Annotated in this window: 46 protein-coding genes and 2 pseudogenes (2 of these 48 cut by a window edge); 28 read left to right on the top strand and 20 right to left on the bottom strand. The window is 60.4% G+C overall.

Going from position 1 to position 57,671, the window contains the following annotated elements; genetic code table 11:
* The 5 genes from AACY02_RS10445 to AACY02_RS10425 form a co-directional block, all read right to left on the bottom strand.
* Positions 1-1,553 carry the 5' portion of a pilus assembly protein TadG-related protein gene (locus AACY02_RS10445; protein WP_339431861.1) on the bottom strand. Its footprint begins 445 nt before the window's first position, so the window shows 1,553 of its 1,998 coding nt (coding positions 1-1,553); its start codon is at positions 1,551-1,553; its stop codon lies beyond the left edge, outside the window.
* Positions 1,554-1,694: 141 nt separating this feature from the next.
* Positions 1,695-2,252, bottom strand: a complete 558-nt coding sequence (locus tag AACY02_RS10440; RefSeq protein ID WP_339431860.1) for a DUF4136 domain-containing protein — start codon at positions 2,250-2,252, stop codon at positions 1,695-1,697.
* A gap of 54 nt (positions 2,253-2,306) precedes the next feature.
* The gene (locus AACY02_RS10435) at positions 2,307-2,918 is read right to left on the bottom strand and encodes a DUF4136 domain-containing protein (protein ID WP_339431859.1); all 612 of its coding nucleotides are present in this window, start codon (positions 2,916-2,918) and stop codon (positions 2,307-2,309) included.
* 12 nt (positions 2,919-2,930) lie between these two features.
* Positions 2,931-3,680, bottom strand: a complete 750-nt coding sequence (locus AACY02_RS10430; protein ID WP_339431858.1) for a methyltransferase — start codon at positions 3,678-3,680, stop codon at positions 2,931-2,933.
* Positions 3,680-3,982 carry a MazG-like family protein gene (locus AACY02_RS10425; RefSeq protein ID WP_221732792.1) on the bottom strand — a complete coding sequence of 101 codons (303 nt, stop codon included), beginning with the start codon at positions 3,980-3,982 and terminating at the stop codon, positions 3,680-3,682. Before AACY02_RS10425 ends, AACY02_RS10430 begins: the two co-directional genes overlap by 1 nt.
* A 148-nt stretch (positions 3,983-4,130) precedes the next feature.
* Here AACY02_RS10425 and AACY02_RS10420 point away from each other — a divergent pair, with 148 nt between their 5' ends.
* Positions 4,131-4,424, top strand: coding sequence for a hypothetical protein (locus AACY02_RS10420; RefSeq protein WP_339431857.1), 294 nt, complete (start codon positions 4,131-4,133; stop codon positions 4,422-4,424).
* Positions 4,425-4,524: 100 nt separating this feature from the next.
* The gene (locus tag AACY02_RS10415; RefSeq protein ID WP_339431856.1) at positions 4,525-5,874 is read left to right on the top strand and encodes an MATE family efflux transporter; all 1,350 of its coding nucleotides are present in this window, start codon (positions 4,525-4,527) and stop codon (positions 5,872-5,874) included.
* On the opposite strand, the gene AACY02_RS10410 is transcribed toward AACY02_RS10415, so the two are convergent.
* From AACY02_RS10410 to AACY02_RS10380, 7 genes are all read right to left on the bottom strand, one after another.
* The gene (locus AACY02_RS10410) at positions 5,868-6,743 is read right to left on the bottom strand and encodes an alpha/beta hydrolase (RefSeq protein ID WP_339431855.1); all 876 of its coding nucleotides are present in this window, start codon (positions 6,741-6,743) and stop codon (positions 5,868-5,870) included. The two genes, AACY02_RS10415 and AACY02_RS10410, sit on opposite strands and share 7 nt — an antisense overlap.
* A gap of 17 nt (positions 6,744-6,760) precedes the next feature.
* The gene (locus AACY02_RS10405) at positions 6,761-7,555 is read right to left on the bottom strand and encodes a DUF4123 domain-containing protein (protein ID WP_339431854.1); all 795 of its coding nucleotides are present in this window, start codon (positions 7,553-7,555) and stop codon (positions 6,761-6,763) included.
* Positions 7,552-8,901 carry a type VI secretion system Vgr family protein gene (locus AACY02_RS10400; protein ID WP_339431853.1) on the bottom strand — a complete coding sequence of 450 codons (1,350 nt, stop codon included), beginning with the start codon at positions 8,899-8,901 and terminating at the stop codon, positions 7,552-7,554. The genes AACY02_RS10405 and AACY02_RS10400 overlap by 4 nt, the downstream gene beginning before the upstream one ends.
* A 233-nt stretch (positions 8,902-9,134) precedes the next feature.
* Positions 9,135-11,048, bottom strand: coding sequence for an arginine decarboxylase (gene speA / locus AACY02_RS10395; protein ID WP_339431852.1), 1,914 nt, complete (start codon positions 11,046-11,048; stop codon positions 9,135-9,137).
* Positions 11,049-11,266: 218 nt separating this feature from the next.
* Positions 11,267-11,638: a translation initiation factor Sui1 gene (locus AACY02_RS10390; RefSeq protein ID WP_007914613.1), complete on the bottom strand. Its 372-nt coding sequence runs from the start codon at positions 11,636-11,638 to the stop codon at positions 11,267-11,269.
* A 187-nt stretch (positions 11,639-11,825) separates the two neighbouring features.
* Positions 11,826-12,383, bottom strand: a complete 558-nt coding sequence (locus tag AACY02_RS10385; protein WP_339431851.1) for an NUDIX hydrolase — start codon at positions 12,381-12,383, stop codon at positions 11,826-11,828.
* A gap of 3 nt (positions 12,384-12,386) precedes the next feature.
* Complete coding sequence (locus tag AACY02_RS10380) at positions 12,387-13,454, bottom strand: DUF2333 family protein (protein ID WP_339431850.1); 1,068 nt, start codon at positions 13,452-13,454, stop codon at positions 12,387-12,389.
* Between the two features lie 436 nt (positions 13,455-13,890).
* On the opposite strand from AACY02_RS10380, the gene gcbA reads away from it, so the two are divergent.
* The 12 genes and pseudogenes from gcbA (at position 13,891) to AACY02_RS10320 (ending at position 30,079) form a co-directional block, all read left to right on the top strand.
* The gene (gene gcbA, locus AACY02_RS10375; protein WP_339431849.1) at positions 13,891-15,561 is read left to right on the top strand and encodes a diguanylate cyclase GcbA; all 1,671 of its coding nucleotides are present in this window, start codon (positions 13,891-13,893) and stop codon (positions 15,559-15,561) included.
* Between the two features lie 1,491 nt (positions 15,562-17,052).
* Positions 17,053-17,559: pseudogene (locus AACY02_RS25980) on the top strand (methyl-accepting chemotaxis protein); the annotation flags it as partial.
* A 239-nt stretch (positions 17,560-17,798) separates the two neighbouring features.
* Positions 17,799-18,254: a type II 3-dehydroquinate dehydratase gene (gene aroQ / locus AACY02_RS10365; RefSeq protein WP_064593231.1), complete on the top strand. Its 456-nt coding sequence runs from the start codon at positions 17,799-17,801 to the stop codon at positions 18,252-18,254.
* A gap of 24 nt (positions 18,255-18,278) precedes the next feature.
* Positions 18,279-18,743, top strand: coding sequence for an acetyl-CoA carboxylase biotin carboxyl carrier protein (gene accB, locus AACY02_RS10360; protein ID WP_096819740.1), 465 nt, complete (start codon positions 18,279-18,281; stop codon positions 18,741-18,743).
* 17 nt (positions 18,744-18,760) lie between these two features.
* Positions 18,761-20,119: an acetyl-CoA carboxylase biotin carboxylase subunit gene (gene accC / locus AACY02_RS10355; protein ID WP_339431847.1), complete on the top strand. Its 1,359-nt coding sequence runs from the start codon at positions 18,761-18,763 to the stop codon at positions 20,117-20,119.
* A gap of 254 nt (positions 20,120-20,373) precedes the next feature.
* Entirely contained in the window at positions 20,374-21,252 is an 879-nt protein-coding gene (prmA, locus tag AACY02_RS10350) for a 50S ribosomal protein L11 methyltransferase (RefSeq protein ID WP_339431846.1), read from the top strand.
* A gap of 30 nt (positions 21,253-21,282) precedes the next feature.
* Positions 21,283-22,533, top strand: a complete 1,251-nt coding sequence (locus AACY02_RS10345) for a DUF3426 domain-containing protein (protein ID WP_339431845.1) — start codon at positions 21,283-21,285, stop codon at positions 22,531-22,533.
* A 185-nt stretch (positions 22,534-22,718) separates the two neighbouring features.
* Entirely contained in the window at positions 22,719-23,729 is a 1,011-nt protein-coding gene (dusB, locus tag AACY02_RS10340; protein ID WP_339431844.1) for a tRNA dihydrouridine synthase DusB, read from the top strand.
* Positions 23,726-24,046: a DNA-binding transcriptional regulator Fis gene (fis, locus tag AACY02_RS10335; RefSeq protein WP_002555375.1), complete on the top strand. Its 321-nt coding sequence runs from the start codon at positions 23,726-23,728 to the stop codon at positions 24,044-24,046. The genes dusB and fis overlap by 4 nt, the downstream gene beginning before the upstream one ends.
* Positions 24,047-24,128: 82 nt before the next feature.
* Positions 24,129-25,736 (top strand): bifunctional phosphoribosylaminoimidazolecarboxamide formyltransferase/IMP cyclohydrolase, encoded by a 1,608-nt coding sequence (purH, locus tag AACY02_RS10330; RefSeq protein WP_339431843.1) that lies wholly within the window; start codon positions 24,129-24,131, stop codon positions 25,734-25,736.
* A gap of 173 nt (positions 25,737-25,909) precedes the next feature.
* Positions 25,910-27,205, top strand: coding sequence for a phosphoribosylamine--glycine ligase (gene purD, locus AACY02_RS10325; RefSeq protein WP_339431842.1), 1,296 nt, complete (start codon positions 25,910-25,912; stop codon positions 27,203-27,205).
* 99 nt (positions 27,206-27,304) lie between these two features.
* On the top strand, positions 27,305-30,079 hold the full coding sequence (locus tag AACY02_RS10320; protein ID WP_339431841.1) for a hybrid sensor histidine kinase/response regulator: 2,775 nt from the start codon (positions 27,305-27,307) through the stop codon (positions 30,077-30,079).
* A gap of 22 nt (positions 30,080-30,101) precedes the next feature.
* Here the strand turns inward: AACY02_RS10320 and AACY02_RS10315 are convergent, their stop codons facing one another.
* The 3 genes from AACY02_RS10315 to AACY02_RS10305 are packed head-to-tail and all read right to left on the bottom strand — an operon-like array spanning position 30,102 to position 32,299.
* On the bottom strand, positions 30,102-30,743 hold the full coding sequence (locus tag AACY02_RS10315) for a hypothetical protein (protein WP_339431840.1): 642 nt from the start codon (positions 30,741-30,743) through the stop codon (positions 30,102-30,104).
* Entirely contained in the window at positions 30,740-31,477 is a 738-nt protein-coding gene (locus AACY02_RS10310; protein WP_339431839.1) for a hypothetical protein, read from the bottom strand. The genes AACY02_RS10315 and AACY02_RS10310 overlap by 4 nt, the downstream gene beginning before the upstream one ends.
* Before the next feature lie 21 nt (positions 31,478-31,498).
* The gene (locus tag AACY02_RS10305; protein ID WP_339431838.1) at positions 31,499-32,299 is read right to left on the bottom strand and encodes a hypothetical protein; all 801 of its coding nucleotides are present in this window, start codon (positions 32,297-32,299) and stop codon (positions 31,499-31,501) included.
* 243 nt (positions 32,300-32,542) lie between these two features.
* Between AACY02_RS10305 and AACY02_RS10300 the strand changes: the two genes are divergently transcribed.
* The gene (locus AACY02_RS10300; RefSeq protein ID WP_221732815.1) at positions 32,543-33,139 is read left to right on the top strand and encodes a MarC family protein; all 597 of its coding nucleotides are present in this window, start codon (positions 32,543-32,545) and stop codon (positions 33,137-33,139) included.
* A gap of 131 nt (positions 33,140-33,270) precedes the next feature.
* Here AACY02_RS10300 and AACY02_RS10295 read toward each other — a convergent pair whose 3' ends face one another.
* From AACY02_RS10295 to cobG, 5 genes are all read right to left on the bottom strand, one after another.
* A complete protein-coding gene (locus AACY02_RS10295; protein ID WP_339431837.1) occupies positions 33,271-40,341 on the bottom strand; it encodes a TcdA/TcdB pore-forming domain-containing protein in 7,071 nt (2,356 codons plus the stop codon).
* 307 nt (positions 40,342-40,648) lie between these two features.
* Positions 40,649-42,337 (bottom strand): precorrin-3B C(17)-methyltransferase, encoded by a 1,689-nt coding sequence (cobJ, locus tag AACY02_RS10290; RefSeq protein WP_339431836.1) that lies wholly within the window; start codon positions 42,335-42,337, stop codon positions 40,649-40,651.
* Positions 42,337-43,071, bottom strand: coding sequence for a precorrin-2 C(20)-methyltransferase (locus AACY02_RS10285; protein WP_401159178.1), 735 nt, complete (start codon positions 43,069-43,071; stop codon positions 42,337-42,339). Before AACY02_RS10285 ends, cobJ begins: the two co-directional genes overlap by 1 nt.
* Complete coding sequence (locus AACY02_RS10280; protein ID WP_339431835.1) at positions 43,068-43,694, bottom strand: precorrin-8X methylmutase; 627 nt, start codon at positions 43,692-43,694, stop codon at positions 43,068-43,070. Before AACY02_RS10280 ends, AACY02_RS10285 begins: the two co-directional genes overlap by 4 nt.
* Positions 43,687-44,985 carry a precorrin-3B synthase gene (cobG, locus tag AACY02_RS10275; RefSeq protein ID WP_339431834.1) on the bottom strand — a complete coding sequence of 433 codons (1,299 nt, stop codon included), beginning with the start codon at positions 44,983-44,985 and terminating at the stop codon, positions 43,687-43,689. Before cobG ends, AACY02_RS10280 begins: the two co-directional genes overlap by 8 nt.
* A gap of 132 nt (positions 44,986-45,117) precedes the next feature.
* Here cobG and cbiE point away from each other — a divergent pair, with 132 nt between their 5' ends.
* From cbiE to AACY02_RS10210, 13 genes and pseudogenes are all read left to right on the top strand, one after another.
* Positions 45,118-46,329 carry a precorrin-6y C5,15-methyltransferase (decarboxylating) subunit CbiE gene (cbiE, locus tag AACY02_RS10270; protein ID WP_339431833.1) on the top strand — a complete coding sequence of 404 codons (1,212 nt, stop codon included), beginning with the start codon at positions 45,118-45,120 and terminating at the stop codon, positions 46,327-46,329.
* On the top strand, positions 46,322-47,419 hold the full coding sequence (locus AACY02_RS10265; protein WP_339431832.1) for a cobalt-precorrin-5B (C(1))-methyltransferase: 1,098 nt from the start codon (positions 46,322-46,324) through the stop codon (positions 47,417-47,419). Before cbiE ends, AACY02_RS10265 begins: the two co-directional genes overlap by 8 nt.
* Positions 47,416-48,141: a cobalt-precorrin-6A reductase gene (locus tag AACY02_RS10260; RefSeq protein ID WP_339431831.1), complete on the top strand. Its 726-nt coding sequence runs from the start codon at positions 47,416-47,418 to the stop codon at positions 48,139-48,141. The genes AACY02_RS10265 and AACY02_RS10260 overlap by 4 nt, the downstream gene beginning before the upstream one ends.
* Positions 48,142-48,197: 56 nt before the next feature.
* Positions 48,198-48,520: pseudogene (locus AACY02_RS10255) on the top strand (type II toxin-antitoxin system RelE/ParE family toxin); the annotation flags it as partial.
* 15 nt (positions 48,521-48,535) lie between these two features.
* A complete protein-coding gene (locus AACY02_RS10250) occupies positions 48,536-48,859 on the top strand; it encodes a helix-turn-helix domain-containing transcriptional regulator (protein WP_339431905.1) in 324 nt (107 codons plus the stop codon).
* Positions 48,860-48,971: 112 nt separating this feature from the next.
* A complete protein-coding gene (locus AACY02_RS10245; protein WP_339431830.1) occupies positions 48,972-49,370 on the top strand; it encodes a DUF2946 domain-containing protein in 399 nt (132 codons plus the stop codon).
* A gap of 48 nt (positions 49,371-49,418) precedes the next feature.
* Complete coding sequence (locus tag AACY02_RS10240; RefSeq protein WP_339431829.1) at positions 49,419-49,898, top strand: copper chaperone PCu(A)C; 480 nt, start codon at positions 49,419-49,421, stop codon at positions 49,896-49,898.
* Positions 49,899-49,919: 21 nt separating this feature from the next.
* Positions 49,920-50,366, top strand: a complete 447-nt coding sequence (locus tag AACY02_RS10235) for a DUF2946 domain-containing protein (RefSeq protein ID WP_339431828.1) — start codon at positions 49,920-49,922, stop codon at positions 50,364-50,366.
* Positions 50,367-50,450: 84 nt separating this feature from the next.
* On the top strand, positions 50,451-52,568 hold the full coding sequence (locus AACY02_RS10230) for a TonB-dependent copper receptor (protein ID WP_339431827.1): 2,118 nt from the start codon (positions 50,451-50,453) through the stop codon (positions 52,566-52,568).
* 176 nt (positions 52,569-52,744) lie between these two features.
* On the top strand, positions 52,745-54,124 hold the full coding sequence (locus tag AACY02_RS10225) for a PepSY-associated TM helix domain-containing protein (protein WP_339431826.1): 1,380 nt from the start codon (positions 52,745-52,747) through the stop codon (positions 54,122-54,124).
* Between the two features lie 150 nt (positions 54,125-54,274).
* Complete coding sequence (locus AACY02_RS10220) at positions 54,275-56,398, top strand: TonB-dependent receptor (RefSeq protein ID WP_339431825.1); 2,124 nt, start codon at positions 54,275-54,277, stop codon at positions 56,396-56,398.
* 113 nt (positions 56,399-56,511) lie between these two features.
* Positions 56,512-57,300: an ABC transporter ATP-binding protein gene (locus AACY02_RS10215; RefSeq protein WP_339431824.1), complete on the top strand. Its 789-nt coding sequence runs from the start codon at positions 56,512-56,514 to the stop codon at positions 57,298-57,300.
* On the top strand, positions 57,297-57,671 hold the 5' portion of the coding sequence (locus AACY02_RS10210) for an ABC transporter substrate-binding protein (protein WP_339431823.1). The gene runs 573 nt beyond the window's last position; 375 of the gene's 948 nt are visible here — the first part of the coding sequence; its start codon is at positions 57,297-57,299; the stop codon falls past the right edge of the window. Before AACY02_RS10215 ends, AACY02_RS10210 begins: the two co-directional genes overlap by 4 nt.

Genomic DNA, 57,671 nt, shown 5'->3' with positions numbered 1-57,671 from the left:
CAACTGCCGATCCCCAGAATCTTGTGGCAGGTCACAATGCCGAGGTCGATCAACGGCAAAGGCGTAACCGTGGGTTCGGCGGCCGATGAAAAGGCATTGGTCGGATCGATTTTGCCGACCTTGAGATCAGCAATAGACGTGGTGGCATGAGCCGTCAGGCTCTTGGTGCCGCTGGTGCCGGTTGGGCATGTGTAGTCAGTGACGTAGCTGGTGGCGCCACCGGCATCCAGGCTGATATCGATTTGGGGCGACGGCAACAATTTCGGATCCAGTTGCTGACAACCGGCACCCAGCAGGCAAGCGGCCGAGTTGAGCGTAGCGACCAGGTTCAGACTCAGCAGTGAATTGAGAGTCGGGGTCAAAGTACCGACCAGCCCCAGCACTGCGTTGCTCAGCCCGCTCACACCAGTCAGCACCGGCAGATTCACTGACAGCATCGTGCGGATCTGCGCAGTGCGAACATAAATCCGGTCAGGCCCGGTGGGGTTGATCTTGGCCAACGCCGGATTGCCGATGGCGGAAAACTGCGGCGGCTCGATCACTTTGACCCGCACCGTGACATTCGCCAGCCCAAGCACGCTGATTGGCAATGTCGCAGCCACCGCGCTTTTGCTGTTCGCCAGTTGCACGACGCCCTGAATCAGCTGCAGCAACTGCACGTCGGCATCCAGCCCGGCCGATGTGGTGCCGGTCTGCAGTTGTAAAATATCTCCCAGTTTGACGGGGGCGGCACTGAGCGCCGCCGCTTGCAGGTTGCCTAGAGCGGTAATCACTTCGGCAGTCGCACCATTGGCCTGAACTACGGCCGCAGCGGCCTGAATCAGCTGGGTCACCGAGGCTTGGGTGTTGAGTAGCTGGGTGTAATCACCGGCGGCCACATTAAGGTTGATCGCCAGTTGGTCCAGGTATTTGAGCAGATTGATGTCCGTGTGGAGCAACCCGTCCCAGCCGAGTAACGTCAGGTTGACGTTGCCTCCGAGCAACCCCGAAAACACTGGGTTCAGAATATTCGATCGCGCTGTGTTGATACTGCCCAGCGTACTGCGGATGCTCAATTGGGCAACCGGTGGCTGTGGCTGGGCAGCAACGGCAGAAGCACGAAGTACGGTGTTGAGGCTGACCGACGCCCCACTGAACAACGCATACACAGCATTGGCAAAACTGGTGGCTACGGTGTGACTGGCGGCGACTTTGATGGCGGTCGCCTGGGTTGCACTGACGGTGAAGGTACGCAGACCGGTTGGCCCGGTAAGCAGAGTGCCGCAGGTCGTCGCCAGAGTGTTACTGGCATTGACGGCGAAGCCATTGCGCACGGCGCTTTGCCCGGCGTAACTGGCAGCGGTCAGACCGGACTGACAACTACCACCGCGACTCACGGCCTCAAGCGCCGCGGTGTCGACGACTCGCTGCAGCTTGCGCTGTTCCATGTACAGCCGACCGCTGTCGACCACCACCAGCATCAACACCAGCGCCAACCCCAGGGTCAGCGCCGCCATCAAACCGATTGCCCCCCGCTGCCGGGCCGGACCATTGAACTGCGAACGAGGCGACATGCCGCACTCCTTTGCCGGCGCACTGCCGAGCGCTACCTCCATTGATGGAGTTGAGTGTAGACGGGGCTGAGCGAGACGGCTGGCAGAACGCCACGTCACCTGACGACGAACCCTGTGGGATGGCGTCAACCTGAGGATGGGTTAGCGCGGTGGATAGTTCGCCAGAATCCGGCCGACCGTTTCTCGAACCGCAGCGCTGCGATCCGCCGGGTTGGGGGTGCTGCTGAGCATGCGCTCATCGCTGCCGCGCCACACCAGTTTGCCGTCCTTGCCATCGAGCAGGTCGATCTGGAGGGTCGCGACCTTGTAGGTAATGTTGCGCGTTTCGTTGTACATCGGCGCGCCCCAGTAACCATTCCACGGCCCACCCCAACCGCCGCCATAGTTGGTCGTCACTTGCTGCTGACGATCCTCGACGATCAGGTAAGTCTGCACACTCAAATCACCCTTGGCGCCGGCCGCGGCCGGGCGCAAGCCGCGCTGATCGAGTTGATCGGCGACCGCTTGGCGAATGCGTTGTTCGGTCAGGTCGCTCCTGATCCGAGGGTCATCAGGGCGATATTGCAGGGCGGGCTCTTTCCAGCTCCAACTGCGATACGCGGCAAAGTCGCGGCTGGCATCGAAGTCATGATTGACCGGGTTGGCGGCGCAGGCGCTGAGCAGCGCGGCCATGGCCAGTAAAACGAGACGGCGGAACATGGAATTTCTCCGGTTGAAGACATGAACCTGCGACAGCGCCCCCATTGCTGAGCGCTAACTCGGAGGATACGCCGACAAGGCTTTTTCCACAGCCTCGCGAATGGCATCGGTGCGATCGATCTGGCTGCCCTTGTCCGCCGTTTCGGCGCTGGCACTCCAGACCGGTTGACCGGTGCCGGCATCGAACAAGTCGACCTGCACCACCACTACCTGCTCTTGATAAGTGCGCACGATGGGCACCGTGTTGTACATCCCGTAACCGCGACCATAACGGTCATAGCCGCCGTATCCACCGTAGTAACCGCTGTTGTCCTGCACCTGGCGCAGGCGGGTTTGCAGGCTCAGACGGGCGCTGACCAACAGGTCGGCCGGGCGGTTGTCATGCAACGGGCGCAAGCCGCGCTGGTCCAGCCCATTGCTGACCGCTTCGGCCACTTGCGCCGAATCGGCCCACGCGGTGCCGGGTGGCAATTGTCCGTTGAGCCACGCCCAACTGCGATAACGCCCGTAATCGCGTGGTGGCGCCGGGTAGGCGCTGCGATCAAAGGTGTTGGCCGCTTGCGGCGGCGCGGGCGGCAAGGGTAGCGACTGCGCCACATAGGGGTTGTTGCCCTGGCAGGCGGCCAACCCCAGACACATCAGCAATAACCCGCATTGAGCGTTCATTTCAGGCTCCGATCAGATCGGCCGGCAGATCCAGTGCAAGTAACGCCCAAGCCCGGCGAAGCTTGGGTGACGACGGTGAGCGAGTTCCATCTCGAGCAAATCCACGAGTTCGGCGCGGGCCTGGAATTCGACCGGCATGTAATCGTGGAACACCCTCACCCCGCTTTGGGTTTCGACCTGCCACAGGCCTGCGAGTTGCGTCGCCAGTTCCCGTGGGTCGAGGGGCATCTGCGGGGTCAGGCTTTGTTTTTCGCCGGCCATGACGTTCTTGCGCATCTTCTTGAAATGGCCTTTGAGCAGGTTGCGGTAGATCAGCGCATCACGGTTGTAGAACGCCAGGGACAGCCAGCCGCCGGGCGTGGTCAGTTGATGCAACACCGGCAGGATCGCGTGGGGTTCGGCCAGCCATTCCAGCACCGCGTGGCAGATCACCAGATCGTAGGGTTCGGTGAGTTGCCCGAGCAGTTCCTGCCACGGCGCCTGAATGAACGTCGCGGTTTGCCCGGCATCGGCAAACCGCTGGCGCGCACCTTCAAGCATCGGCTCGGCCGGCTCGGTAAAGGTCACATCATGCCCGCGCTCGGCCAGCCACAGCGACATGTGGCCCAACCCGCCACCGATGTCCAATACGCGCAACGGTCGATCCGGCAGCGCTTCGGCAAGGTCCGCCTGCAACACTGCGAGGCGAATCGCGCCTTTGGCACCGCCGTAGATTTTTTCGGCGAAACGGGTCGCCAACTGATCGAAATGCCGGTCGCTCATCAGCTGAACCGCCGTTCGCTGTCGGCGAGCTTGCTGCGCACCACGTCATTCATGTCCAACCCCAACTCGCTGCACAGCAGTAACAGATACAGGACGATATCGCCGACTTCCTGCCCGGCGTGGGCCAGTTTGTCCGCCGGCAACTGACGCGACTGGTCTTCGCTCAGCCACTGGAAGATTTCCACCAGTTCGGACATCTCGACGCTGGCGGCCATGGCGAGGTTTTTCGGGCTGTGAAATTGCCGCCAGTCATTGCGGTCGCGAATGGCGTGCAGGCGTTCGGTCAGTTCAACAAGGTTCATCGGGCTCTCCTGAAGGCGTATAGCTTCGGGGGGATGCCGGTTGAAGGCAAGGGGCTGTCACAGGATTGAGGCAAACCCTCTATAGTTGCAGGGAACTCGGCCACCCACCTTGTGGCCCAAGGCTCAGCTCTTTCATCAGGATGCACACATGCAGGTAGAAAGCTTTTTCGAATGGCTCGGCCAGGCACTCGGCTCGGTCATCCGCTTTATCGTTGATGGCCTCAGCGGGCTGTTCAACCTGTTGAGCAATGCCGGCGGCAACTTTGTCGACGGTTTGGCCAGGACCTTGGGCATGGATACGTCGATCATCAGCATCATCGCGCTGATCGTCGGCTTGATGCTGCTGTGGTCCGCGATCCGCGCATTCATGAATGCATCGATCATTGCCGGGATCATCTGGTTGCTGCTGGGGTTATGGCTGCTGAGCTGGATCATCCACTGACACCGCAAAACCCTGTGGGAGCGAGCAGGCTCGCCCCCACAATTGATCGCCTTGCAACCCGCATCAATCGCTACAATCCCCGCTCCCCCAAGGAGCCCGCATGTCCAACCTGATTGCCGACTGGCGTGACCGCCCGACTCACCGCAAGGTCTGGGCGCTTGCTGCGCCGATGATCCTTTCCAATATTTCCGTACCACTGGTGGCGCTGGTCGACAGCACTGTCATCGGCCACCTGCCTCACGCCCATCAATTGGGCGCGGTGGCGGTCGGGGCCAGCCTGTATACCTTTCTCGCCTGGGCCATGGGTTTTCTGCGCATGGGCACCACAGGCTTCGCCGCGCAAGCGGCCGGGCGCAGTGATGGCGCGGCGTTGCGGCAAATTCTGTTGCAAGGTCTGCTGCTGGCGCTGGGACTGTCGCTGGTGCTCGGCACTTTGGGCGTACCGTTAAGCGGCGTGGCGTTGCACTTCATGCAACCGTCGGCGGAACTTGATCAACTGACCCGCGACTTTTTCCACACCCGGTTGTTCGGCTTGCCCGCCGCGCTGGCCAGTTACGCGCTGGTCGGCTGGTTCCTCGGCACGCAGAACGCCCGGGCGCCGCTGGCGATACTGCTGACCACCAACCTGATCAACATCGTGCTAAACCTGTGGTTCGTCATGGGGCTGGACTGGGGCGTGGTCGGCTCGGCTCGGGCTTCCGTGATCGCCGAATGGAGCGGTGCCCTTCTGGGGCTAATGCTGACCCGCAAAGCATTGCGCGCCTATCCGGGGCATATTGTCTGGGCCGCCCTCAAGGTGTGGCAGAGCTGGCGCCCGCTACTGGCGGTCAATCGCGACATTTTCATCCGCAGCCTGGCGCTGCAATCAGTGTTTTTCATGATCACCGTGCAAGGCGCTCGTCTCGGCGATGCCACTGTCGCGGCCAACGCATTGCTGCTCAACGGCCTGCTGCTGACTGCTCACGCGCTGGACGGTCTGGCACACGCGGTCGAGGCGTTGTGTGGACACGCCATCGGTGCCCGTGATCGCCTCGCGTTGCGCCGTTCTCTGGTGGTGGCCGGCGGTTGGTCGCTGATCGCCAGCCTCGGATTCGCCACGCTGTTTTTGCTGGCGGGGCATGTGTTTATCGAAATGCAGACCAACATCCAGAGCGTGCGCGACACGGCGTTCATTTATCTGCCCTACCTCGCCGTGCTGCCGTTGATTGCGGTCTGGAGTTACCTGCTCGACGGTCTGTTCATCGGTGCCACCCGTGCGCGCGAAATGCGCAACGGCATGCTGCTGACAGTGCTACTGCTGGTGCCGTTCGCGTGGGCGCTGCAAGGTTTGGGCAATCACGGTCTGTGGATAACGTTTCTGTTGTTCATGGTGCTGCGCAGTCTCACCCTCGGCGCGCAAGCCCTCTGGCTCAAGCGCAACGACGGTTGGTTCAGCGGCGCGACTCACTGAGTCGGCGTGTGTTCGATGAACCCGACCACTTGATCAAGCACCGGCGCCAGTCGACGCAGTGGCCGTGACAGCGTCGCCACCAGCGTTATGTGATTGGGCCGCGAGTAATACAAATCCTGCACCGGCACCCCGACCTCGCGCAGTTTGCGCGCAAGGCCGCCGGTGTTGCGTGTCGGGTTGACCAGATCATCTTTGTTCGCGGCGATCAGCAGAGCCGGTGGAGCGTGGCGACTGACGTGATTGATAGGCTGCGATTGCGGCGGTGAGTCCGGCCAGAAAAACACCGGGCGCACGTCTGGATTCTTGATCGGCAGAAAATCATAAGGCCCGGCCAGACCGATCCAGCCGCTGATGTCACCGGGCGACATGCCCACCGCCGCGAGCCAGTCCTTGTCCAGCGCCAGCATCGCCGCGTTGTAGCCACCGGAGCTGTGGCCCATCAGATACAAGCGCTGCGGATTGCCGGAAAACTCGCGGATGTGCGTTTTGGTCCAGGCAACCGCCCGGGCGCCATCCCGCAAGAACTGCGGGTAACGCACCTGCGGATACAAGCGATAATCCGCCACCACCGCGACTATCCCCCGCGATGCCAGCGCCTCACCGACAAACGTGTAGTCTTCACGCTCGCCACTGTTCCAACTGCCACCGTAGAAAAACACCACCACCGGCGCATCCGGCAACGCATGATGCGGCACATACACATCGAGCTTCTGCCGGGGATCGTCGCCATAAGCAATGCCCGTGGTTTTGTCGAACGTGGTGTCCGGGGTCAGCGCATTGAGCAGTTTGACCGGTGAACAACTGCTCAGTGCCAACAGCAACACGCCCCCCAGCATTGCGCCGAACCCTTGCCGGAAAAAACCTGCCATACGCGCAGAACCTCATCTCAAAATTGATCGCCGTGCCACTGGCGACGTACATGGTCAAGCCGCTCCTGCTGGGTCAGCCCCACCGGGGGAGGCACCAGCACGGCACGCGGATGCAGCAAGCGTAGCCACAACCAGCCATCGAGCACGGTGCGGTCGCTGAACCCCAGCTCCAGGCCTTGCTGGACATGGGAGGCCATTGCCGCGTAATCGGTTCCCAACGATTGGCACCAGCGCCAGATGTGCTGCTCCAGCAGGCAGGTTTGCAGGCGCTCGCGCTGACGACGGGTGAGGTTTTCTTCGATGTTCAGTGGCTCGACGGCCAGCCCGGGGTTACGCAACTGCTGCCAACCCTGACTGCCAATCGCGTAGTCGGCCCAGGTGCCACCGAACCAACGCAACAGGCGGATCGGCCCGAGCCAGCGACTCAATTCGCCAGCGTCGCAGGCGTCGAAAAAATAGCTCGCGGTCTGGCGGTTGTAATAGCTGAGCAAGGCCCGATGGCTCAAGCCGAACGAGACCGTGAGCATGCGCTGCAAGTGGCTGAGCAGCTCCTGCGCCGTTGCCTCGCTGCCCAGCAGCAGACCGCGCCAGGTATCCGGGTCGCTGTGACACAACGACGCCAATGCCGGGCAATCGTGCAAGTCGACCAGCACCGGACCGTGCTCACTGACCGGTTGAAACTCGGTACCGTCAAACAGCCTTAAGCGCCGCACTCCGGGGAAGCCCTGATGCAATATCGTCAATGCTCGTGCGGCATCCGCGCCGTCGAGCAACAGCCATTGCGCCGTCGGCTCATGCGCCGCGCCACTCATGTTGCGCCGCTCTGTTCAAGCGCCGCGACCAGCCGACAACTGCAGACCGACTCTGCGCAGTGGCTGAAACTGCCACCTCCCGGAATCAGGCACAGCAGCAATAATGGTTCGCCCGACGTCAGCAGTTGCTGCAAGCCTTCACTCACCAGCCGGTCCGGCACAGGCACCGGCGGCTCATCGCTGATCTGCGCCTCCATGACCGACGGCAGGAGAACGCCGCTGATCACCGGTTGATCTGGATCGCCCTCAAAGAAACTCACCACCACTTCCACGCCATCGCTCAGCGCCGCCAACGGCGCATCGGCCAAGGCCGGTGCGAGCGGCAGCCAACAATGACTCGGCGCCGCACCTTCGCCCTGATAGAGCCAATCGAACTGCACCGCCACCGGCCGCCTGCAGTCAGGCTGCGGCTCATCGACCGTCACCACCCAGGCCCGCTGCAGGCTGTGCATGCGTGGTCTCGACGGCATTGCGGCCGCCGCAGACGGCGGCAACTGCAGCGCGCCGAACAGTCGGTTGGCATAGGGCAGATCAAGGGCCGGATCCGCGCTATGTTCAATCCGCGTCAACAACCAATGGCGATTGCACTCGGCGAACGGATGATCGGCCAGGCGCAGCCATTGACCGCTGCGCAACGCCGCCAAATCACTGCGTCCTTCAGCATTTGGCGCCTGCCACGCGCCCTCGCCCTGAAACGATTCCAGCAATTGCCAATGGTGTACCGCGGGAGAAGAAAAAGGATCGGCGTGCTCGCCTTGATACTGCGCGACGTCAGCCAATGGCAACTGTGCCGGATCATCGCCGAACACCAGGCAATGCCGGTCGTGCGCGTGTTCAAAGAAATAGTGAATCCGTGCCTGCGCGCACAAGCGCTGGAGCAGTTGCAGATCGGACTCACGGTATTGCGTGCAGAACGTGCGGGCCGGGTAGTCGCCGCGCAACGCGAAGCGTCGCTGAGCGCCGACAATCCCGTGTTCCCTGAGTACCTGATCGATGATCTGCGGCACCGTTCGGCCACTGAATATCCGCTGACTGATACGCAGGTCAAGGCAACCGAGTTTCGGCCCCAGACGGATCCGGCTCAGCCGCGAACCGTGCCCGTGCTCATGCTGGACAAGACTCTGCAACTGCCCGTGCAAGCCCTCCCCCGACGGTCCGAAACACAGGAACGCCGAACGGTAAAGCAGGCCGGCGAGATCCAGCTGCGGATCGTCGATCAACACATCGATCTCGAACGCAAAAGGCTCGCTGAGGGCTTCGCTACCGGTAAAGGCCAGGACTTCGAAAGGGGCGGACAGGCCCGCTACATCGAGACGAAACGACGACTCGTTGACTGGATCGAACATGGGCGGATCTCTACAGGAGGGGCGGTCGGGGATTCTCGCCGAGACCCCGTGCCGAGTAGAGTGCCGAAGTACAACTTAGGAAATGACCTACGCGAAAAGCAGACCGGATGACTTTGCCGGCCTGGATAGCCAAGCATTTCGCGAAGATTTTGGGATGTATCCCACCGAGCCATCCGATTTTTCCGCAGCGTTTGGGAAAATTTCAGACAACCCGGCGAGATTGCAACCTGGCCTCAGGAGGACAGGTAGGAGGAGCGGGTCAGGCCCAGACGCAAGGCATCGAGAAATTGCGTACGTTCGCTGGCACTGATGCGGGCACTGGCGCATTTGTCGCGGTAGTGAGTCATCAGTTCTTCCGGCGACAAGTGCACGTAACGCAGCATGTCTTCGATGGTGTCGTGGGTTTCGATGCCGGCGTGGTACACGCTGCCATCGGCGTTCTGGTAGATGTTCACCGAGTCGGTGTCACCGAACAGGTTGTGCATGTCGCCGAGGATTTCCTGATAGGCGCCGACCAGGAACACACCCAGCAAGTAGTCTTCACCTTCGTTCAGGCCGTGCACGGGCAGGCTGGTCTCGATGCTCTGCTCGTCGACGTACTGGTTGATCTTGCCATCGGAGTCGCAGGTCAGATCCTGCAGCACGGCACGACGCAGCGGCTCTTCGTCGAGGCGGTGCAGCGGGATGATCGGCAGTACCTGATCAATGGCCCAGGTGTCCGGCAGGCTCTGGAACACCGAGAAGTTGCAGATGTACTTGTCGGCCAGCTTGTCGTTGAGCTCGTCGAGTACCTGACGGTGCGAACGCTGACGGGCTTTCAGCGAGTTGTGCAGGCGACGGCACACGGCGAAGTAGCACTGCTCGGCCAGGGCTTTCTCGGCCAGGGTCAGTTTGCCGTCGGCGTACTGAGCTGCCACGTCGCTCATGTAGTGCGTGGCGCGCCAGTAGGTTTCGGTGACCATTTCAATGTCGGTCGGACCCAGCAGGTCAACCAGCCACTGCACGGTTTCCGGCAGCGATTCCTTGTTCTCGATCTTCGGCACGTCGTCGTTGTGTTTCTCGACGTCGGTTACCTGCACCACCAGCATCGCGTGGTGCGCGGTCAGCGAACGGCCGCTTTCGGAGAAGATGTGCGGGTGCGGCAGGCTCTGCGCGTCGCAGAACTCCTTGAGCATCCCGACCACGACACCGGCGTAATCATCCATGTCGTAGTTGATCGAACTGGCGTTGCGCGAGTGCGTGCCGTCGTAGTCGACGCCCAGACCGCCGCCCACGTCGATGTGATCGACCGGCAGACCAAGATTGCGCAGCTCGCCGTAGTAACGGATCGCTTCCTTGAAGCCGTGCTGATAGTCAGCCAGGTTGGCAATCTGCGAACCCATGTGAAAGTGCAGCAGGCGAATGCCTTGATCCAGGCCGGCCGCGCGGAAGCGCTCGACCACCGACAGCAGTTGCGCCGCCGACAGACCGAACTTGGACTTCTCACCACCGGTGTCCGCCCACTTGGACGACGCCAGCGACGACAGACGCACGCGCAGGCCGACCTGTGGCTTGACCTTGAGCGAGGCGGCTTCGTCGATCACCAGCGCGACTTCGGACTCTTTTTCGATGACGATGAACACGTTGTGACCGAGCTTCTGGCCCATCAGCGCCAGACGAATGAACTCGCGGTCCTTGTAACCGTTGCAGACGATGGTACCGCCCTTCGGCGCCAGTGCCAGCACGGCCAGCAGCTCAGGCTTGGAGCCGGCTTCCAGACCGATGGAGACGTCCTGAGTGGCGATGATGTTCTCGATCACCGCTTCTTGCTGGTTCACCTTGATCGGGTACAGCGCGGTGTACTTGCTCTGGTACTCCAGGCGCTCGATGTTCGCATCGAAAGCACCGGTCAGTTGACGGACACGGTCTTGCAGGATGTCGGGGAAGCGAACCAGCAACGGCAAGGACAAACCGCTTTGGCGCAGTTGGTCGACTTGCTCGAACAAGTCGATAGGCGAACTGTTCGGGCCGTTCGGACGAACTTCGACGCGACCGGCGTCATTGATCGCGAAATACCCGGCCCCCCAATGGCGAATCCCGTAAACACTGCGGCTGTCCGCAACTGTCCATTGGCTGCCATCGTCTTTGCGTGTGCGTCTTACGGACATCGAAGTCCCCTATAAAGAAGTCATAGTGCGTCGCCTGATCTCAGGCCGGCGCAGTCTAAAGAATGAAAATGACGGTTCGTCAGCGCGGCGGTAGACCGCGCTGACAGCGTGGAGTTTAGAAACCGGTCATGAACAGGCTCTGTGAAACCATGGAGACGACGCCGATGCTGAAACTGTTCAGAACCGGATCAAGCCGCAGGTGGGTTTCACAGAGGCTGCTAGCCGCCGGACTTCTTCGCTTTGAAACCGTGCTTGATCAGCTCAGCCAAGAGTAGCTCGACATGATCGCCCTGGATTTCGATGATCCCGTCTTTCAACGCCCCACCGGTGCCGCAACGTTTCTTCAACGTTGTCGCCAACTCTTTGAGCGCGTCTTCAGCCAGCGGCACGCCGGTGATGGTGGTCACCGTCTTGCCGCCACGGCCCTTGCTCTCGCGACGCACGCGGGCAATGCCGTCACCGGCCGGGATCACGGTTTGTTTGCAGATACAGGCGTCCACCGGTTTACTGCATTCCGGGCAATGACGACCTGCGTCGGTGGAAAATACCAGGCCACCTAGGGCGGCGAAGGATGCGGCTTTTTTGGCCACCGGCAATCCTCTTGGGAGGACAAAGACTGATCGCAACCTTGGGCAAGGTTATCGACCGCGAAGCCCCACTCAGGCAGGGGCAGCGCTACTGCACCGACGCTTCACTGAAAGCAGTCCGGTACAGCTTGAAAAGGTCGCGCAGTGTAACGGCAAAAACGCCGATTGCTAAGAGCCAATCAGCGCCAATTTATGTGTTCTTTGCGACGTCGCTTTGCTGAGCCTTCAGATAGCGCTTGAGCGCAGCCAAAGAGTCCGGGCAATAAGGCTTTTGCTCGATTTCGCGCATCACTTGTTCGACGGGAATGAAGCGCGCTTCCAGCACTTCCTCGGGCTGCAGGATCAGCGGACCATCCCACACCGCGGAAAACGCCGAACACCACAGACGGTTGCCGGTGTCTTCGAAGTAGAAATGGTCGTGAGCGGTAAGTTCAACGCCGCTCACACCCAGTTCCTCTTCCAGCTCACGGGCCGCCGACTCGGCGTAAGTCTCATTCGCCTGAACCATGCCGCCGGCCGCCACGTCCCAGTAACCGGGATAAATGGCCTTGCTCAACGTGCGCCGGTGTACGCAAAGGTCGCCGGCAGAATTGAACAGCATGATGTAAGTGCCGCGACCGATCAGCCCTCTATCGCGCAAATCGGCACGTACCAAGGCACCGAGCAGGTTGTCCTGCTCGTCAACCCAGGCAATGTGTTCGGCATCCGAGGCAGCGCGATGCGCCGCCTCTTTGGCGCTCTGAGTCATGAATCAGCCCTGATTGAGCAGTTGACGCAAATCGATGACGGCGGCATTAGCCCGGGAAATATAGTTGGCCATGACCAGCGAGTGGTTGGCCAACACGCCGAAGCCACTGCCGTTGAGGATCATCGGGCTCCAGACAGGCTCCTGCGAGGCTTCCAGTTCGCGGATGATCTGACGCACGCTGACGGTGGCGTTCTTCTTCGCCAGCACGTCGGCGAAGTCGACTTCGATGGCGCGCAGCAAGTGCGACAGCGCCCAGGCCTGACCGCGAGCTTCGTAGAAAACATTGTCGATCTGCATCCACGGGGTTTCGACAACTTCTTCGTCGACCTGCGGCACTTGGCCAACGGCCGGCGCTTCGGTTTTCAGCGCGGTGTTGAGTTTGACCCGGCCAACGCTTGCCGAAAGCCGTTGCGACAGCGAACCCAAGCGGGTGCCGACATCGCCCAGCCAGTTGTTGAGGTTATCGGCACGGGCGTAGAACAGCGCGTTTTTCTGGGTCGGATCAGACAAGCGTGCCTGATAACGGCTCAAGGAGTTGATGCCTTCCTGATACTCCGACTCACTGGACGGCAGGATCCAGCTCTTGTTGTCGAAGTTGAAACGCGGTTCGGCCTTGGCCAGATCGGCATCTTCCGCCGACTGCGATTGCGAACGGGCGAAGTCTTTGCGCAGGGCACGGGTCAAGTCGCGCACTTGCACCAGTACGCCATATTCCCAGCTCGGCGTGTTGTCCATCCACAGGCCTGGCGGGAAGCGGTCATTGGAAATGTAACCGCCCGGTTTGTCGAGCAAGGTGCTGGCAACGGTCTTGAGGGTTTCGACGGTGGTGTAGCCGATCACCATTTGCTTGCCTTCTTTCTCGGCAGCCACCTGCGCGTTTTGTGCCACCGCAAACAGCGCCGGCTCCTGGCTCCAGTACCAGCCAAGGCCGATGGTCACCAATAGATAGATGCCGACCAGCGTGGCCAGCGCACGGCTGAACAACACCCCGCCGGCATAGCTGCGGGTTGCCGACTTCGGCTCGGCAGCACGTTCAGGCGCGCTGCCCGCGCGGTTTTTCCAGTCCAGCATGGCGATATCCTTTCAATCACTTGGGTTCAACGGTTCGACCACAACCATACAACAACGTGCCTTGGGCCGGCACCCGCCATTAAAGATAAGCAGTAATTCGTTCGAGCGAATGAAGCAACATTTGAACTAAGGGTTTCCCTGATACCGACTCCCCACATCCATAGCGTCTCAGGGCAGTGAAAACCCTCGCACAGCGCATTCACTGCACTGATGAGATGGGCACCTGAAAATCACTCAGAGTTAAGCAGATCACACAGCAAATTGCCGATTCAACGGGACTTCGCCGATGAACAGGTCAAAAACAAAACCAACGGGTCAGGAACTGAATAGTGACGCACTGCAGATTATTGACTCATGACACTCGTCTAAGGGAAAAGAGGTGCTAGCATAGAGCCACCAGTCGATCTCAGCATGCAGCCTAACTAGTAGTCAGGATATGACCGAGCCAGAAGACCCCAGCCGTGAGCGTCTCAAGCACCACTTTGCCCAGCGGGTAATTCATCAGGCACGTCAGATTCTTGAGATATGGCAGCGCCTGCAACGCAGTGAGTGGTCCACCGTCGACCTCGCCGAACTGAGCGAGGCCAACTTGCGCCTGCTGCGTTTTGCCGAGCGCTTCGAACAGCCCGAACACACCCAGCTTGCGCGCCACATCGGTCAATCGCTGGAAGCGGTGGATGCCAATCGTGGCCGACTGAGCAGCGGATTGATCACTGAACTCAATCGCCTGATGCAGCGCCTGTCGCGCACCGGCCTGCGCCATGGCGACCAACTCGACCAGACCTTTCTGCCGCCGCTGCGCAAACCGATCTACGTCATGCTGCAGGACCACGACCGCGCAGAGCGGCTGGCCAAACAACTGGAATTTTTCGGCCTGAGCGCTCAGGCGCTTGATAGCGTGCCAGCGTTTCGCTCCTCGATGGTCGAGCGTTTGCCGGCCGCGATCGTCATGGACGTGGATTTCAGCGGCGCTGGCGTGGGTCTGAAGCTCGCCGCCGAAGCGCAAGTGGGCCTGGACGAGCCGCTACCGTTGCTGTTCTTCAGCCTGCACGAAACCGACACCCCGACCCGTCTCGCCGCCGTGCGAGCCGGCGGTCAGGAATTTCTCACCGGCACCCTCGAAGCGTCGAGCCTGCTGGAGAAGATCGAAGTCCTCACCTGCGTCGCTCAGTACGAACCTTATAAAGTGCTGATCATCGATGATTCCCGCGCCCAGGCCTTGCACACCGAACGCCTGCTCAACAGCGCCGGGATCGTCACCCGCACGCTGATCGAACCAATTCAGGCCATGGCCGAACTGGCGGATTTCCAGCCAGACCTGATCATCCTCGACATGTACATGCCGGCCTGCACAGGCACTGAGTTGGCCAAGGTGATCCGCCACAACGACCGCTACGTCAGTGTGCCGATCATTTACCTGTCGGCCGAAGACGATCTGGATAAACAGCTCGACGCCATGAGCGAGGGCGGCGACGACTTCCTGACCAAACCGATCAAGCCACGCCACCTGATCACCACCGTGCGCAACCGCGCCGCCCGAGCGCGCAACCTCAAGGCGCGGATGGTGCGCGACAGCCTGACCGGTTTGTACAACCACACGCACATTCTGCAGTTGCTCGAAGACTGCTCATTCCGCGCCCGCCGCGAGAACAAGCCGCTGAGCTTTGCGATGCTCGACATCGACCACTTCAAACGGGTCAATGACAGCCACGGCCACCCAATGGGCGACCGCGTGATCAAAAGCCTCGCACTGTTTCTCAAGCAACGTCTGCGCAAAACCGATTTCATCGGCCGGTACGGCGGCGAAGAATTCGCCATCGTCATGCCTGACACCGATATCGAAGCCGCGCACAAAGTGCTCGACGAGATTCGTCAACGCTTTGCCGAAATCCACTACCCCGCGCAACCGCAAGACTTGTGGTGCACCTTCAGCGCGGGCGTGGTGGAAATGCATGACGATTCCGACAGCCTGATGATGGCCAGCCAAGCCGACGAAGCGCTGTACCGCGCCAAGGGTGCGGGACGTAATCGGGTGCAGGCCGCGCGGGACTCAAAGCAAAGTGCCATCTTTTCATCGGAATCAACCGATTCAGTCATAACCTTGTAATAGAACCGCAATAAATTCAGGCGCTTACCATTTCTGCCGTTGGTAGCCGTCATGCGCCTGAAGTTGCTCACCAATCTCAATACTCTGCTGCTGGTCGCCGTGTGCGTGGCACTCGGCGCCACCCTGTGGTGGTCGCAAAAAGCCCTGGAACGTCCGTATTTGCTGATGGAGCGTTATCTGGGACTGTCGCAGCAATTTCAGAACGAGGTGGCGCGCAACGTCGAGGACTACCTTGCCAGTGGCGATGCACTGCGCCTGAGCAGCGCCAGCCAGGCCATCGAAGGCTTGCAAAAAGAACTCGGCGACTGGCCTAAGGCACTGGCCGACACGCTGCACCCGAGCCTGTCGAGCCTCGAAGAATTCAGCAAAACCGATCTGCTCGCTGCCGGCAAACTGGCCGGTGATCCGCAGGCACTCCTGCTACAGGCCGAACGCGAACTGAGCGCCAACCTCGAGCAACTCAGCTCTTACGCCAATGGCAACGCGGCCTACCTGACGCCGCTCCTCGTCGCGTCTCAGCACGTGGGCAAACTGTCGTTGGCGCGGGACAAACTGGTCAGCAGCGGACGCAGCGAACTAGCCGCCGACGTTGAGCGAGAAGTCAGCAACATCCGCGCCCAGGCGCAGGTGATCGACGCCCTGCCCCTGCTCGGCGTGGTCGCCAGCAATGAATCGAACAGCGATGACTTCGCCGCGATGATGGGCATCGAGAACACCGAAAAAGCCGTCGCCGAAGACGCCGGTGTCGGCCTCAAGCGTGAACTCAACAGCCTGCTCGGCCGCTACCCGGCGGAGCTGGAACGCACCCGCGAGCAGATCCAGAAACGCACGGACCTGAGCAGCGCCACACGCTTGAAAATCGCCGCCGTGCAGCAAGCCATCGCCGGACTGGAGCCGGTGGTGCGCGCCCAGCACGGACAAATCCAGGGCGAAGTGCGACTCATGCAGGGCGCGATGATCGGCTTGATTCTGTTGATTGCGCTGCTGATCGATACCCTGCAGCGACGGCTGGCCCGCACCCTGACCCACCTGGCTCCAGCCCTGTCGACCTGGGCCGAAGGCGATTTCAGCCGTGACATTCAGTTGGGCAAAACCAACCGCGAACTGCACGACATCGAAGCCTCCCTCAACCGCCTGCGTGCCTATCTGGTCGATCTGGTCGGCACCATTCGCGGCAATGCCGAGCAAGTGGCGGGCAGCAGTCGGACCCTCGCCGAACTGAGCAACGATTTGCACAGCGGCGCCGAACATCAGGCCGGTGATACGGCGCTGATCCGTGACTCTCTCGGCGAACTTGAGGCCACCATCCAGCAAGTCGCCGACGATGCTCAGCAGGCAGCAGATGCCAGTCGCCATGCAGGCCTGGCCGTCGAACACGGCCAGACCGTCATCGGCCAGAGCCTGACGGGACTGCACGCGCTGGTGGGTGAAGTGCAGGGCAACGCGCAGATGATCGAGCATCTGGCCGAAGAGTCGGCGACCATTGGCGGCGTACTGACGGTGATCCGCTCGATTGCCGACCAGACCAACCTGCTGGCGCTGAACGCAGCGATTGAAGCGGCACGCGCCGGAGAAATGGGCCGCGGTTTCGCCGTGGTGGCCGAGGAAGTGCGCTCGCTCGCGCAGCGGACGGCGGGAGCGACGGCAGAAATCCAAACACTGATCGCTGGCCTGCAAACCGCCGCCCGGCAATCGGTCGAAGGCATGCGCGCGCAGGTCGAACACGCCGAAGCCACGGCCAATCAGGCGCAAGCGGCGGATGGCGCGCTGGATAAAATCGTTGGCGCGATCCAGACCATTTCCGACACGGCAATTCGCATTGCCGATGTCACCGCCCAGCAGAGCGGCGCGGTCAGCGAGATTCGCGATCACAGCGAACGGATTCATCAACTGGGTGGGGATAACTTGCTGCGAATCGGTCAGGGACGTGAACAGGGTGAGAACCTGCTGGTGCTGGGCGGGCAACTGCATACAGCCGTTCAGGCCTTCCGCGTTTGATCGATCGCCTTTGCGGGCAATCTCCCACAATCAATCGGTGTTGTTCACAATCCTGTGTGCGAGCTTGCTCACGAAGGCGTCCAACCATCACAAATGACCGGATTTAATGACACGGTCACAAATTTCGCGCAAACATCGGCCATCGTGCTGGCTATTGCATAGAACTGGACAGTCACAAAGCCTTTGCGGCATAGTCGCCGGGTTCTGACGATTGCTCACTCATGACAAGGACTACGCGGATGGCAACCCTACTGGTGCTGCACGGCCCCAACCTGAACCTGCTCGGCACCCGTGAACCGGGCACCTATGGGTCGACGACCCTGGCGCAGATCAATCAGGACCTGGAACGCCGCGCCCGCGAAGCAGGCCATCATCTGCTGTATCTGCAAAGCAATGCCGAGTACGAATTGATCGACCGCATCCACGCCGCTCGCGGCGAAGGGGTGGACTTCATCCTGATCAATCCAGCGGCTTTTACGCACACAAGTGTCGCATTACGTGACGCGCTGCTGGGAGTGAGCATCCCATTCATCGAAGTGCATTTGTCCAACGTGCACAAACGCGAACCTTTCCGCCATCACTCTTACTTCTCCGACGTAGCGGTAGGAGTGATCTGCGGCCTTGGCGCCAGCGGTTACCGACTGGCCCTGGAGGCTGCACTAGAGCAGCTTGAACACCAAGCTATACGCCCCTGACCGACCCTTGGGAGTTGATGATTCATGGATATCCGTAAAGTTAAGAAACTGATCGAATTGCTGGAAGAGTCCGGCATCGACGAGCTCGAGATCAAGGAAGGCGAAGAGTCCGTACGTATCAGCCGCCACAGCAAGACCCCGGCTCAGCAGTACTACGCGCCAGCTCCGATGCAAGCGCCGGCCGCTGCACCTGTCGCTGCTGCTGCTCCGGTGGCTGCTGCCGCCCCGGCTGCCGCTGCTGCTCCAGCGCTGAACGGCACCGTTGCCCGCTCGCCGATGGTCGGCACTTTCTACCGCAAGTCTTCGCCAACCTCGCCGTCCTTCGTCGAAGTCGGCCAGACCGTGAAGAAAGGCGACACCCTGTGCATCGTTGAAGCCATGAAGATGATGAACCACATCGAAGCTGAAACCAGCGGTGTGATCGAGTCCATCCTCGTCGAAGACGGCCAGCCGGTTGAGTACGACCAACCGCTGTTCACCATCGTTTGAACTGCGGAGAGCCTTTGATGACTGCGAAGTTGGAAAAAGTTCTGATCGCGAACCGCGGTGAGATCGCCCTGCGGATTCTGCGTGCCTGCAAAGAGATGGGCATCAAGACCGTCGCCGTTTACTCCAAGGCCGATAAAGAGCTGATGCACCTGGGTCTGGCAGACGAATCCGTCTGCATCGGCCCGGCGTCTGCCGCCCAGTCTTATCTGCACATCCCGGCCATTATCGCTGCCGCTGAAGTGACTGGCGCTACCGCCATTCACCCAGGCTACGGTTTCCTCGCGGAAAACGCCGATTTTGCCGAGCAGGTCGAGAACTCCGGCTTCGCTTTCATCGGCCCGAAAGCCGACACCATTCGCCTGATGGGCGACAAGGTATCGGCCAAGCACGCGATGATCGAAGCAGGCGTGCCAACCGTTCCAGGTTCCGACGGCCCGTTGCCGGAAGACGAAGAAACGGCGCTGCGCATTGGTCGTGAAGTCGGTTACCCGGTGATCATCAAAGCCGCTGGCGGCGGCGGTGGTCGCGGCATGCGCGTAGTGCACAAGGAAGAAGACCTGATCGCCTCGGCAAAACTGACCCGCTCCGAAGCAGGCGCGGCGTTCGGCAACCCGATGGTCTATCTGGAAAAATTCCTGACCAATCCGCGTCACGTCGAAGTACAGGTGCTGTCCGACGGCCAAGGCCAGGCCATCCATCTGGGCGACCGCGATTGCTCGCTGCAACGTCGTCACCAGAAGGTTCTCGAAGAAGCGCCGGCACCGGGCATCGACGAGCAGGCTCGCCAGGAAGTTCTGGCTCGCTGCGTCAAGGCGTGCATCGACATCGGTTACCGTGGCGCGGGCACTTTCGAGTTCCTGTACGAAAACGGTCGTTTCTACTTCATCGAAATGAACACCCGTGTTCAGGTGGAGCACCCGGTTTCGGAAATGGTCACCGGTATCGACATCGTCAAGGAGATGCTCAGCATCGCCGCTGGCAACAAGCTGTCGTTCACGCAGGATGACGTGGTGATCCGCGGTCACTCGCTGGAATGCCGGATCAACGCTGAAGACCCGAAAACCTTCATGCCGAGCCCGGGCACGGTCAAGCATTTCCACGCCCCAGGCGGCAACGGCGTTCGCGTCGATTCGCACCTGTACAGCGGTTATGCGGTTCCGCCGAACTACGACTCGCTGATCGGCAAACTGATCACTTACGGCGCCACCCGCGACGAAGCCATGGCTCGCATGCGCAATGCCCTGGACGAAATCGTGGTTGACGGGATCAAGACCAACATCCCGCTGCACCGTGATCTGGTGCGTGATGAAGGCTTCTGCAAAGGGGGGGTGAACATTCACTACCTCGAGCACAAGCTGGCAGGCGAGAAGCACTAAGCTTCAGCCCGCACCTGACAGAGCCGCCTTCGGGCGGCTTTGTTGTTTCTACAGTTTTCAAATACCCCTTGCGGGAGCGGGCTTGCTCACGAATGCGGTGTATCAGATACATTTATTTGTCTGGCACACCGCTTTCGCGAGCAAGCCCCACACAGGGTGCAATGCCGCTCCCACAAAACCTGCGCGCTCGCGTAAACTTGCGCGCTTCTCGCTGGCCGCTAGGCTGCAATCATATTTTTTCAAAGGTGCCCGCCATGCCTTGGCTGCAAGTACGTCTGGCCATCAGCCCGGAACAAGCCGAAACCTACGAAGACGCGTTCCTTGAAGTCGGCGCCGTATCGGTGACCTTCATGGACGCCGAAGATCAGCCGATCTTCGAGCCGGAACTCAACACCACCCCGCTGTGGGCGCACACACATCTGCTGGCCCTGTTCGAGGGCGGCACCGAACCCGCACCGGTACTGGCCCACCTGGAACTGCTGACCGGCAGCCCGCTGCCGGAGCATCACAGCGAAGTCATCGAAGACCAGGACTGGGAACGCAGCTGGATGGACGGTTTCCAGCCAATGCGCTTCGGTCAGCGCCTGTGGATCGTGCCGAGCTGGCACGCCGCGCCCGAGCCTGACGCGGTCAATCTGCTGCTGGACCCGGGCCTGGCCTTCGGCACCGGCACCCACCCGACCACCGCGCTGTGCCTGGAATGGCTCGACGGTCAGGACCTGAAAGACTGCAATGTGCTGGATTTCGGCTGCGGCTCGGGGATTCTGGCCATCGCCGCCCTGCTGCTCGGTGCGAAAGAAGCCGTCGGTACCGACATTGACGTGCAGGCACTGGAAGCTTCGCGTGACAACGCCGGACGCAACAACATCGCCGAAGAGCTGTTCCCGCTGTACCTGCCGGAAGATCTGCCGCAGGTCAAAGCTGACGTGCTGGTCGCCAATATCCTCGCCGGGCCGCTGGTTTCGCTGGCCCCGCAACTGTCCAGCCTGGTCAAGTCCGGCGGGCGCCTGGCGCTGTCGGGCATTCTTGCCGAACAAGGTGAAGAAGTCGCTGCCGCGTATGCTCAGGACTTCGACCTCGACCCGATCGCCAATCGCGATGGCTGGGTGCGCATCACCGGACGTCGGCGCTAGAATGGCCGCCTGCATAATCCGGATCGCCGCATGACCGACAGCTTCGTCACCCAGTGTCCGCATTGCCAAACCAGTTTCCGTGTCAGCCATGCTCAATTGAGCGTGGCCCGCGGGGTGGTTCGCTGCGGCGCCTGCCTGCAAGTATTCAATGCCGCCAAACAGCTGCTTGAGCAACACGCCGGCAAGGACGCGGTGATGCCGGTCGCACCGCCGATTGAAGCGCCGCCCGCCGAAGAGCTACCGGCTATCGAGCCACCAGCCATCGTCGAACCGCCCGCGCCGCGCGCCATCAGCCAAAAGCAGTGGAGCGCCTCGGAGCTGGATCTCGACAGCCTGGATCTGGATGAAGAGCTCGCCCGCCTCGAACAACGGGAAATTCAGCCAGCCAGCGAACTCGGTCGCCCGCGCGAAGACGCCCTGAGCGCCCGTCGCGACAGTCACGAGCCGGAAGAGTCGACATGGCCCGACAGCCTGTTCAGCGCACCCGCTGACGAGCGAACGCCGGGACCCGAAGCAGAAAAGGATATCGTCGACATCGAGCCAGTCAAATCGGCGCGGACCGAGCCATCGCTGTCGCTGGAACCGGTGGAGCTGGATGACGAACCCGCGATCCCGCAACTGCGCCTGCACGACCCAATCGATCCGAATGCCCGCCGCGAACGCCGGTCCGCCAGTCACGAAGCCGATGACGACGATCTGCCGTTGATCGAACCGCAACGCAAAAAACGCGAGCGCAGCGAAGTCCTGCAAGACCTGACCGACGACCCGCTGCAACTGGACTGGCAGAAACGCCGCTCACCGTGGGGCCGCCGCCTGCTATGGATGCTGTTGGTGCTACTGGCAGCCGGCGCCCTCGCCGGCCAATACATCGCCTATCATTTCGATGAGCTGGCGCGCCAGGATCAATACCGCCCGTGGTTCCAGCAACTCTGCCCGCAGATCGGTTGCACGGTGCCGTCCAAGGTCGATATCGCCCGAATCAAGAGCAGCAATCTGGTCGTGCGCAGTCATCCCGAGTTCAGCGGCGCACTGGTCGTCGACGCGATCATCTATAACCGCGCGACGTTCTCCCAGCCGTTCCCGCTACTGGAACTGCGTTTTGCCGACCTCAACGGTCATCTGATCGCCAGTCGTCGCTTCAAACCGGGGGAATACCTCAGCGGCGACCTGGAAGGTCTGGCGGAAATGCCGCCACAAACACCGATCCACATCGCGCTGGACATTCTCGACCCAGGCCCGAAAGCGGTGAATTACAGCCTGAGTTTTCACTCGCCCGAGTGAACCGCTTCATCGTTTCCTGATTGACGGCAGTTTTCTGACTGCGCCGTGCCCAACCAAACCGCTGGCGATAACAGATTAACTGTTCAGATTTTGTTCAATTCAGCCTTTATCCAGTCATCGAGAGCGGGTATCATGCCAACCCTTTTTCGAACTCTCATGATCCGGCCCCACTTCAGGGAAGTCCTATGTCGGCGGTACGCATCGGCCCATACACATTGCAGAACGGCTTGATTCTCGCCCCGATGGCGGGGGTCACCGATCAGCCCTTTCGTCAGCTCTGCAAGCGTCTGGGCGCAGGGCTTGTGGTCTCGGAAATGGTCACCAGTGACATGAGCCTGTGGAATACCCGCAAGTCGCGCATGCGCATGATCCACGAAGGCGATCCCGAGCCACGCTCGGTGCAGATTGCCGGTGGCGACGCGCAAATGCTGGCAGAGGCGGCACGGGCCAACGTCGAATTGGGCGCACAGATTATTGACATCAACATGGGTTGCCCGGCAAAGAAGGTCTGCAACAAGGCCGCCGGCTCCGCGTTATTGAAAGATGAAGCATTGGTGACCGAGATCCTGCAGGCCGTCGTGGCCGCGGTTGATGTGCCGGTCACCCTGAAGATCCGCACCGGATGGGATCGCGACAACAAGAACGGCCTGACCGTGGCGAAGATCGCCGAGCAGGCCGGGATCACCGCGCTGGCAGTGCATGGCCGCACTCGCGCCGATCTGTACACCGGCGTTGCCGAGTACGACACGATTGCCGCGATCAAGCAGGCCGTGTCGATCCCGGTATTTGCCAATGGCGATATCGATTCACCGGAAAAGGCCCGTTACGTGCTTGACGCGACCGGTGCCGATGGCCTGTTGGTAGGCCGTGCCGCTCAAGGGCGGCCATGGATTTTTCGCGAGATCGATCACTTCCTGCGTACCGGCGAGAAATTGCCGGCGCCGAAGCTGGTCGAAGTGGAACGCATTCTGCTTGAGCATCTGGCCGCACTTCACGCTTTCTATGGAGACGTGATGGGCGTACGCATTGCTCGAAAGCATGTGGGCTGGTATCTCGCAACCTTGCCGGGCGCCAGGGAGTTTCGCGCCCACTTCAATCGTTTGGATGGTACGGAAACACAATGCGCCAACGTTCGGGAGTTCTTCGCCGAGCGTTACAAGAGCCTGACAGGGGACGAAGAAGGGGTGGCCGCATGACGATGATGACCGAGACTTTAGTGAGTGGAACAACACCCGTGAGCGACAACGTGAATTTGAAACAGCACCTCAACACCCCGAGCGAAGAAGGTCAGACCCTTCGCGGGAGTGTCGAGAAGGCGCTGCACAATTATTTCGCCCACCTTGAGGGCGCGTCCGTCACGGACGTGTATAACCTGGTGCTCTCCGAAGTCGAGGCTCCCCTGCTCGAAAGCGTGATGAACTACGTCAAGGGCAACCAGACCAAGGCCAGTGAGCTGCTGGGACTTAACCGCGGCACACTGCGCAAGAAACTCAAGCAGTACGATCTGCTGTAAGCATTCAATCAAACCAGAAAGGCGCCCGCGTAAAACCGGTCGCCTTTTTTGCTGACTTCCTTTGCTTTTGATGGAAATTGAGATGACCGACCAGACTACCCGCCTGCCGATCCGCCGCGCCTTGATCAGCGTTTCCGACAAGACCGGGATCCTCGAATTCGCCAAGGAGCTAGAAGCGCTGGGCGTCGAGATCCTCTCCACCGGCGGGACGTTCAAGCTGCTGCAGGACAACGGCGTTGCCGCAGTGGAAGTCGCGGATTACACCGGTTTCGCAGAGATGATGGACGGTCGGGTGAAAACCCTGCACCCGAAAATCCACGGCGGCATTCTCGGCCGTCGCGGCATCGACGACGCGATCATGAACGAGCACGGCATCAAGCCGATCGATCTGGTTGCCGTTAACCTGTACCCGTTCGAAGCCACCATCAACAAGCCTGGCTGCGACCTGCCGACCGCCATCGAGAACATCGACATCGGCGGTCCGACCATGGTCCGTTCGGCCGCGAAAAACCACAAAGACGTAGCGATCGTGGTGAACGCCAGCGATTACGCCAATGTCCTCGAAAGCCTCAAAGCCGGTGGCCTGACCTACGCTCAGCGTTTCGACCTGATGCTCAAGGCCTTCGAACACACCGCCGCCTATGACGGCATGATCGCCAACTACATGGGCACCGTGAACCAGGCTGCCGAGACACTGAGCACTGAAGGTCGCAGCGAATTCCCGCGCACCTTCAACAGCCAGTTCATCAAGGCTCAGGAAATGCGTTACGGCGAGAACCCGCACCAGAGCGCGGCGTTTTATGTTGAAGCCAAACCGGCCGAAGTCGGTATCGCCACCGCGACCCAACTGCAGGGCAAAGAGCTGTCGTACAACAACGTGGCCGACACCGACGCTGCGCTGGAATGCGTGAAGAGCTTCGTCAAGCCAGCCTGCGTGATCGTCAAGCACGCCAACCCGTGCGGCGTGGCTGTGAGCCCGGACGCCGAAGGCGGCATTCGTCAAGCTTACGAACTGGCCTACGCCACCGACACCGAATCGGCGTTCGGCGGCATCATCGCCTTCAACCGCGAACTGGATGCTGAAACCGCCAAAGCCATCGTCGAGCGTCAGTTCGTCGAAGTGATCATTGCCCCGTCGGTGAGCGAACAAGCCCGCGCCATTGTGGCGGCCAAAGCCAACGTGCGCCTGCTGGCCTGCGGCGAGTGGTCGGCTGACCGCGCTGCCGCGTGGGACTACAAGCGCGTCAACGGCGGCCTGCTGGTACAAAGCCGTGACATCGGCATGATCGGCAGCGAAGACCTGAAAGTCGTGACCAAGCGCGCTCCGACCGAGCAAGAGATCAACGACCTGATCTTCGCCTGGAAAGTCGCCAAGTACGTTAAATCCAACGCCATCGTCTACGCGAAAAACCGTCAGACCATCGGTGTCGGCGCCGGCCAGATGAGCCGCGTGAACTCGGCACGTATCGCCGCGATCAAGGCGGAGCACGCTGGCCTGCAAGTGGCGGGCTCGGTCATGGCATCGGACGCGTTCTTCCCGTTCCGCGACGGTCTGGACAACGCGGCCAAGGTCGGTATCACTGCGGTGATCCAGCCGGGTGGTTCGATGCGTGATGCTGAAGTGATTGCAGCGGCCGATGAAGCCGGCATCGCCATGGTGTTCACCGGCATGCGCCACTTCCGTCACTGATTCAACGCGATCCAAATGTGGGAGCGGGCTTGCTCGCGAATGCAATCTGTCAGCGACAACGGTTTCGACTGACACTGCGCTTTCGCGAGCAAGTCGAATCGTCGCACCGCCGCTCCCACAAAAAAGCAGCTTCATTGCTGCCTCCAGAATGAGCGTCATCCGAGGTTTTAGAAATGAATGTTTTGATCATTGGCAGCGGTGGCCGTGAACACGCCCTGGCCTGGAAAGTGGCTCAGGATCCGCGCGTACAGAAGGTTTTTGTCGCGCCGGGCAACGCCGGTACGGCGATCGAAGCCAAGTGCGAGAACGTCGCCATCGACGTGCTGGCCCTTGAGCAGCTTGCCGACTTCGCCGAGAAAAACGTTTCCCTGACCATCGTCGGCCCGGAAGTGCCGCTGGTGGCTGGCGTGGTTGATCTGTTCCGCTCCCGTGGCCTGGACTGCTTCGGTCCGACCGCCGGCGCTGCACAGCTGGAAGGCTCCAAAGCCTTCACCAAGGATTTCCTGGCGCGCCACAAGATCCCGACGGCCGACTACCAGAACTTCACCGAGATCGAGCCAGCCCTGGCTTATCTGCGTGAAAAAGGCGCGCCGATCGTGATCAAGGCCGACGGCCTGGCCGCCGGTAAAGGCGTGATCGTTGCCATGACACTGGCTGAAGCGGAAGACGCCGTGCGCGACATGCTCGCCGGCAATACCTTCGGTGACGCCGGTTCGCGCGTGGTCATCGAAGAGTTCCTCGACGGTGAGGAAGCGTCGTTCATCGTCATGGTCGACGGCAAGAATGTACTGCCCATGGCCACCAGCCAGGACCACAAACGCGTCGGCGACGGCGACAGCGGCCCGAACACTGGCGGCATGGGGGCTTACTCCCCTGCCCCGGTGGTCACCGCCGACGTGCATCAGCGCGTGATGGATCTGGTGATCTGGCCGACCGTGCGCGGCATGGCCGAAGAAGGCAACGTCTACACCGGTTTCCTCTACGCGGGTCTGATGATCGACAAGGCGGGCAACCCGAAAGTCATCGAGTTCAACTGCCGTTTCGGTGATCCGGAAACCCAACCGGTGATGCTGCGTCTGCAGTCGAGCCTGGTACTGCTGGTCGAAGCGGCTCTGGCACAAGCGCTGGACAAAGTTGAAGCGCAATGGGACCCACGTCCAAGCGTCGGCATTGTACTGGCCGCCGGCGGTTACCCGGGCGACTACGCCAAGGGTGCAGCGATCAACGGTCTGGACGCAGCCGCAGGCCTGGAAGGCAAAGTCTTCCATGCCGGTACTGCGCTGAAGGATGGCAATGTGGTGACGGCCGGTGGTCGCGTACTCTGCGCCACTGCCATGGGCGCCAGTGTCGGCGAAGCTCAGCAGCAAGCCTACAAGCTGGCGGCGGCCATCGACTGGGAAGGCTGCTTCTACCGTAAGGACATTGGCTACCGCGCCATTGCCCGTGAACGTGGCGAAACCCAGGAATAAGCTGTGCATCAAGTCCGGCCTGGGATACCGTTCCTCGCCGGGCTGTTCCGCCGCCGCGCATCGTTATATTCTGGCATCAACCTACGAAGGGATTTCGCCGTGCGCTGGCTCAGGATTGCCATAAGCTTCACCGTCACGCTGCTGACCTTGCTCTGCATGCTCCCGGCCCTGGCCGCACAAGGCAGTGGCTGGTCGGTATTGCTTGATGATCAGGGCAATCTGCAACTGAGCGACATCCGCTCAGCCCGCTACACCAATCAATTCAGCCCCATCGACCTTGACCGCCTCACGGCAGCCGAGCCCGATGGCGCGTTGTGGCTGCGATTCAGACTGGCGCCCGGCAAGCACGAACAAGTGCTGCGCATCTTCGCCCCTGACCTTTCACACCTCAATCTGTACGTGCTGGACGGCGACAAGCTGATCGAGCAACGCAACACCGGCAACGACCAGCCCCAGTCCGAGCGGCCGCTGCCGAGCAGTGACTTCCTGTTGCCGCTGCCCCAGAGCGACAAGCCCCTCGACGTTTATCTGCGGATGGTTTCCGACCATCAGTTGCGTCCGTACATCACCTTGCAATCAGCCGTGATGAGCGCGGCCAACCACAACCAGACGCTGCTCTACGGCCTGCTGTTCGGCTGCCTCGGCATGCTGATCCTGCACAATCTCATCCGCTACGCCTACACCCGCTCTCGCAGCAGTCTGTGGCTTGCGGTCTGCGAAGTTCTGCTCAGTCTGAGCCTGTTGCTGTTGCTTAACCTCGCAGGCCCCTGGCTGCCGAACTGGCACGCGATCCAGACCCCGGGGGCTTATCTGGCCCTGCTGCTGACCGCCCCGGCGGGTTTGATGTTCGCCTACCGATTCTTCGCTCCGCTCGGCCCGCACCCGCTGAATAAACTGTTGCTGGGCGACATTCTGTTCATCGTGATCTGCAGCCTGCTGCTGTTGTTCGTCAACACCCTGCCGCTGAACATCATCACCTACGCCTTGGTAGCCCTCGCCGGCCTGAGCATGCTGCTGGTCGGCTCCTACCATTGGCAGAAGGGTTATCGTCCGGCACGCCTGTTCGTCGCAGCAATGGTTGTGTTCAACATCGGCACACTGATTATCCTGCCAGCGCTGCTGGGGCTGACCCTGGTCGCTCCGCAAGGCCTGATCATGACCCTGATGGCGTTCATCTGCATCAGCGGCCTGCTGATGAGCATCGCTTTGGGCGAGCGCCAGCGCAGCATCACCGAAAGTCGTTTCAGCATCAGCCGCGACCTGGCCGCCAGCAATGCCGAGATCAACGCCAAGGCCGAATTCCTCGCCAAGATCAGCCACGAGATCCGCACGCCGATGAATGGCGTGCTGGGCATGACCGAACTGCTGCTCGGCACGCCGTTATCGGTCAAGCAACGCGACTACGTGCAGACCATCCACAGTGCCGGTAACGAACTGCTGACGTTGATCAACGAGATCCTCGACATCTCCAAGCTCGAGTCCGGACAGATCGAACTCGATGACGTGCAATTCGATCTCAACGCCCTGATCGACGATTGCCTGAGCATCTATCGGGCCAAGGCCGAGCAACAGAACGTCGAACTGATCAGCTTCATTCAGCCGCAAGTGCCACGGGTCATCAGCGGTGACCCGACCCGTCTGCGTCAAACGTTGCTGAGCCTGCTGGAAAACGCCCTGAAGAAAACCGATGAAGGTGAAGTGCTGATCGTCGTCGCTCTCGACGAGCGCAGCGCCAAGCCACGCCTGCGTATTGCCGTACAAGACAGCGGCGCGCCAATGGAGCAGGAAGAGCGCGATGCACTGATGCACGCCGAACTGCACAGCAAGCACTTCCTTTCGGCCAATCGTCTGGGCGGTAATCTCGGGCTGGTGATCGCACGCCAACTGATCCGTTTGATGCAAGGCGAATTCGGTATCAAGAGCGGCGCCAATCAGGGCAGCACCTTGTGGCTGACCCTGCCACTGGACCCCGACCGTCTCGAACACCCCACCTCCGATCTCGACAGTCCGCTGCAAGGTGCACGGGTACTGGTCGTCGACGATAACGACACCTGCCGCAAAGTACTGGTGCAGCAATGCAGCGCCTGGGGCTTGAACGTCAGCGCCGTGCCATCGGGCAAGGAGGCGCTGGCGCTGCTGCGTACCAAGGCGCACCTGCGCGATTACTTCGATGTGGTGCTACTTGATCAGAACATGCCAGGCATGACCGGCATGCAACTGGCGGCCAAGATCAAGGAAGACCCGAGCCTGAACCACGACATCCTGCTGATCATGCTCACCGGCATCAGCAATGCGCCGAGCAAGATCATTGCGCGCAACTCGGGGATCAAACGCATTCTGGCCAAACCGGTGGCGGGCTACACCCTCAAGACAACCCTGGCGGACGAACTCAACCAGCGCAACAAAGGCCAGGTGGTGTTCCAGCCGCAAGTGGTCACCCCCGCCACGGCGGCAAAAGTGCCGAGCGACTTCCGCATCCTCGTCGCCGAAGACAACACGATTTCGACCAAAGTGATTCGCGGCATGCTCGGCAAGCTCAACCTGCAACCGGACACCGCCAGCAACGGCGAAGAAGCCTTGCAAGCGATGAAAGCCCAGCGATACGACCTGGTATTGATGGATTGCGAAATGCCGATTCTCGACGGTTTCTCCGCGACGCAGCAATTGCGCGCCTGGGAAGTCAGCAACCAACGCATCCGCACGCCAATCGTCGCGCTGACGGCGCACATCCTTGCAGAGCACAAGGAACGCGCGCGCCAGGCCGGGATGGACGGGCACATGTCCAAGCCTGTCGAACTGTCGCAGTTGCGTGAATTGGTCGAACATTGGGTCGCACAGCGTGACCAGCAAAACCGGACGGCATCGACCTTCTGAGTGGCCTTGTACATCGATTCGATCAAATCTGGAGACTGCTCAGGTATTTAAGCGAGCCGGTTATCACCGACTTTTTGACCTTTTCCCGAAACTGGGCGTAGTGAAGTGTGTTGAAGGTGATGGCTGCAAATTGCTCAACGCTTTCGCAGACCAGTGATTCATCCTCGGAGTACAGGAATCCGGGCACCTGGCGCTCAATCTTGAACTGTCGAGAATAAATGCCCATCTCCACCTTGTTCGGCCCGCTCATGATGCAGGGGATCAATTGAAAGATACCGACACTGCCGTGCAGGCTGGTGGACTCGAACACATCTCGCGCCGATGCGTTTCGCTCCATCGCCACCAGCGCACGACGCATGGGCTCGGAAAACGCCTCGCCCATGAGGGTTGAGATCCGCTGCGCGCCCTGGCCGGCCATCAGATTGTTCTGCAAGGGCGGCAAGGTTTGTGGCTTCGGCACATCCCAACCGACAAACTTGAGTACGTTGCGGTAGTACTCGAACCAGTCCCCCGATAACCCATCTTCAAACGCCGCGCGCGTAGCCCTTTGTGCATAAGCGGTGCTCATGCAGATGTCATCTCGGTGTGACGCGGGCAGGCCACCGGCAAATGACACAACGCTACCACCCACCACCGCTGCTTGCGGTGTCATCTGATCCGTCATGATTCAATCTCCGTTGGCAGGGTCAACGTCGCAACATTGCCCGCGACCTTGCCGCTGACTTTCAAGGCAATCGCATCACGCGCAGGGCCGTAAAGGGTTTCGGAAAGATTTGCCCGAGCGTGATGCACGTAAACCAAACCTTGCAGATCACAAGTGGGGTATGGCTGCTGGAATGGATTGGGGCCTAATACTCGTCGAGTTTTGAACTCGACATACGCACTGGTGATCGAGGTGGGAGATTTCGCGCATATCACCAGCAAACGTACATCCGCCAGCGGCGCTGGCTCTGCGCTCGACTCGGGCTCAACTGATGCCTGCATGCAACGGCGCAGCAGTTGGAGCGCGGGATCGTCGCCCGGCAACTTTGCAATTCGCGCTAGAACCGTGGCGATTGTATGGGTTTCACCCAAAGCACCGTTAGTCAACATGGCAGTAAACACGTCGGGCGCGAGTTCTTCGGCGTCAAGACTGAACTCCCATGTCTGTTTCGTCTTTTTCTGGCGCAACCAGAAGTCATCGAGAACACCTACATAAGCGTCATACCAGTTTATCCCGGTGGATTTTTCGACCTTTTTATTAGCCACCAATTGCGCCAGCAAGGTCGAGTTGAGCAGATCGTCGTAAGCCGCCACACCATCAGCCTCAGGCACAAGCACAATGGAATTACCAACAACCACCGTTAAATATTCGTCGACCATATCATCCCCTTGAATATAAAAACGGGCAGTCGACATTCGACTGCCCTGCGTTACTTATTAAATCTCGAACTCTTCGATTTTAGTAAGCGCATTCAGACCCAATGCATTGCGGATATACTCGCGCGTTGCGTTGGCGACATCATTATTCTTTTCAAATACTGTTTCGCCGCGGTACATTTTTACGTTGCGAATATCCACATCGACAAACAACACTTTGTCCGATGTGTTCCTGCGCAGAAAACGAACGGCACCGACAGCCATTTTGGGTACGCCGTTTACTTCGGTACAGGCACCGGTGGAGATACCACCTACGCCGTTATTCAGAAGGTTTCGTTCATACAGCGTTAACGCCGTCTCACGTTTGCTGAGGGCCGCAACGGCATCAGTTGCCACTTTCAGCATCAATGCGCTGGTCGGACCGGGCACTGCGACACCCGCGAGCACAGAGCCCAGAATCTCCAACACCAGTTTGTCCATGCGGACACTGGTGCCGCCGACTTCAAGATCACTGTAGTAGATACTGGTAGGCGTCCAGCCCGTGGAGGTCATGGCCTTACGGAAATGAAGATACCAATCCTGGCCTTGATCTTCCTGAGGATACTTTTTGTTCGCCGCCAGGCTGGCGAAAAGAAAGGCATTTTGCGCATCGGTTCGATTTACCTCACTGAGGTTACCCGTAAAGGACAAGATACCTTCACCCACGATAGAGCCTTTACCCGGCACTTCAACAGCATCCCCTGCGGTAATACCCGAGGTAAAACTGCGACTATGAATAGCAGGCACTTGATCGACCTCATACTGCTGAATATCTTTTAAGCAGCTAGCAATAAACCCTTGTTGCATTACTTGGTTACTCATAACGAATTCCTTATCATCATTTAAACAAGCCCTCATGAACTTGTGAAAACAACAATAACCAACCCACCAAGAACGCACAAACTTAAACATGTAACACCAATTACCAAAACAAAAAAACAGCAACTAACAAGCAAACAAACAAACAAACAAACAACTATGCATAACACTCTAAAAGACAATACCCACAAGTCCTTGAACGACTGATAGACTTCTCCCTACACTCTACTGCTGCGAGCCAAGACCATGCTCCACGTGTTATTCAGCGTTTACCTGAAAATGCTGGTTCTCTACAGCCCGTTCTTCGTGCTGTCCTGTTTCATCAGCCTGACCCGTGGCTATTCGCGCAAGGAGCAACGCCGCCTGGCCTGGAAAGTGGCCGTCGCCACGCTGGTCTCCAGCGTTCTGCTGTACTTGTTCGGACGGGTGATTTTCGATGTGTTCGGCATTACTGTGGATGCGTTCCGCATCGGCGCCGGCAGCGTGCTGTTCATTTCGGCACTGGGCATGGCACAGGGCAAACCCGCAGTGCAGGCCGACAATGTGCAGCAGGATGTGACTATCGTCCCCCTGACCATTCCATTGACTGTCGGCCCCGGCACCATCGGTGCCTTGTTGGTGATGGGCGTCAGCCAGCCGCACTGGGACGATAAACTCACGGCGATCATGAGTATTGCGCTGGCCAGTTTTACCGTTGGCGTGGTGCTTTATCTGTCCAACCGTATCGAACGGATTCTCGGCGATCAGGGTTTGCAGATCGTCAGTCGCTTGATGGGATTGTTTGTTTGCGCACTGGCAGCGCAGATTATCTTTACCGGCGTTAAAGGGTATCTGGTGCACTGAGCAGGGTTATCGACAACGTCTACCCAGCGAACGCCGAGCCCGCCAGTGGGCCCATTCCTGCCCGGCATCAAAATTAAAAAGGTCGCGAACTGTTTGTTCACGACCTTTTATTTTTAGTCTGGCTCGATGTTTCAGACGATCTTTTGAATGACCTTTTCAAGGGTCGCAACCCCTTGATCGACTCTGGCTTGCGACAAGGCTTTCAGCCAATGTTCGACCCCATGCATGTGGTGCTGACCATCGATCCGGACACTTATCTGCACTGGCACACCCGGCTCACCCTCATCGGATTTCACGTCTCGCACAATCAGGCTGTGAGCATTGTCCGGATCGGTGAACACCAGTTGCCCATCGACCAGCGACATCATCAGCCGCTCGCTGGCGGCCATGTCCAGAACCAGTGTGCAAGCGCTTGGCATTTGATCTCCTGAAGAACGCCGACTATCGACCACGATGCAGCTCAACCGCTGCCACGCCTGTTCCGACACCCGATAGCTCGACACCTGCGAACCGAAAGCCAGAATCAACGTGTCGACGCCGTCGGGTAACAGCTCCATAACCTGCGCGATCTCACCGCTCAACTCGAGCGACAGGACGTCCTCCTCACGATGCGCATAGTTACCGGGCCCCCACGAACGATCGGCAGCGTCAGGGCTGAAGATCAGGCCGTCAATCGGGTCAAACAGCATCGGTATCGACGCCTGGCGAGTACCGAGAAACACCGCCCACTGCCCGTCGGCCCGTCCTGTAACAGCGAACAGGCGATCCAGTTCCGGCACGTAATACTGATAGCGATCCGCAGACTGCTCGACTTGCAGTACCGAGGCGTGGGATTGCCCATCCAGCAGCGCCTTCAAACGCGCCTGCAACTGTGCAGGCGTCTGCCCCTGAACCTGCGACCACTGATTCTCGACACTGACGATGCGAGCAGGCTGCTGGTCGAGCAGTTCCAGATTGATACCTTCGCGGGTGCGCCCCAACAGACCCTGCCCATGTTTGAGCACCTGGACGAACGCCCATTGCGGCCAGACTTTTTGTACCAACGGCAGTTGCTCGGCAGACACCAGCCGCGTGCCATCGGCAAAAGCCTGGCGCAACGTCTCGAACGTGACCAACGCCTGCCGGTAAAGCTGCCCCACAGAAACATCCAGCAGCCAGACGGCCTGTTTGTCAGGCGTCAGCCCCAGCAGTTCCAGCTCCTTGCCATCGGCGTTGTCGACCAGCACTCCCTGCCCGTCAATGCACCACACAGCCACGAAGCCACTGCCGGACACGTTGCTTAACCCGATGATCGGGAAAGGTGCGCCTTTGTACGATTCGGCCAGCGCAGGTAGCGCGGTCAGCCAGTCCGGGTGCCTTTTCAGCCATTGCTGGCCGAGGCCGACAAACTCAAGAGCACCGTGTTTATCGATCTCCAATAGCCGGCCATCGGCCTTGGTGGCGATGTAGCGTTTACCAGCCTGCGTGACCGCGATGACGTCACGCTCAAGCACTTCGTTTCGATAAAAACCACCCGCCACTCCAGGCGCCACGCCTCGGCTGATCAGCCGGCTTTGCTTGCTGTAAAAGAGCATCGCGAAGTCATCAGGCTCATGCGGCATCAGCATTACCATGTCCCGGTCACTGCCCAGTTCGGCGCGAAAGTACTTGCCGGTGCCACCCTCGCCAAGCCAGGCCTGATCGTGCAGACCTTCAAGAATGTAGGCCCGGGCGTGAACGAACAAGGCGGATTGCCAGGTGCTTGTCCCGGCCATCATGCCCGGTGTTTCATCCCTGAAAGGACGTGGCGTCGCGAAGTGATTGATAAGGGAAGCCCAGTACACGGCGCCTGGCTTGTTGACATAGTCGCGCGCAAGAGACGAAGTCTTGATCCCCGTCAGCACCACGTTCCAATCCGCGATCCGGTAATGCAACGTGACCTCGACCTCCGTCTGCTCAAGCATGCGTTGCGATACCCGCAGCGTACCGTCGTCATCCTGTAGGCAGCCGATGATCTTCGAGCCACTCGCCGGGTTCATCAAACGAAAACGGTGAACGACTGTGCCGGTGACCGCATCGACACACCACACCGTCGCGTGATCAGGGTGGTAGAACCAGGCATGGTCGACGCTGGCACCACCGAGCACGATCCCCTCCCTGACAACAACCGGCAGATTGCGGGCATACAACATTCGATCCCGCAGCACATCATAGAAAGCGGTGGTGAACACCGATCGCTCACCCGGAGTGAAAGGCACCTTGAACGCGTAAAGAGGCACATACCCGGTCACCCATCGCTGCTCGTTTACCCGTTTACGCAGATGTGCCAGAACCTGCGCCATGCTGCGGCTGGCATCAAGCGTGATCGAGACCAGATGCAATCTGAGGTCATTCCAGTCGATCCGGAATAACTCGCCCCCGGCCAGCTCAATAAACCCGTCGAAGGCATTGAGCACAATGCCGTCGACCTTCAGTTGGGGATCGTCGAAGGTCACGCGTTCGAGGCTGGCCCAAGGCGCGCGAACCACCCATTGAGCGCGCCCTTGCGGGAGCGTCACGGCGACAATCCCTGGTGTGAGCCAGAAATGGTAGAGCCCGGTTTGAGCGGTGATTTCATAGGAAACCAGATTTTTCCACTCCGCCGGCAGCTCCGGCACCACCAACTGACGCACATGCTCGTCCAGTTGCACCTCGATCGTCGTCGGCTTATAGACCGGGTGCAGTTTGTAGAGAATGTGCGGAAACGGTGTGTTGACCGTGAAATAGAAACGCTGATGACCATGCTCGTCGTACTCCAGCTTTTCTACTGCGCTGTTACGCAAATCCGGGTACCAGGTTTCAATGCTACCGCTGGCGTAATCCAGCAATGCCAGGCCAGGCACAACGTACGAGGCGAAGGATGTCGGGACCTCGCTGCTGGCCCGTGGTTCGTGCCATTCTCCGGGCATTGGCGTGTAGGCAAAACCCGGCGTTCCGAGTTGGTATTCGTAACCGTAATAACAGGTCGGCGTACACGGCAGCACGACCGTCTGGATATCGTCGGGCACGACCCTGACCAGATCGATTCGCCCGGGCAGTCCCAGCGACTGACGGATATCGATGGCTTGATGAATTCGCTTCGGATCATCGTTGTACTGCGGTAACTCCAACCCTGCGCGATCCATGGGGTAGAACTTCTGGCTGTCAAAATAAACCTGGCTATTTTGCAGATCCAAGCGCGTGACGACCGCCTCCGGTTCGAAGCGCAGCACACGGCCCTTGCGCGTGTAACCGGCCGTTCCGTAAGCATTCTGAATCTTGCGCAAATGGGCACCCACGGCCCGGGCCTTGTCGCTGATCTGCCCCAGGTTACTGGCGATGGCCGATACACCGATGCCAACACCGAGCAACGGCACTGACACAATAGCGGCGGCAGCGCCGACGGTTCCACCCGCGGCCAGTGCGACGATATCCAGCCCCAGGGCTGACGCATCGAACACCAGTTGCGTGGCCAGCCGCGAGCGCTGCTCCTGGTGGGTGGCAACCGCCAGGCCGTAAATGTCGAAGCCGATATTGGCCACGGAAAAAACAGTCCCGACGCCTGTGGCTGCACGCCCCAGAAGCCGTCCGGACAATGACGATTGGCGTAGCGCCAGACTCTGCTCACTGGCCGCCACCTGACGCACCAGGCGGATTGTCTGTAGCGAATCGCTCAACACGCCATACCCCAACTGGGCGTAACTGACATACACCTGCACCTGCAGGGCTATCGACAATGCCGGGACCTGACCGTGGTCGGCCTGATAGTCGCGATGACGCATTTCGGTGATCAGCGTCTGGATCGCAAAGGCAAAACTCAAACGACTGCCGCCATCGGCTTCACCCGATGCGCGGTCAGCGCCTGCCAGGCTTTTCACCAGACGCTGCACATGTTTTTTGACGTTGCTTAGCCGCGAATCGAGGGTGGTGATATTCAAGGTCTTTTGCGGGTTGCGCGCATCCACCAGCGTCACGCTGTAACGGCTATCGGAATCTTCCCGAACCGTTTCCAGCAGGGGTAAATACTCGCGCCCCACTTTGTGTTCAGTGCGCAAGGCATGAGTGGCCTGTTCAAGCTCACCTGCCCAGTACCGAGCATCGAGTTGCGCCAGACTGGCCCCCATCCGGCTGTTGTCGTTTAACGAGCGTGTACGCGCGATGGCTTGTTTGTCCCACACCGTGGCGGTTTGCGTGTCAACAACGGCGGAGTTTTGCACAAAGCCGTCCAGCAGCAGATTCACCGACGCAACCTTTTGCGCAATCGCCGCGGTATTCAACTCGATGACGTTGAATTGCGGATGAACGCCGTCACCCAGACCGTACAACCTGGCCAAGGCGCCGTTCTCGGCACTCAGGTAATGCGCCACGCCGTGCTTCAGTTCCTGTACACCTGCAAACCCATAGATCGCAAAGTTCGGCTCATAAAAACGATAGACGCTCTGATCACCCACTCTGGTTTTCGCCACCAGCAGGGCGTGATTACCGGTATCGAGCAGCATGACGACGGGCGCCGTTTTCGCCTCAAGCGCCTGTGCGATGTGTTCCAGGCTTTGGCTGCCCAACGGTTTGCCGACATCACTCAGAGGCAAGTCATGCAATTCATCCAGCGCCTGCTGCAAGGTCCGGGCGTCTGCGTCTTCAGGGGTCTGGCTGGCATTGGCCACCCTGCCGATCAACGCCCGCTCCGCTGACTCGCCACGAGGCAGTGCCGCCGCCATCAACAGTGCCAGCGGATAACACCTGCGGCCGGGGTCACCGGTTGTCTGCATCAGCAGGTCTTGCGGCACCTGCCGGGAAGAAACGGCGCCTGCCTTGACAAATGCCTCACGAACCTGGGCACCGCGATTGAGGATGCGCAGGTGATAGTGACGTTGCGCGGTGTTGTTGATTTGCCCGAGGCGCTCGCCCCATTGACTCAGAGTCAGCGGTTCGTTGAGCGCGAGCACTTTGAGTTCGCGCGCCGTGTGTTTGCCGGATACGCCACCGCGCGCAAGGCCTGCCTGAAATGCCGGTGACGGACGCTGGCGCAAGGCTTTTTCAATGGCATTGAAACGGGCAAACACTCCCCCTTCAGAGGTTTCGCGAGCGATAGTCAGCACCTCTTGCCATGCGCCGGCAAACCCGTTGGCATCCAGGTGCATGGCACCGAAAATACCGCCCAGCATGACCCGCTGCAGCGGGCTCAACTGCTCAAGCGTCAGTGAACCGTGAGCAACATGGGAGAACAGCTCGTTCAAGTTTGTGGTGGACTGCGCCCCATGAGAAACGGGTAAGTCACTGTTAGGCTGCGCGAGGATTTCCTGGCGTGCGTCGAATCCGATGGAAACGTTTTTGTTGAAGGTGATGTCACCACTCAACTTGTCCTTCATTGCACGATTGAACGGTTCGCCCAACTCATCCATCAGTTGTTGCAATACCGAGGTCAACAGCACCGGCTTGCCTTCAATCACCGGCCAGCCTTGTTTGAACGTCAGGGTCTGCTGATTCAGCAACTCTGCCAGATTGCCGGCATAACGTGATTTGAGTTTGCCGGTTTGCCATTTTTCCTGCTCTTTCGCCAACCACTCTTCAGGCTGGGCATTGACGGTCCAGCCGGAGATCGTTTCCTCTTCGGTATTGAAGTTATAGCCTTCACTCAGCGCCAGTCTGTTCATGATGCCGACGTAGTCGGTTTGAAGATGAGTTTCGATATATCCCCGCAAACCTATGTTGGCGGCACCGGGGCCCGTCAGGTTTATTGTGCCGCGAGCGTCGATGCGAATACCGTCCTGGTAGTAACTTAAAATGGACTGAGCCAAATGACTCAGAAAATCTTCGACTGATGGCGTGAGCTTTCCTTCTGCTCTTTTTTCGTTCATGACGTTTTCAATCAGACCCGACAACTTGTCGATTTCCGACCAGTTGATACCCGCCTCGGCAGCCCTGCGTTCAACGGTTTGCAAAGCGTCATAATTGAAGCGAATCAACTGCATGATCGACAGGGTCATACCACTACGAGGATGTGCCAGGAAGTGCGCATTCATTTGTCGGTCGAATTGAATGCCCATGCGAAATCCATTCTCGGGCACTCGCGCATCGGCAGATGGAACAAATATGTCACGGGCATCCGGCTTGCCGCGCGCGAAAGCGAGCAGCGACGCCTTGTGACTGGCAGGAATTTTGTCGGTTTTATCCGCATAACGTGCGCGATCCCGTCCCGGCATCAGTGCCTCGTTGTGATTGAGTAACAACTGCAAGACACCCAACCGCTGTACATCATCGAAACCACTGATATCCACCCCACCCAACTTATCGGCCAGCGGTGGCAAGTAATCCATATCGCTGTAACGACCACCCTCCAAATACTCGGCCTGCAACCGCACAACATCACTGGCCGCGGCAAAATTGCCACGCAGGGCGACTTCTCGCTGGTAGACATCCTGTAAAAAGTGGTCGGCGAACTCATGCCTGACGTCACGCAACTGCAGATCCTGGCCGGCCATTGCCAGATGCGTCTCAAGGCAGCGCTGGCGAAAGGCGTCGAGGGTTGCACGGTCCTTGCCGTAAGCGCGGACCATCAGGTCAATGCGTGCCGCGTCCGCTTGACCGCGCCATTGCGGTTGTTCGAGATACTCGAACATCTGGTGTTTCAACACCCGTGCGCGATCCTCGATCATCCGTGCCAGGTAGTTGGGGTGGGTGACCTTGTCGCCTCCCGCCTCCATGGCATGCGCTCTTGCACTGTCGAGAATCACCCGGTTCATCTCAAACGCCAACAATGCATCACTGTCGAACCAGAGATTGAACCGATACCCCTCAGGCTCCAGTACTGCGCGCCAGATGTTCATGTAATCACGCTGGATGTCACCGACTTCACTGCCACCAACCCAGACGAAGTGCATGATCTTCGGCACTGGCCGGGCGACGCCATGAAGCATGTCCACCGTCGCCGACAGCCTCGCCTCCGACTGACTCAGCCAGTTTTTAATCCGATTGATCTCCACAGGCACGGGTGTCTTCTTGCGGTCCAGCAATGTTGTCAGCGACTCTTGGAAAAGTTTCAGCGACAGCCATTGTTCGGCTTCATTGTGCGTTTGATTGAACAATTGATAGTACGTGGCCAGTGCCGTGTATTCGGCGGAACCGGCAAACTCGCTCAATGCCATTTGAAGTGCTGAATAATCTTCAGCCGATATGAACCTGTAGTCATCCGTATTCTTTTTCATCGCTCTCATCCTTGAATCAACTATTCAAAAGTCGGACAAAACTAAGGCGTAAACACGGAGCACTCAAAAGTGAAGAAACGCAAGTAATGTCAAACGAAACATTGAACAACATTCAGCGTCGACAACGGCATAATTCGGCAACAACTGCGCCGGGGCATTTCAAACCAATAAACGCACAAGGCCGCGAACCCGGAAGGTTCGCGGCCTTGTTTATACGCACTGACTTTAAACGCGAAAAGTATTAACCCGATGTCACGTCGACTTGAAGTTGCTTACAACATTCTCGACGCTGCAACGATGGTTTTTTTCAAGAAACCGGTTTTTCCCCATACCAGCGTGGCGTATAGACCCAATCTCCACCGCCGGCACGGGCAAAAGTGCAAGTGGTGGAAGAACCAATCAACACCATGGTGCGCATGTCCACCTGATCGGGGGTCAAGGCGCCGAGGGTCGTCGTACGCAAGGTCTGCCCCGGACGCCCGATGTCTCGCCCCAGTACCACGGGCGTTTCGGCGCTGCGATGTTGCGCCACGATTTCCAGCGCGCGGCCCAATTGCCATGGGCGCGCACGGGAGATCGGGTTGTAGAAGGCCAGTGCCAGGTCCGCTTCGCCGGCCAGATCCAGACGTTTTTCGATAATCGACCAGGGTTTGAGGTTGTCCGACAGCGACATCACACAGAAATCATGCCCCAGCGGCGCGCCGGCCTGAGCGGCGGTGGCAAGTGAAGCAGAGACGCCCGGAAGAATGTCCAGATCAACGTTGTGCCAGGCCGGGTCATCGGACTCGTGCAGCGCTTCGAGCACTGCCGCAGCCATGGCGAACACCCCCGGATCACCGGATGACACCACAATCACCGAACGCCCGGCAGCCGCCAGCCTGAAGGCGTGGCGGGCACGTTGCATCTCTTCACGGTTGTCGGTGCAATGCTGCACCTGATCGTCACGGAACGGGCCGGCCATACGCACATAGGTTTCGTAGCCGAGCACGTCGGTGGCGCGGGCCAGTTCGGCTTTCACCGCTGGCACCATCAGTTCGGCAGCGCCGGGGCCGAGGCCGATGACGGCGAGACGACCGCGCGCACGCCCAACTTGCGCGATGTCCAACGGTTGCTCAGCGAGAGCCAAAGTGATGCCGTGTACAGATTCAATCATCGACACGCCCGGCAATGCCGGGAGTTCGTCCGTTGCGCCAATAAACCGCAGCGGCACGCCCAGTTCCAACGCCGCTTCACGCAGATTCGCCGAAGCCATCTGCGTGTCGATCGCCACCAGACACGCCAACGATTGCACCGCCACTTTCGCGTCGTGCAACGCTGTACGCAGGGTGTTTGGCAGATCGGCGACGTCGGCGCTGACCAGCGCCGCCACACTGCGCGGATAGATCAGCAGCTCATTGGCGCTGGCTTCGCGCTCGGCACTGCTCACATGAATTGAACGCTGCGCCTGCGGATCTTCCGGCAACTGTGCCTGCGCCAGCCACGGCGCGGCGCCTTCGATGCGCACGCTGTGCCCGGCCAGCAGATCGGAGACAAAACGCTTGCCCAGCTCCAGATCCGCCAGTGCGTAGCCGCTCGGGGGATTGAGCAGGCAGGTGCCAAAACGCAGCTCGCCGCTGGTCGTAATGGCCGGGGCGACTTGCAGCCCGGCGGCGATTTCCCGCGCCATGACGTTCACGCCGCCGAGGCCACCAAGCAGCGGCACCACGGCGCTGCCGTCTTCGGCGACGGCGAGAACCGCAGGCTCGGCGCCCTTCTCCAGCAACAGCGGCGCCAGCGTGCGAATGACAATCCCGGCCGCACACAGGGCAATGATCGGCGTGTCCTGCTGATACAAGTCACGCAGCGTGGCGCCGAACTCCGGATAGGTGCAGTCAGCGCCTTCGACCCGACCGGCCAGGCCATGGATCTGCGCAGTGGGGTATACCTGCTGAATACGGCGGGCGGTGGCCAGGCTGCCCTGACCGAGAATGACGATGGCGGGTGTGGAGTGAGTCATCAGCCTTGCCACCGCTCGCCAGGCACGATGATCAGCGAGAAGTACGGCGAGGACATCGGCTCGACCTGATCCATCGGCACGATTTTCTGATTGGCCATGGTCGCGCGCTCGACATACAGCGCGCGCTCAGCCAGACCGAGCTCTTCGAGCACCTGACGCACTTTGGGGAAATTGCGCCCCAGCTTCATGATCACCGCCGCATCGGCATCGGCCAGGCGTCGTTTCAACTCTTCATGGGGCAAGACCCCGGACAGCACCGACAGGCTCTGATTGCGATACACCAACGGCGCGCCGAGTACCGAAGCGCCGCCGAGCATCGAGCACACGCCCGGCACCACTTGCGCCTCGTAACGGCTGGCGAGGCGATCGTGCAAATACATGTAGGAGCCGTAGAAGAACGGATCCCCTTCACAGATCACCGCGACGTCGCGACCGGCATCCAGATGCGCGGCCACCGTTTGGGCCGCTTCATCGTAGAAATCACTGATGACCTGTTCATAGGAAAGCGGTGCCGGCAGCGCTTCGGTGGTCACCGGGTAAACCAATGGCAGCAGGTTCTGTGCTGCTTGCAGGTGCGCTTCGATGATGCCGAATGCGTTGCCCTTTTTGCCCTTGGCCACGAAGTACGCCACCACGGGCGACTCGCGCAGCAGGCGCAGCGCCTTGACGGTAATCAGTTCCGGGTCACCGGGGCCGACGCCCAGGCCAATCAAACGACCTTTTGCCTGCATCATTCGATCTCCGTGGCGAGGGCGTTGACGGCGGCGGCGGCCATCGCGCTGCCACCGAGCCGGCCTTGCATGATCACGAACGGCACGCCTCGGCTGTCGGCCGCCAGCGCGGCTTTCGATTCAGCGGCGCCGACGAAGCCCACCGGGAAGCCGAGGATCAGCGCCGGTTTCGGCGCCCCGGCGTCGAGCATTTCCAGCAGATAGAACAGCGCGGTCGGCGCGTTGCCGATTACCACCACACTGCCTTCCAGATGCGGCCGCCACAGTTCCAGCGCGGCGGCAGAACGGGTGTTGCCCAACTCACGCGCCAGCACCGGCACGCTCTCATCGCGCAGGGTGCAGATCACTTCATTGTTGGCCGGCAGACGCGCGCGGGTCACGCCTTCGCAGACCATGCGTGCATCACAGAGGATCGGCGCACCGGCAGCGAGCGCATCGCGCCCGGCCTTGCCGGCCCCTGCCGAGAATTGCAGACCGTCGACAGCCTCGACCATGCCGCAGGCGTGGATCACCCGCACCGCGAGTTTTTCCAGGTCGGCCGGGATGCGCGCCAGATTGGCCTCGCGGCGAATGATCGCGAAGGAGTTGCGATAGATCTCCTGACCGTCGCGGATGTAATCAAGCATCAAGGGAGCTCCGAGAGCGGGCGTCGAGCAGGGTCGCGGCCGCTTCAATAGTAAGGTTGCTTGCGCGCAACGCGCCGAATCCCGGCAGCAAAGCATCGCGAAAATAGAGGTCGTAATGACCGGGACTGACGGCCAGCAAGGTCACCGGGGCACAGTGGGCGGCGGCGCACGAACGCGGGCAGCCGCACAGGTGCGCACTCACACCCGGGGGCAGCAGTGGCGCCAGCAGGCGGGCATCCTGTTTGGTGTCGGCCAGACCTTTGCCACAGCCGTCAGAACCGGTACAGGCGATCAGTCGCGCCAACGGTTCGAGGGGCTGCGTCAACAGGTTCAGGTGTTGCAGGCTGCGCAGCACCTGCGCCGCGTCACACGGTTTCACGTTGGGCAGCAACAGACTTTGCCAGGGTGTGAAACGCAGGCTGCCATCACCGAACTGACGCGCCAGTTGTGCCGCGCCACGCAGCATGACCGGGTCGAGACGCCCCAGTGGCGGCACGGCACCGACATAGACCCGGTTATCGGTGTGCTGCGGATGAACGCCGATGTGCAAATCATCCGCCGCTGATGCGCGCTGCCAGCCCATGACCGATTTAACCGGCACACGCTCTCGCAACCGCTCAAGAAAGGCCCGCATGGGCAACTCTTCGAGCAAATGACGCATGCGCGTCTGCTCTGGTCGGGCCAGGTCAAGGAACAACGTCAGCACCGCCACGACCAGCGCATGGCCGTTTTCCAGCGACACGGCGCCGACTGCCCGGTCCGTCGGGCATCCGGCAAACCCGAACGCCAACAGCACTTCGCCGTCGTGTTCGAACGCCGACAGCCACAGATCATGCGGATGTTCGAGCATTGCCAGCGCTTCCCCGCCGTCCAGTTGCACGGCGAACTTGGCGCTCAGCTCAGAGAAGCGTGGGTGGCTTTGCAAGGTGTCGAGAATCTGCGCGGCGAGTGCGCGGGTATCGACACGCATCTGCCGGTCGATACCGGCGGCAGGGCTGAGCATGAGGTTGCGTACATCGTCGCCGGCAGCACTTCGCGGCCCTAGACCGGCGGCCAGCAGACTGTCGATCAGGGCGGCGCTGTGCGAGCCGATCCCGCGAATTTGCAGGTTGGCGCGGTTGGTCGCCTCGATCACGCCGCCAGCAAACCGCTGGGCAGCCTGCGCCACGGCATCGGCCTGATCCGCGGTGATCGAGCCGCCATTGAGCTTGATCCGGCAGATGCCACCGTCCAATGCCTGGACGATACGCAGCAACCCCGGGCAGGCCGAGGGGCGTATGGCGGTGGACATCGGGCGTTCGTTCAAGGGGCTGACCGGCTGCGTGGGAAAGGCGCTTCGTGGACGAAGGCGCGGTATTATGCCTGCTTTGTCCGGTGGCATGAAAAGTCTGCCCGTCGGATCGACATGTTTAGAGGAATATAGATGTCACCCTGGCTGACGGTTGTGGGAATCGGTGAAGACGGCTTCAAGGGCTTGGGCAAAAACGCCCGGCGAGCCCTGATGGGCGCCTCGCGGATCGTCGGTGGCCAGCGGCAACTGGATTTACTGCCAGTGTGCATTCGCGGCGAGCGGGCGTTGTGGCCGAGCCCGTTTTCCCTCGCGCCGGTGCTGGAACAACGCGGCGCGGCCGTCTGCGTGCTGGCCAGCGGTGACCCGATGTTCTACGGCGTTGGCGCCAGCCTCGCGCGTCAGGTGCCGAGCAACGAGATGCTGATTCTGCCCGCGCCGTCCTCCTGTTCGCTGGCCGCTGCCCGCCTCGGCTGGCCATTGCAGGACGTGGTGACACTGTCACTGGTCGCCCGGCCGCTGGCGGCGCTCAATGCCCAATTGTTCAGCGGCGTGCGCCTGTTGCTGTTGAGCAACGACGGGCAGAGCCCGGCGGCTGTGGCGGCGCTGTTGCGTGATCGTGGTTTTGGCGCGAGCCGGATGAGCGTTCTGGAGCATCTGGGCGGTGCGGCCGAGCGGCGGCTCGACAGCAGCGCCAATGACTGGAACAACGCGCCGACGGCCGATCTCAATGTGATTGCCATCGAATGCCTGGCCGACAGCCACACTCCGCGTCTGTCGCGCCTCGCCGGCCTGCCCGACTCGGCCTTCCGGCATGACGGTCAACTGACCAAGCGCGACGTGCGCGCCATCACCCTCGCCCGCCTCGCCCCGACGCCGGGCGAATTGCTCTGGGATGTCGGCGCCGGCAGCGGCTCGATCGGCATCGAATGGATGCGCACCCACCCGGGCTGCCGGGCGCTGGCCATCGAAGCCGATGAGGGCCGTCAGCAATTGATCGAACACAACCGCGAGGCGCTGGGTGTGCCGGGACTGCAACTGATCCGTGGTCGTGCGCCGCAGGCTCTCGCCGGTCTGGAGCGCCCGGACGCGATTTTCATCGGTGGCGGCGTAACCCGCGAAGGTGTCTTCGAGGCGTGCTGGGAGCAGCTCAAACCCGGTGGCCGTCTGGTCGCCAACGCGGTGACCCTGCAAAGCGAAATCACCTTGATGAACTGGCGCGAACGTTACGGCGGCGAGCTGACGCGCATCCACGTCGCCCAGGCGCAACCCCTGGGCGAGTTCGACACCTGGCGTCAGGCGCTGCCGATCACCTTGCTCGATCTGGTCAAACCTCTCGATGCGTGACGAAACCGCCGAACAACCCGCACCACTGCGCAGCGGCCTGACCACCGGCAGTTGCGCCACGGCCACCAGCCTCGCCGCCGCACGCCTGTTGCTCGGCGGCACTGCAGCCGACGCCGTGCAAATCGTGCTGCCCAAAGGTAAACAGGTGCAGATGCGTCTGGAGTTCTGTCGACTGACCGACAACGGCGCGGAAGCCGGGACGATCAAGGACGCCGGCGACGATCCGGACGTGACCCACGGCGCGCTGCTCTACTCGCAGGTGCAACTGATGACCGAGCCAGGCGTTCGTTTCATGGCCGGCAAGGGCGTTGGCACCGTGACACGCCCGGGCCTGGTGCTGGCCGTGGGGGAACCGGCGATCAACCCGGTGCCACGCAAGATGATCAGCGACCACCTGAGCCTGCTCGCCGCCGAGACCGGATACGCTGGCGGCTTCGAGGTCACGGTGAATGTCGAGGGCGGTGAAGCGCTGGCGCTGAAAACCATGAACCCGCGCCTGGGCATTCTCGGCGGGCTGTCGATCCTCGGCACCAGCGGCATCGTCCGGCCGTTTTCCTGCGCGGCGTACATTGCATCGATCCATCAAGGCATCGACGTCGCCAAGACCAACGGTTTTCTGCACATCGCGGCCTGCACTGGCAACGCCAGCGAAGACACCATGCGCCGGGTCTACGACCTGCCGGAAATCGCCCTGATCGAAATGGGCGACTTCGCAGGTGCCGTGCTCAAGCATCTGCGCAAGGTGCCTGTGGATAAACTCAGCCTGTGCGGTGGCTTCGGCAAGATCAGTAAATTGGCGGCCGGGCATATGGATCTGCACTCGCGACATTCCAGCATCGACTTGCCGCAACTGGCCGAATGGGCCGCCGCCATCGGTGCCGATGAAGGTTTGCAGCGCGACATTCGTGCAGCGAACACCAGCCAGCAGGCATTGGCCATGGCCAGTGCGGTGGGGATCGCGCTGGGCGATGAGGTGTGTCGTCATGCGCTGAATTTCGCCCGCAGCGTGGTGCCGGCGCAGGTACAGGTCGAAGTGTTTGCGATTGACCGTCAGGGCGGCATCGTCGGTCACGCAGGAGGGTCTGCATGAAGCGCATTTTGCTACTGGGCGGCGTGACCGAAGCACTGGCCATCGCCCGGACTTTAGGGCCTTCGCACATTTACAGCCTGGCCGGGGTGGGCCGTGTGCCCACCGACCTGACCTGCCAGGTGCGCATCGGCGGCTACGGTGGCGCCCAAGGGCTGGCGCAATTCATCCGTGACGAAGGCATTGATCTGCTGTTCGACGCCACCCACCCCTATGCCGCGCAAATCAGCCAGAACGCCGCCACCGCCGCGCAACTGACCGGCATCCCCTGCTGGGCCCTGCGCCGCCCCGCATGGCAGCCGCAACCGGGTGACGATTGGCGCGAAGTCGGCGACTGGACCAAATTGATCAGCGCTCTGGCGCCGTTTCGCCGCCCACTGTTCACCCTCGGTCGCGAACCGTTGCAGCATCTGGACGAAATCCCGGCGGATCAATTCTGGACCCTGCGCGCCCTCGATGTTTATCCCGGCAACGAACGCTGCGAAGTCATCGGCGCGCGCGGGCCGTTTCTGCTGGAGGATGAACGGACGTTGTTCGAGCGACGGCAAATCGATGTGCTGATCAGCAAGAACAGTGGCAGCACCGCGACCGAGCCGAAGCTTGCAGTGGCGCGCGAGCGTGGGGTGCCGGTTCTGGTGTTGAAGCGGCCGGGGTTGCCGGGGGCTGATCGGGAGTTTCTGTCGCTTCAAGAAACACTGGCTGCGTTGGAGGCAATCGACCTGTAGGGCAAGATCCATAGCTTGCGTGATAAGTAACCTATTCGTTACCTTCTGAGCCAGCCGTGATCACACTCGAAGAATATCTGCAGGAAGATGAATCAAGCCCGTTTGGCCGGTGGATTTCCACGCTGAACGTACAGGCGCCAATCAAGGTTTCTAATGCAATGATTCGATTGGAAATGGGCAACACTTCCAACATCAAATGGTTCGACGGTCTAGGCGAATACTGAATCAATTGGGGACCAGGGTACAGAATCTATCTCGTACAAGAAGGAAAACGGCTGATCATTTTGTTCGGAGGAGGAGACAAATCCACACAAAAAAAGACATCAAACAGGCGAAAGCGTTGATAGCCGAATTTCGAACTCGAAAAAAGCTGAACAGGACCGGAGGTAATTTGATGGTTCTCACTCGAAGCTACAAACATTCAATTGCAGAACGTGCCCAACGAGACCCGGAGTTTGCTCAAGCATTGCTGGATGAGGCCGCTACGCTGTTCCTGAATGGCGAACCAGAAATGGCGAGGATCATTTTGCGCGATCTTGTTAACGCGACGGTCGGCTTCGAAGAGCTTGCAAGGGAGACCCAAAAACCCAGTAAAAGCCTGCATCGAATGCTGTCAGCCAACGGTAATCCGAGCATGGACAACCTGGCCAGAATATTTTCGGTAATCCGCGCTACGCTTGGTGTCGATATGCAGGTTCATGCCGTACCAGTGAACTGAGCAAGTAATTGAAGAGAGCGCTGCGACACCAAACCGCACGACGCTTTTTTACTTATCGGCCCCGATCAGGCTAAATAGCCGCGCCTGATCGCCCACCCAACGGATCTGTCCCATGAACCGACAACGGCTAGCCATTGCCTGGATCGCCTGCTTTGCAGTGCTGTTCAACATGCTCGCCATGCCGATGACGGGGGCGATGGCGCAAGCGGCCAATTCACCGGCCGAACAACTGCTGTGGAGCAGTTTCTGCACCGGCAGCGGGACGAAAATGGTGGCGATCGACATCGGCGCCACGGATCAGCAAGCCCCGCCCAGCGACAGCCATTCCAACATGCAGCATTGCTGGTGTTGCTCCGGGTCGGCGCCTTTGGTGGCGCTGCCGGGGCATGCGCCGCAGCTGTATTTCGCCCGTTACGAAAGCCATCGCAGCGTCGCGCCGGTTTCACTGCAAACACCCACACCGCGCCAGCAATGGCCGAGCCTCAATCCCCGCGCTTCCCCTCTGGTTTGATTTGTTCGCGCAATTGACCTGCGTTTCAAATCGTTCTGGAGAACTGCCATGTTGAAAAAAATCATCGTCCTCGCTGCGTTGCTGTTGCCTGCGTGTTTTGCCCATGCCCATGAATACAAGGCCGGGGAACTGGAAATCGCCCACCCGTGGTCGCAGGAACTGCCGCCCAACGCACCCACCGTCGCGGCGTATTTCGTGATTCATAACGCCGGCAAAACGGCCGATCGACTCCTCAGTGTCGACTCGCCTATCGCCCCCGAAGCGCAATTGCACGAGCATGTGATGCAGGGCGATCTGATGAAGATGCAGCAAGTGCCGAGCGTAGACATTCCGGCCGGCGGCAAGGTGACGTTCGCGCCGATGGCCTATCACGTCATGCTGCTCAACCCGACCGATCGCAGCCTGCTCAGCGACGGCCAACGTTTCCCGCTGACGATGCATTTCGAGAAGGCCGGGGACGTCACCGTCGAAGTCGCCGTGCAGAAGAAACCGCCGCACGACATGCCGGAACACGCGCACGCCCAATAACCGATACGGTTAACGACGCCCATGCGCCCGCTGAGCGCCAGGCCATCCCTGCAACGCCGTCAGACTGAACATCTGACCTGCGGCAGCTGGATCGCCCTGTTCGCCATGTTGATGATCTTCATCGGCCCACTGATTTCTCAGTCGATGCCGATGGATCAACACGCCTCGACCTCCATGCCGATGAGCATGGAGATGTCGATGGATATGCCGGGCATGGAGCACGCCGGGCACGGCGCCAAGCCTTGCGCCGAACACTGCCCGCCGCAATCCTCGCACCACGCACTGTGGGAAAAGTGCGGCTATTGCAGCCTGCTGTTCAATTGCCCGGCGCTGACCGGCGGTGGCTCGTTCGCCGCATTCAGCATCGCCCACGCCAACCCCTTCACCCCGCCCTCCCCGCGCCTGGGCCACGCCCGGCAAACCTTCTTCCCCGGCGCCCGCACCCGCGCCCCGCCCATCGCAGCGTAATCACCCACCTCTGATTACACACGGTTGAGAAGACAGCTTCAGGCTGCCGGCCGTGTCGTTTACGACTGTTTGATGGAAATTGTCATGTCCAGGTTTTCTGCTGTTTCACGCTCGGGCGCTGCCCAGGCGTCCTTCGCTTTGAACGAATCGCGTATTCGTTTCAGGCACGCGACCGCCGTCCTTTGCGGCGTCCTGCTGTCCCCTCTGGTGCTGGCCGATGATCACGCCGCACACGCGGATGAACTGAGCCCGACGGTGATCACCGCCATTGCGCCGAGTTCGCCACTGACGGTTGTCACCAACCCCAAGGATCCGCGCCAACCGGTGCCGGCCAGTGATGGCGGTGATTACCTGAAGACCATTCCGGGCTTCGCCCTGGTGCGCAACGGCGGCACCAACGGCGATCCGGTGCTGCGCGGCATGTTCGGTTCGCGGCTCAACATCCTCACCAACGGCAGCATGATGCTCGGCGCCTGCCCTGGCCGGATGGACGCGCCAACGTCGTACATCTCGCCGCAAACCTACGACAAGCTCACGGTGATCAAAGGCCCTCAAACCGTGCTTTATGGCCCCGGTGCATCGGCCGGCACGGTGCTGTTCGACCGTGAACCGGAAAGCTTCGGCGAACTCGGCACGCGGGTGAACGCCAGCATCCTGGCCGGCTCCCACGGGCGCTTCGACAAGGTCATCGACGCCGCTGCCGGCGGGCCGTTGGGTTATGTAAGGGTGATCGGCAACACCGCGCATTCCGACGACTATCGCGACGGCAACAATGACACTGTCGCTTCACGCTACGACAAGTGGAACGGCGACGTGGCGCTCGGCTGGACCCCAGACGCCGACACCTTGATCGAGCTGACTGCCGGCAAGGGCGACGGCGAAGCCCGCTACGCCGGTCGCGGCATGGACGGTTCGCAGTTCCTGCGCGAAAGCCTCGGCCTGCGTTTCGAAAAGTCCAACATCAGCGATGTGCTGGAGAAACTCGAAGCACAGGTCTACTACAACTACGCCGACCATGTGATGGACAACTACACCCTGCGCACGCCGTCCGGTACGGGGATGATGGCCGGCCCCATGGCCTCCAACGTTGATCGCCGGACCCTCGGCGCACGCATCAAAGCGACCTGGCGCTGGGCCGATATCCAACTGATCACCGGGCTGGATGCACAGACCAACGAACACCGTCAGCGCAGTTCGATGGGCATCGATACCTACAAGGATCTGCCGTATACCAAGGACGCCGACTTCCATAACTATGGCGTGTTCAGCGAGATGACCTGGTACGCCGCTGACCGTGACCGGCTGATCACCGGCGCTCGGGTCGACCGCGCTTCAGCCAAGGATTATCGGCAGAGCACCGGTTCGGGAATGATGTCGCGCCCCAATCCAACCGCCGACAACACCCGTGCCGACACACTGCCAAGCGGCTTCGTGCGTTACGAGCATGACCTGGCCGACAGCCCGGCCACGCTCTTCGCCGGCCTCGGCCATGTGCAGCGCTTCCCGGATTACTGGGAACTGTTTTCGCCCAAGTCGGGCCCCGCAGGTTCGGTCAACGCGTTCGACTCGATCAAACCGGAAAAGACCACCCAGTTCGATTTCGGCGTGAACTACAAGAGCGCCGAACTCGAAGCCTGGGCGTCGGGCTACATCGGCGTGGTGCGCGATTACATCCTGTTCGATTACACCCCCGGGATGATGGGCACGACCTCCCGCGCCGAGAACATCGACGCGCGAATCATGGGCGGTGAACTCGGAACGGCTTACAAACTCACCGATCACTGGAAAGCCGATGCAACCCTGGCCTACGCCTGGGGCAAGAACAGCAGCGACGGTAAAGCCCTGCCGCAGATGCCACCGCTCGATGCACGTTTGGGCCTGACTTACAGCGAAGACAACTGGAGCGCCGGTGCACTGTGGAGAGTGGTGGCCAAGCAAAACCGTATCGACCAGAACAAGGGCAACGTGGTCGGCAAGGACTACGACAAGAGTTCGGGCTTCGGTGTGTTCTCGCTCAACGGTGCCTACCGGATCAACAAGCACTGGAAGGTCAGTACCGGCGTCGACAACCTGTTCGGCAAGGCTTACGCCGAACACCTGAACCTGGCGGGCAACGCCGGTTTCGGCTACCCGGCCAACGACCCGCAAGCCATCAATGAACCGGGGCGCACGCTCTGGACCAAGGTGGACATGAGTTTCTAACGAAGCTGCCCCCCCTCCCCTGTGGGGGCGGGCTTGCTCGCGAAAGCGGTGTATCAGGCGCCAGCAATGTTGGCTGTGCCGCCATCTTCGCGAGCAAGCCCGCTGCCACAGGGGTAATGCGGTGTTCCACCCAATGCAGAACAACTAAAAGATCCAAGCCAAGCGGAGCAAACGTGATGCAAAAGCCCAAACCGAATTTCTACAACCTGGCCTGGCGTTGGCATTTCTATGCCGGTCTGTTCGTCGCGCCCTTCATGGTGATGCTGGCCCTGACCGGCATCGTTTACCTGTTCAAACCGCAGCTCGATTTGCTGATGTACAGCAGCCTGCTCAACGTCCCGGCCGGACACCACACTGTTGCGGCCGACGACTTGCTACAACGGGTGAAAAGCGCCTACCCACAAGGCCAGGTCACGCAATACCTGCCACCGTTGAACGCCGAGCGCAGTGCGCAATTTGTCGTCAAGAACGCCGGGCACGAACTGAATGTGTTCGTCGACCCGTACCACGGCGACATCCTCGGCGAGCAGGATGCCAAGCAGAACCTGCAAGCCATCGCCCGGGCGATCCATGGCGAATTGATGATCGGCACTGTCGGTGACCGTCTCATCGAAATGGCCGCCGGATGGGGCGTGGTGCTGGTGGTGTCGGGGCTTTTCCTGTGGTGGCCGCGCGGTCAGGCAGCGGGGATTCTCTGGCCGCGCTTGAACAGTCGCGGCCGCGTGTTGTGGCGTGACCTGCACGCCGTCACCGGGTTCTGGGGCGCGACCCTGTTGCTGGTGATGCTGCTCAGTGGCATGACCTGGACCGGCTTCTGGGGCAAACAATACGCACAGGTGTGGAACGTGTTCCCGGCCGCCATGTGGGACAACGTGCCGACCTCTGACGTCGAGGCCCGCAGCCTTAACAGCGCCACCCGCCAGACCGTGCCATGGGCGATGGAAAACACGCCGATGCCGATGTCCGGCGACCACGCCGAGCACATGGCCCACGGTGACGCCCACGCGGGCCCCGCGGCGCCTGCCATCAGCCTGCAAGCGGTGCAGGACATCGCCAACCAACGTAAGGTCGAGCCGGGTTACAGCATCACCCTGCCAACCACCGCGACCGGCGTATTCACCATCGCCGTGTTCGCCGACGACCCTCGCAACGACGCCACCCTGCATGTCGATCAGTACACCGGCAAGGTCCTCGCCGATGTGCGTTTCGAGCAGTACGGCGCGGTGGCCCGCGCCACCGAAATCGGCGTGATGCTCCACGAAGGCAAAATGTTCGGCACTTTCAATCAGATCGTCGTGCTACTGATCTGCCTGATGATTTTGCTCAGCGCCGTCAGTGGTGTGGTGATCTGGTGGAAACGTCGGCCACAGGGCAAGTTGGGTGTGCCACCGCTGCGTCATGATTTGCCGAAATGGAAAACCGGGGTGGTGATCATGCTCGCGCTGGCGGTGATTTTCCCGCTGGTGGGCGCTTCGTTGGTGGTGGTGTGGTTGCTGGATCGCCTGCTGTTGTCGCGCCTGGGCCGCCAAGCTGAATCTGCCTCAACTTCATCGTGAAGCAGGCGAGATGCGCGGTTTAGACAGATCTATAAACTGCTGGGGCTTAAACTCCGGCCTTTTTTAGTGTTACTGTATAACGCAAATGCGCCGCTCTGCCCGCAACCAAAAGTTGCGGGCTTTCTTTTGAAGAAGTGATTCACCACCCCGATGAACAAGTACCTCTTGTCCAGCCTCTGTCTGTTCGGCCTGAACAACGCCCATGCCGACAACCAGGCGCTGACACTGCCCACCGGCACCATCAGCGCACCGGTCATCGACGACGCAAGCGTCAGCCTCAACACGCCGACCACCGCCGGCTCGCGCCTGAATCTCAACGCCATGCAAACCCCTGCCAGCGTCCAAAGCCTCAGCGGCGAACAGGTTCGCGCCCGGGGCGATCGCAGCGTGCAGGACGCCGTGTCGCGCAGCACCGGCATCAGCCGCACCGGTACGCCAGGCGATGGCGGCACCTCGTTGCAGGCACGCGGGTTTACCGGGCAGAGTTCGGTGATGCAGTTGTATGACGGCAATCGAATGTACAGCGGCATGGGCACAGTGACCTTTCCGGTCGACACCTGGTCGGTGGAACGCGTCGATGTGCTGCGCGGCCCGGCCTCGGTGTTGTACGGCGAAGGCGCGACCGGCGCGGTGGTCAACGTGACCCCGAAGAAGCCGTTCGAAGGTGAAATCGAAAACCATGTGCGCGTCGGCTATGGCTCCTACGACAGCCAGCAGCAGGCCTTCGACAGCGGCGGTTCGCTGACCGACACCCTGAGCTATCGCCTCAATCTCAATCGCTTGCGCAGCAACGGCTGGATTGATCGCGGCGACTCGTCCAGCGATTTCATCAGCGCTGCCCTGCGCTGGCAGGCCACCGATGATCTGGCCTTCACCCTCGCCCACGATTACGGCGACCAGCACCCGCAAAACTACTTTGGCACGCCGCTGATCAATGGCCGGTTGCACGACAGCCTGCGCTACAAGAACTACAACGTGCGCGACGACCAGCAGCACTACAACGATCAGTGGACCCGCCTGACCACGGATTGGCAGATCAACGACGCGGTCAGCGCCAGCAACGAGCTGTATTACCTCAAGGCCCAGCGCCGCTGGCAGAACGCCGAGAACTACAACTTCGACACCGCCACCCAACAACTCAGCCGCAGTGGCTATTTCGGCATCGGCCACCGACAGGAGCAGGTCGGCGACCGTCAGACCTTCACCTTCAAGCACTCGCTGTTCGGCCTCGACAGCCAGACCGTGACCGGCGTCGATTACAACCGCATCCGCTTCCAGCTCGACAGCAACTCGCCGTTCAACGACGTGCTGCCCAAAGGCCAGGCGCTGGATCTGTATCACCCGCAACCGGGCTACTTCGAAAGCGCCAACCCGTACCGGGATCAGTTCGACAGCACCACCAAACAGATGTCGGTGTTTGCCGAGAACCTTACGCAACTGAGCGAGCGCTGGTCGCTGGTGACCGGCGTGCGCCGCGACTACGTGCACGTGGATCGCAACAATCTGGTCGACATTAGCCAGAGCGACAAGACCCTGACCGGCAACAACTGGAAGGCCGGGCTGGTGTTTGCGCTGACGCCGCAGACTTCGTTCTATGGCCAGGTCGCGACCAGCACCGATGGCGTCGGCGGGCTGATTTCCCTGAGCCCGAGCCAGCAGCAATACGATCTATCGACTGCCCGGCAGACGGAAATCGGCCTGAAACAATTGTTCTGGGATCAGCGCGGCGAGTTCACGCTGGCGGCTTATCGCATCGTCAAGAAGAAGCTGCTGACCGACGATCCGGGCAACCCGACGCTCAAGCAGCAAGTCGGCCAGCAATCGTCCAATGGCCTGGAAGCCAGCCTTGACCTGCAATTGCCGCACGCCTGGCAACTGCAAGCCAACGCGGCGATTGTGAAGGCCAAGTACGACGATTTTTCCGAAGCGGTGAACGGGCAGACCCTGTCGTACAACGGCAACCGTCCGCTGGATGTACCACGTCGTACCGCCAATCTGTGGCTGAACAAAAGCATCAGCGATGACCTGCAGGCCGGTGCGGGTGTGCGTTATGTCGATGCGCGCTACGCCGATATGGCCAACCGCAATAAGCTGCCGAGTTACACCGTGGTGGATGCGACCCTGTCGTGGAAAGCCTTGCGCAACACCACGCTGGGCTTGCAGGTGAACAATCTGTTTGACCGCCAGTACGCACAAAGCCAATACAATGAGGGCCAGCAGTGGATACTCGGCGAGCCGAGGTCGTTCTTTGTCACTGCTGATTACACCTTTTGATTCACCGGCCCCTTCGCGAGCAAGCCCGCTCCCACATTGAAATACGTTCCACTGTGGGAGCGGGTTTGCTCGCGAAGGCGTCATCAGCAGCACCCGATATTTCAGAGTAGACGATGACCTCACTGACAATCGCCAACCTCGCCTGGACACCCCTGGGCCACGGCCACTGCCATCACCAGTTCCAGCTGCGTGACGCCTCCTTGCGAGTGGCCGCCGGTGAGTTCGTCGGGCTGATCGGCCCTAACGGCAGTGGCAAAACCAGCCTGCTGCGGTGCGCCTATCGATTCAGTCAGCCGGAAAGCGGTGAGGTCAGACTCGATCACCACAACGTGTGGAAGCAATCCTCGCGCTGGTGCGCAAAACGCATCGCCGTGGTCTTGCAGGAATTCCCCGATGCCTTTGGCCTGACCGTCGAAGAAGTGGTCGCCATGGGCCGCACGCCGCACAAAGGCCTGTTCGATGGCGACACGCAGGAAGATCGCAACCTGGCGACTCAAGCGCTCAAGTCCGTCGGTCTCGACGGCTTCGAAGACCACGCTTTCGCCACGCTATCGGGCGGTGAAAAACAGCGGGTAATCCTTGCCCGCGCCCTGACTCAGCAACCGCAACTGCTGATCCTCGACGAGCCGACCAACCACCTCGACCCGCGTTATCAGCTTGAGCTGCTGCAACGAGTCAAGCGCCTGCAGATCGGCACCCTCGCCAGCATCCACGACCTGAACCTGGCCGCCGCGTTCTGCGATCGACTGTACGTGATCAACCACGGCCGCATCGTCGCCAGTGGCACACCGCAAGAAGTCCTCACCACCCAACTGCTGCGTGACGTCTTCGGCGTCGAGGCATTGATCGACTCTCACCCCCTTCACGACTACCCGCGAATCACCTGGATAACCCGACCATGACTGTGCGTTCCCTGCTTTGCGTCGCTCTTGTGCTGTGCAGTGCCCAAGCCTTGGCCGAGGCCACGAAATACCCGCTGACCGTTCAAAGCTGCAACCGCGAAGTGACGTTCAAGGAAGCGCCAAAACACGCGGTCAGCCACGACATCAACATGACCCAGATGATGCTCGCCCTTGGCCTCAAACCGAGGATGGCCGGTTACAGCGGCGTCAGTGGCTGGAAGTCAGTGACGCCCCAGATGCAGTCACTGCTCGACGGTTTGCCGGAGCTGGCCGCGAAATATCCGTCGGTGGAAACCCTGCTCAACGCCAACGTCGATTTCTTCTTCGCCGGCTGGGATTACGGCATGCGCGTGGGCGGCGATCTCACGCCG

The organism is Pseudomonas sp. EA_65y_Pfl2_P78 (assembly GCF_963970495.1).
Lineage (GTDB): Bacteria > Pseudomonadota > Gammaproteobacteria > Pseudomonadales > Pseudomonadaceae > Aquipseudomonas > Aquipseudomonas baetica_A.
The sequence above is the reverse complement of the archived record's forward strand: the minus strand, read 5'-3'. Positions and strand labels throughout refer to the sequence as shown.

Excerpts from the sequence above, each read along its gene's own strand:
- AACY02_RS10440 (WP_339431860.1), bottom strand. The coding sequence starts at position 2,252 with ATGTTCCGCCGTCTCGTTTTACTGGCCATGGCCGCGCTGCTCAGCGCC.
- AACY02_RS10435 (WP_339431859.1), bottom strand. The coding sequence starts at position 2,918 with ATGAACGCTCAATGCGGGTTATTGCTGATGTGTCTGGGGTTGGCCGCC.
- AACY02_RS10430 (WP_339431858.1), bottom strand. The coding sequence starts at position 3,680 with ATGAGCGACCGGCATTTCGATCAGTTGGCGACCCGTTTCGCCGAAAAA.
- AACY02_RS10425 (WP_221732792.1), bottom strand. The coding sequence starts at position 3,982 with ATGAACCTTGTTGAACTGACCGAACGCCTGCACGCCATTCGCGACCGC.
- AACY02_RS10420 (WP_339431857.1), top strand. The coding sequence starts at position 4,131 with ATGCAGGTAGAAAGCTTTTTCGAATGGCTCGGCCAGGCACTCGGCTCG.
- AACY02_RS10415 (WP_339431856.1), top strand. The coding sequence starts at position 4,525 with ATGTCCAACCTGATTGCCGACTGGCGTGACCGCCCGACTCACCGCAAG.
- AACY02_RS10410 (WP_339431855.1), bottom strand. The coding sequence starts at position 6,743 with ATGGCAGGTTTTTTCCGGCAAGGGTTCGGCGCAATGCTGGGGGGCGTG.
- AACY02_RS10405 (WP_339431854.1), bottom strand. The coding sequence starts at position 7,555 with ATGAGTGGCGCGGCGCATGAGCCGACGGCGCAATGGCTGTTGCTCGAC.
- AACY02_RS10400 (WP_339431853.1), bottom strand. The coding sequence starts at position 8,901 with ATGTTCGATCCAGTCAACGAGTCGTCGTTTCGTCTCGATGTAGCGGGC.
- speA (WP_339431852.1), bottom strand. The coding sequence starts at position 11,048 with ATGTCCGTAAGACGCACACGCAAAGACGATGGCAGCCAATGGACAGTT.
- AACY02_RS10385 (WP_339431851.1), bottom strand. The coding sequence starts at position 12,383 with ATGACTCAGAGCGCCAAAGAGGCGGCGCATCGCGCTGCCTCGGATGCC.
- AACY02_RS10380 (WP_339431850.1), bottom strand. The coding sequence starts at position 13,454 with ATGCTGGACTGGAAAAACCGCGCGGGCAGCGCGCCTGAACGTGCTGCC.
- gcbA (WP_339431849.1), top strand. The coding sequence starts at position 13,891 with ATGACCGAGCCAGAAGACCCCAGCCGTGAGCGTCTCAAGCACCACTTT.
- aroQ (WP_064593231.1), top strand. The coding sequence starts at position 17,799 with ATGGCAACCCTACTGGTGCTGCACGGCCCCAACCTGAACCTGCTCGGC.
- accB (WP_096819740.1), top strand. The coding sequence starts at position 18,279 with ATGGATATCCGTAAAGTTAAGAAACTGATCGAATTGCTGGAAGAGTCC.
- accC (WP_339431847.1), top strand. The coding sequence starts at position 18,761 with ATGACTGCGAAGTTGGAAAAAGTTCTGATCGCGAACCGCGGTGAGATC.
- prmA (WP_339431846.1), top strand. The coding sequence starts at position 20,374 with ATGCCTTGGCTGCAAGTACGTCTGGCCATCAGCCCGGAACAAGCCGAA.
- AACY02_RS10345 (WP_339431845.1), top strand. The coding sequence starts at position 21,283 with ATGACCGACAGCTTCGTCACCCAGTGTCCGCATTGCCAAACCAGTTTC.
- dusB (WP_339431844.1), top strand. The coding sequence starts at position 22,719 with ATGTCGGCGGTACGCATCGGCCCATACACATTGCAGAACGGCTTGATT.
- fis (WP_002555375.1), top strand. The coding sequence starts at position 23,726 with ATGACGATGATGACCGAGACTTTAGTGAGTGGAACAACACCCGTGAGC.
- purH (WP_339431843.1), top strand. The coding sequence starts at position 24,129 with ATGACCGACCAGACTACCCGCCTGCCGATCCGCCGCGCCTTGATCAGC.
- purD (WP_339431842.1), top strand. The coding sequence starts at position 25,910 with ATGAATGTTTTGATCATTGGCAGCGGTGGCCGTGAACACGCCCTGGCC.
- AACY02_RS10315 (WP_339431840.1), bottom strand. The coding sequence starts at position 30,743 with ATGACGGATCAGATGACACCGCAAGCAGCGGTGGTGGGTGGTAGCGTT.
- AACY02_RS10310 (WP_339431839.1), bottom strand. The coding sequence starts at position 31,477 with ATGTCGACTGCCCGTTTTTATATTCAAGGGGATGATATGGTCGACGAA.
- AACY02_RS10305 (WP_339431838.1), bottom strand. The coding sequence starts at position 32,299 with ATGAGTAACCAAGTAATGCAACAAGGGTTTATTGCTAGCTGCTTAAAA.
- AACY02_RS10300 (WP_221732815.1), top strand. The coding sequence starts at position 32,543 with ATGCTCCACGTGTTATTCAGCGTTTACCTGAAAATGCTGGTTCTCTAC.
- AACY02_RS10295 (WP_339431837.1), bottom strand. The coding sequence starts at position 40,341 with ATGAAAAAGAATACGGATGACTACAGGTTCATATCGGCTGAAGATTAT.
- cobJ (WP_339431836.1), bottom strand. The coding sequence starts at position 42,337 with ATGACTCACTCCACACCCGCCATCGTCATTCTCGGTCAGGGCAGCCTG.
- AACY02_RS10285 (WP_401159178.1), bottom strand. The coding sequence starts at position 43,071 with ATGATGCAGGCAAAAGGTCGTTTGATTGGCCTGGGCGTCGGCCCCGGT.
- AACY02_RS10280 (WP_339431835.1), bottom strand. The coding sequence starts at position 43,694 with ATGCTTGATTACATCCGCGACGGTCAGGAGATCTATCGCAACTCCTTC.
- cobG (WP_339431834.1), bottom strand. The coding sequence starts at position 44,985 with ATGTCCACCGCCATACGCCCCTCGGCCTGCCCGGGGTTGCTGCGTATC.
- cbiE (WP_339431833.1), top strand. The coding sequence starts at position 45,118 with ATGTCACCCTGGCTGACGGTTGTGGGAATCGGTGAAGACGGCTTCAAG.
- AACY02_RS10265 (WP_339431832.1), top strand. The coding sequence starts at position 46,322 with ATGCGTGACGAAACCGCCGAACAACCCGCACCACTGCGCAGCGGCCTG.
- AACY02_RS10260 (WP_339431831.1), top strand. The coding sequence starts at position 47,416 with ATGAAGCGCATTTTGCTACTGGGCGGCGTGACCGAAGCACTGGCCATC.
- AACY02_RS10250 (WP_339431905.1), top strand. The coding sequence starts at position 48,536 with ATGGTTCTCACTCGAAGCTACAAACATTCAATTGCAGAACGTGCCCAA.
- AACY02_RS10245 (WP_339431830.1), top strand. The coding sequence starts at position 48,972 with ATGAACCGACAACGGCTAGCCATTGCCTGGATCGCCTGCTTTGCAGTG.
- AACY02_RS10240 (WP_339431829.1), top strand. The coding sequence starts at position 49,419 with ATGTTGAAAAAAATCATCGTCCTCGCTGCGTTGCTGTTGCCTGCGTGT.
- AACY02_RS10235 (WP_339431828.1), top strand. The coding sequence starts at position 49,920 with ATGCGCCCGCTGAGCGCCAGGCCATCCCTGCAACGCCGTCAGACTGAA.
- AACY02_RS10230 (WP_339431827.1), top strand. The coding sequence starts at position 50,451 with ATGTCCAGGTTTTCTGCTGTTTCACGCTCGGGCGCTGCCCAGGCGTCC.
- AACY02_RS10225 (WP_339431826.1), top strand. The coding sequence starts at position 52,745 with ATGCAAAAGCCCAAACCGAATTTCTACAACCTGGCCTGGCGTTGGCAT.
- AACY02_RS10220 (WP_339431825.1), top strand. The coding sequence starts at position 54,275 with ATGAACAAGTACCTCTTGTCCAGCCTCTGTCTGTTCGGCCTGAACAAC.
- AACY02_RS10215 (WP_339431824.1), top strand. The coding sequence starts at position 56,512 with ATGACCTCACTGACAATCGCCAACCTCGCCTGGACACCCCTGGGCCAC.